At 49.1% G+C, this 57,671-nt stretch carries 10 protein-coding genes (2 of these 10 cut by a window edge); 9 read left to right on the forward strand and 1 reads right to left on the reverse strand.

Translation table 11 applies throughout. The annotated features are described in order from the left end of the window. Positions 1–440: the 5' end (the start) of an ABC transporter ATP-binding protein gene (locus DF182_RS27055; protein WP_113618878.1), read on the reverse strand. The gene continues 1,333 nt to the left of window position 1, outside the view; the window shows 440 of its 1,773 coding nt (coding positions 1–440); it begins with the start codon at positions 438–440; its stop codon lies off the left edge, out of view. A 745-nt stretch (positions 441–1,185) separates the two neighbouring features. Between DF182_RS27055 and DF182_RS27060 the strand changes: the two genes are divergently transcribed. From DF182_RS27060 to DF182_RS27100, 9 genes are all read left to right on the forward strand, one after another. Then, positions 1,186–1,704: a UpxY family transcription antiterminator gene (locus DF182_RS27060; RefSeq protein ID WP_113618879.1), complete on the forward strand. Its 519-nt coding sequence runs from the start codon at positions 1,186–1,188 to the stop codon at positions 1,702–1,704. Between the two features lie 281 nt (positions 1,705–1,985). Next, positions 1,986–2,708 carry a thioesterase II family protein gene (locus DF182_RS27065; RefSeq protein WP_161964282.1) on the forward strand — a complete coding sequence of 241 codons (723 nt, stop codon included), beginning with the start codon at positions 1,986–1,988 and terminating at the stop codon, positions 2,706–2,708. After that, positions 2,705–4,330 (forward strand): MBL fold metallo-hydrolase, encoded by a 1,626-nt coding sequence (locus tag DF182_RS27070; RefSeq protein WP_113618881.1) that lies wholly within the window; start codon positions 2,705–2,707, stop codon positions 4,328–4,330. Before DF182_RS27065 ends, DF182_RS27070 begins: the two co-directional genes overlap by 4 nt. A 135-nt stretch (positions 4,331–4,465) precedes the next feature. Further along, the gene (locus DF182_RS27075) at positions 4,466–5,431 is read left to right on the forward strand and encodes a pyridoxal-phosphate dependent enzyme (RefSeq protein ID WP_113618882.1); all 966 of its coding nucleotides are present in this window, start codon (positions 4,466–4,468) and stop codon (positions 5,429–5,431) included. A 14-nt stretch (positions 5,432–5,445) separates the two neighbouring features. After that, positions 5,446–6,414 (forward strand): 2,3-diaminopropionate biosynthesis protein SbnB, encoded by a 969-nt coding sequence (locus tag DF182_RS27080; RefSeq protein WP_113618883.1) that lies wholly within the window; start codon positions 5,446–5,448, stop codon positions 6,412–6,414. Between the two features lie 115 nt (positions 6,415–6,529). Next, positions 6,530–9,691: a non-ribosomal peptide synthetase gene (locus DF182_RS27085; protein ID WP_113618884.1), complete on the forward strand. Its 3,162-nt coding sequence runs from the start codon at positions 6,530–6,532 to the stop codon at positions 9,689–9,691. Between the two features lie 61 nt (positions 9,692–9,752). Further along, complete coding sequence (locus tag DF182_RS27090) at positions 9,753–29,831, forward strand: non-ribosomal peptide synthase/polyketide synthase (protein WP_113618885.1); 20,079 nt, start codon at positions 9,753–9,755, stop codon at positions 29,829–29,831. Between the two features lie 45 nt (positions 29,832–29,876). After that, positions 29,877–45,617, forward strand: coding sequence for a non-ribosomal peptide synthase/polyketide synthase (locus DF182_RS27095; RefSeq protein ID WP_113618886.1), 15,741 nt, complete (start codon positions 29,877–29,879; stop codon positions 45,615–45,617). A gap of 48 nt (positions 45,618–45,665) precedes the next feature. Further along, positions 45,666–57,671, forward strand: the 5' portion of a protein-coding gene (locus DF182_RS27100) for a non-ribosomal peptide synthase/polyketide synthase (protein ID WP_113618887.1). 6,276 nt of this gene lie beyond the right edge of the window; only the first 12,006 of its 18,282 coding nucleotides appear in the window; its start codon is at positions 45,666–45,668; its stop codon lies off the right edge, out of view.

The raw sequence follows: 57,671 nt of genomic DNA on the forward strand, positions 1-57,671 counted from the left end.
AAGGTTTCCTGCAGCAGTGTGATATCTGCGGATATTCTGCTGTTGAGTTCTCCCACCCGCCGGTGGAGGAAAAAGTTCATCGGCAGTTGTATCAGATGATTGTATATAGTCTGTCGTAAGGAGGCCAGTGATTTCTCTGATACTTTTACAAAAAGTATTGTTCTGAAAAATGCGCTGGCTGATTGAATGATTAGGATTCCTATTAAATATATACCAATCAGGTGAATGGGCTCTGATCCGGGCTGCTGTTTGCCTGCATTGACGAGTCGTCCCAGCAGGTCGGGGAATAATAGTCCGGCCAGACTGGATATCAGCAGTAGCAGCATGCCTGCAGCGAAGGAGGTGCGGTAGGGCTTCATGTATTTAAACAAACGAAGTGCCTGCTTAGGATTGGCTGCAGTATTTTTATTGACCGCAGCAGTTGTTGAGGGAGTGGTCATTGATAAATATTGGAATGATACAAAAAGGGTTTAACACGGTTGTTGGCAATACGGTTTCTGCATGGCTTATGAAACAGAATGTATGGATGCATAAGATTTAGCAACGGGCGGAAAGTTAAAGATAAATCGCTTTACCGCAATGAAAAAAATCGTTTTTATCGTCAAAGCTTTGTAAGTGCGTGGTTTGTATTAAATGATTGTTAACGGCAGCCAGCGATTACGATGCAGTGTGGTATGTAGTCCTTCCTGTTTACTGTTGCTGATTTTATATTTCAGCTGATTTTACATAGCAGTCGGCATGCCTGTATTTTCGTTCTGGCTTCACCGTGACCTGATAATTTTTTTTGCTGAATAAAATATGTTTGCTAAATTCGAATCACTAATAAGGACGATAGAAGTGTTAATTATTGTATGTAACGATAAAAAAAGTAGTTAACGGACCCTCAAGTAATCAAATTCCTTAAATGTTTTCAATGACTAACGCAAAGGGTTGAGCACAGCCAATACTATCCGGAAAATTCTCTGAACAACCTATTTGGATCTATGTGTTAACTTTAAATAAGTCATTAAACAATAAGCTACTTTATTTTTTTCAAGTGATGTGAAGAATATGGATTCACAATAGCGACAGCTTTGTTCGCTCCTGAAAAATGGATGATCATTTTTTAGGAGTGATGAGTACATAGACTTAACGGATCGCCTATGTCTTTTTTATACAATGAGTATCCTTTAGAAAATACCCTAAATGAGCGTTCAGATAACTGGCTGGTATGTGGTATATACCAAGCCCCGACACGAAAAAAAAGTTGCCGGTTTTTTGTCAGCTTTAGACATTGTTAACTTTTTGCCGACAACCAGAATGCTTCGCGTGTGGAAGGATCGAAAAAAGTACATTGATTCGCCTTTGTTTCCGTCCTATCTTTTTATATATCTGGAGGATCTGGAAACTTACTATAAAGTACTCAGCCTGGAGGCCGTACTTTATTATGTCAGAACAGGAAAGGAGGTGGTCAAAGTAAAAGAAGATGTTATCCATAGTATCCGGTTGGTAACACAACAGGTAAGTGATATGGATATTGAGGTCTCGGACGATTACTTTCAACCCGGAAAACAACTGATGATCAAGGACGGGATTTTATGTGGTTTGATCTGTGAGGTGGTGGAAATAAAGGGACAACAGAAAATCCTGGTACGAGTCAATATGTTGCAGAAGAATATTCTGGTGGCGGTATCTAGTGAATATCTCGATTCAATTTCAGCATAGTTTAAGCTATCTTGCCATTGTAATGCTTAACCTTTGAATTGTTCGGTCATACATTGGAAAACCCTGGCGCATCCTAAACACAGCATGGAGCCTCCCTTCTGCCCGTGGTATTTATCAGCCTGTACTTTCCTGAAACAAAGAATTGCTTGCGGAAATTATTCCGTGAATGGCGGAAGATTTAGGCAAGCGGACTTTTATTGATTTGGTACCGGAGAACGCGTTCCGGAACAGGAATATTTTGTCTATAACTAAACGCTGTCATGCGTGGAAAATTTGATCCTATGGAGAAAATTAATCTTTTCTGTCTGCCATTTGCCGGTGGAAGCAAGTATTCTTACCGGTTGTATGAAGAGCATCTGCCTTCATTTTTAAATATTATTCCGCTTGAGTACCCAGGCAGAGGTACACGTATGGGGGAACCATTAAAAGAAGATGTTAACCAGCTCGTGAATGACCTTTACCTGCAGATAGCCGATAAACTTGACCGGTCTGCATATGCCATCTACGGCCATAGCATGGGTGGGCTGATGTCCTACCTGCTCACCCGGAAGATCCTGGAAAAAAGAAGAACACCTCCGTTACATCTCTTTATCACCGGCACTTCCGGCCCGGGCGCGCTGTCGCGCACAGAGAAAAAAAGACATCTGCTCGATAAAAGATCATTCATCGAAGAAATCAGAAACCTGAATGGAAGCCCTGATGAAATTCTTCAGAATGATGAATTACTGGATTTTATAGAACCGATTCTGAGAGCGGATTTTAAAGTCTCTGAAAACTATGCCCATAGTTCCATTTCCCCTTTAAATATACCCATCACCGTTATTACCGGCACCAGGGAAGAGATGAAACCTGAAGATATCCAGCTCTGGCAGCAGGAAACCCTTGTTCCAGTGGACTTCAGACGGATGCCTGGTCATCACTTTTTCATCTTTAAATATCCGTACGAAATAGTCGGAATCATCGCCAAGAAATTACTTGTTCATCACAAATCATATCAATTATGAGCGAAACAAAAGTATACCTCAAGCCTAACGTAGTACTGGAGCCGCTGTATGACCGGTGGTATGCCTGGAGCCATCTGATATCGCCTGCCACTGCAGCGATGAATACCATTGCACGCCACCTGACTATCATGGATTCTTATCTGGATGATCCTGCTATTCATGCTGAAGCAGTGTTAAACCCGAAGATGAAAGGAGGCCCCTTCATGGACTTCAATGGCGGTAGGGTAGACGAGGTAAAAGCCCTGAAAGAAGATATTTTGAAACGTCAGAAAAGAGTCATCGAATTTGCCAATGCAGCGAAAGAACTGGACAAGATCCTGCTGGCAGAGTGTAAAGGTTTCGGACTGGAAAACGCTTATGGTCTTGTGCCGGACATCCTGAAAGGCTACGTGGAACTGTATTACGATCGCAATAACAACGCAGATTTCCGTTTCTTTGAATCGCTGCTGTACAGAAGCGAATTCTATAATAAAAGTGCCCAGAGCATCGCCTTGTGGATCACCGATAACGACCACCGTCCGTTCTGTTTGAGCACACCACGACTCAACGAACCAGATGTGTTGCATCTCGACATCCCCTTCGATCATCCTGGCATCGATGAAATAAGCCGCATGAAGAGAACAGGAAGACCACTGTCTGAAATCAAACAGATACTGGGCATCACACCTGAGCAGGAACCACTGTTTGAAACACTCTTCACAGAAACACCACCACCGGCGTATAAAAAATATACCGGCGACAAAATCCGCATGCGTTATTTCGGACATGCCTGCATCCTCGTGGAAACAAAAGATGTGAGCATCCTGGTAGACCCGTTGATCAGCTACTATGGCTATGAAACAGATATCGAACATTTCTCTGATGCCGACCTGCCGGATGTGATCGACTATGTACTGATCACCCACAACCACCAGGATCACATCCTGTTTGAAACATTACTGCCGCTGCGTCATAAAATCAAAAACCTGATCGTTCCGCGCACCAACAGTGGTAAACTGGAAGACCCGGACCTGAAACTGATGTTTGATAATATCGGATTTACCAATGTGGTAGCCGTGGATGAAATGCAAACCATCAAGTTTATAGATACTACTATCACCGGTCTGCCCTTTACCGGCGAACACAGTGATCTCAATATCCTCACCAAATCCTGTTACCTGGTAGAGATCAGCGGCTTTAAGCTGTTGTTCCTGGCCGATTCCAGGATTGTGGAATCTGCGCTGTACAAACATATCCATAGCGCAATTGGCGATGTGGATGTAATGTTCCTGGGTATGGAATGTGACGGTGCACCGCTCACCTGGCTGTATGGACCGCTGCTGACCAAAAAGATCTCCCGCGACCAGGACGGCAGCCGTAGGCTGGCCGGTTCTGACTGTGCCAAAGGCATGGCGCTGGTGGATATCTTCAACCCTAAAGAAGCCTACGTATATGCTATGGGTATGGAGCCCTGGCTCGAATTTATCAGCAGTATCAAGTATACCGATGAATCAAATCCTATCATACAGTCCAACAAACTGGTGAAAGAATGTGAGGCTAAAGGTATCATCGCCGAACGTCTGTATGGAGAAAAAGAACTGTTGTATGAAAGGAAGGAAGTGCTGATTGCTGAGTTGGAATAGTGCCGGCCTTTTTCTGATTGTTTGTTTACACTTGTTATTATTTCGCTGAAATAAATTCAGATAACCATTTCTTTTATACCTGCATCCACCCACCGGATGCAGGTATCCCCCAGTTTTTACTTCAAAATATAACTTATGCTACAACAGCTTGAAAACCTGTCTGCCTTTATAGGCAATACCCCCCTCATTTCTCTTCGGAACACAGATACTCCTTTATGGGCTAAACTTGAATACAACAATTTCTCCGGCAGTTCCAAAGACCGCGCGGGTTACAGCATTATCTACAATGGCATCAAATCCGGACGTATTAACCAGGATACTACCATTATCGCTTCCAGCTCCGGTAACCTGGCCATCGCCGTGGCTTCCATCTGTAAAATGCTGGACCTGAAATTTATTCCTGTCATTGATCCCAATATCAATGCGGCATACGAAAACCTGTTGAATCTTCTTGCTTACAAGGTGGTGAAAATTACGGAGCGTGACCACACCGGTGGTTATCTGCTTACCCGTATTGATACCGTCAACAAAATGCACGCAACCATCAACAACTCTTTTATCGCTGATCAGTACGGCGATCCCAACAACTATAAAGGATACTATGGTTTAACAAATGAGATCCTGGCCTGCCCTAAGCCCATTGACTACATATTCGTAGCCGTTAGCTCCAGTGGCGCTATTACAGGCATCTCCAAAAGTATCAAGGAAAAAAGACCGGAGATCAAGATTGTAGGTGTAGACGTAGAAGGCTCCGTGATTTTTAACGCACCACCGGTAAAACGATATATCTCCGGCATCGGCGCCAGCCAGGTTCCGCCTATTATTAAAAACGCCCTGATCGATGATGTGGTGATTCTCTCACAAACAGATATCATCAAAGGCTGTCTGGAATTGCTCAATGAGCAGGTGATCTTCGCAGGTGCTTCCTCCGGCGCTGTTTATCTGGCCGCTAAAAACTACTTCAGGGATATTTCCTATACAACCACTCCCAATTCACTGTTGATATTTCCTGACAAAGGCCATTCGTACCTTGATACTATTTACAACAAGGAATGGGCAACACAACTGGCTAACAAATTACAATCTGCATCTATCGCTTAATTAAAAATAAAAATATGCTCTATCTTAATGCTGATCATATTCGTGAAATAGGAATTGACTGGGAAAAACTGACAAACGTTATCAGTGATGCCACGGCTGCACTCCATCAGAATGATTTTTCACAACCGATAAAACCCTATCTGCGTTATGGTGATCCTAAAAACAGGATCATTGCCATGCCGGCCTATGTTGGCGGACAGGCGCCGCTGGCAGGTATCAAATGGATTGCCAGTTTCCCCGATAACATCTATCAGAAAAAGTTAAGAGCGCACTCTGTCACCATCCTGAATGAACATGACTCAGGAATACCGTTGTGTGTGATCAACACAGCTACTATCAGCGGCATCCGTACAGCCGCAGTTTCCGGCGTAATACTTAAAAAATATCTCTCCTCCAGGAATAAAGATCAACAATTTACCGTGGGTATTATCGGCTTTGGTCCTATCGGTAGAATGCATCTGAAAATGGTCACTGCGATTCTGGGCGATCGTGCAAACAGGATTTTATTGTATGATATCAACGGGGTTGATCTGACTGAAGTAGATCCTGCACTGAAAAGCAAGATAGTAGTGGCCGAATCCTGGCAGGACTGTTATACCGTGGCTGATATCTTCATCACCTGTACGGTATCATCAGCTCCCTATGTAAACATCCCGCCTGTTAAATCTTCCCTGCAACTGAATGTTTCGTTGCGCGATTATAAAGTGGAGATGGTGAGCCACATGGACGTTATGGTGGTAGATGATTGGGATGAAGTATGCAGACAAAATACAGACATCGAAAATATGCACAAGATCATGGGGCTGGAGAAAGGCGATACGTTGTCTATCGCTGATGTTGTCTGTAAAGATGCTTTACAGGACAAGGGCGATAGCATCGTTATGTTTAATCCTATGGGAATGGCCGTGTATGATATTGCCGTTGGTGGCCATTATTATCAGGAAGCCCGCAAAAGAAATGTCGGCATGGTGATGCCGGACTGATCACCCAATTCTAACAGGAGCATTGTTAACCCCACCGATATCAATGGTCATACCCAATTGCCAGTGCATGAACCACGCATGTGCTGTACTAATTAAACAAGCATAATATAACACTATGTCACTGCAAATAGTTCCGCTGCACCCTTCGCAGCATGATATCTATATGGACCAGATGATCCACCCGGATAGCCCGCAGAATAACGATGGCGGCTATACTAAAATGACAGGTCTGCTTGACAGGGAGAAATTCAGGGAAGCAGCTCTTTCCGTTCCGGATGTATTTGATGCTTATAAGCTACGGTTTGATCTCAGTGGCCATGTAGACCATGCTTTTCTGGACGAGGGTTTCCGGGAACAGGATTTACCGGAACTGGACTTTAGTGGAAAAGACCCGAATGATGTGTTGGAATGGATGTCTGAACAATTCAAAATACCTATTCCCATCAATAAGGAGAAACCACCCTATCAGCATTACCTGATCAGGGTTTCGGATACCCTTCATTTTTACTTCTTTAAATGTCATCATCTGGTGTCTGATGGATATGGTATGTCTTCCACCTTCCGGTATATAGCTAAGAAATACAAAGCACTGGTCGCCGGCGCGGGGGTAACGTTTAACTATCCTTCATACGCAGAAGAAGCTGCCAGGGCCGCCGCAGCCTATAACAACGAGGAGTATCTGAAGGAAGGGGAGTACTGGAAAAATAAAATACCCGCCAAACCGGCGTCCTTATTACAAAAGAAACCCCAATACGCTGCTGTCCAGGATCAACGCAGTGAATCCCTGGCCCTCGAGCTGCCGCCAGATACCCAGCGGTTTCTGGAAGCACTGCAGGAAAAGACCAAATCCAACCTGCAACAGTTGACAATCGCCGCTTTTATCATCTACTTTTACAGGATCCATCGCCGGGATGAATTTCATTTCGGAATGCTGCTGCATAGACGGAGAAACAAACAACTGCGCGATGTTGCAGGGATGTTTACCGGTGTTATTCCCTTCAAAGGCACCTATGTACCGGGAACGAAACTGATAGACCTGATCCGGCAGATATCTACTTCGCAAAGGGAAGATTACCGCTATCAGAACTATTTGCTGGGGGACCTGATACGCAAACTGAAAGTGAATCCGGCAGAAGATTATCTGCTGGAGGTGATCGTTAATAATGCCACCATCAATTCCCAGCTGGACTTCGGTGAAGGCATAGATGCAATCACCTTCAGTATACCTCCGGGATTTGTGCCCTTCCCGTTGGAAGTGCTCTGGCTTGACTATGGCGTGCTGCAACCTATCCAGCTTAGGATAGACTATCAGGTGCAATATTTTAATGCTGCAGAAATTACGTTGTTACGGGAACGGCTGTTGCACATATTGCAACAGTTCCCTGATGCACTGGAATCTGATATTGATGATATCGATATTTTGCCGGACGCTGAAAAGAAACTGTTAGATAGCTTCAATAACAACTCCCACATCAATCCGCCGGAGCATACTTCCGTGATTACGCTGCTGGCCGAACAGGCAGAGCGTTCTCCCGATGCGATAGCAGTGATGTTTGAAGGCATGACGCTCACCTATCGTGCCCTGCACGAACGTACTAACCAGCTGGCGCATTATCTGCAACGCAGAGGCGTGAAGGCCAATAAGCTGGTACCTGTATGTATTGAGCGTTCGGTGAATATGCTGGTGGCCATCCTGGGCATCATGAAGGCCGGAGCTGCCTATGTACCGATAGACCCGGAATATCCTGAAGAAAGGATACGATACCTGCTGGAAGATACCGGTGCTTATGTTATGATCAGCAGCAGCTACGGCAAAAGAAATATCCCGCGTGACATGGCGGTAAGCGTGATCATGCTCGATAATATTCCGGATATTTTCAGCAACGAATCAGTTCAACCGGTCGCCAGTACGCCGGCCCCTGATGATCTGGCTTATATGATCTATACGTCCGGATCTACTGGCCGGCCCAAAGGGGTGATGGTGGAACATAAAGGCATGCTGAACCACCTCTTTGCCAAAATAAATGATCTCAATATTCATCAATATTCAATAGTAGCTTTTACTGCTCCCTATACTTTTGATATTTCCGTATGGCAGATGCTGTCCGCTATAGCTTGCGGCGGTACTACCATTATTTATCCCGACCATCTCATTTATAACCCTACGGCCTTTATCCGTACTGTAGACCGTCATATGGTCACTGTGCTGGAGCTGGTGCCTTCCTATCTGGCTGCGTTGTTGAAGGAAAACAACGGTGTTACCCTTAGCCATCTGGAATATTTACTGGTTACCGGTGAAGCGGTGAGTGCACATACCTTACAGCAATGGTTTGCACATCCGGCATTTTCGAGGATTCCGGTGGTTAACGCTTACGGCCCTACGGAAGCTTCTGATGATATCTGCCACCACTTTATGTATGAGGCGCCCGAACAGGTTAATGTACCCTTGGGTAAACCTATACAGAACATGCGGATTTATATCACAGGTCCTTCGCTGGAACTGATGCCGATGGGAACACCCGGAGAAATCTGTGTGGCAGGCATTGGTGTGTCCCGTGGTTACCTTAACCGCCCGGAGCTGACTGCAGAGAAATTTGTGATCAACCCTTTTGAAACAACATTTGAGGAAAGGATGTACCGCACCGGCGACCTCGGCAGATGGCTGCCCGACGGTACTATCGAATACCTCGGCCGCCTGGACGACCAGATCAAAATCCGCGGATACCGTATTGAACTGGGAGAAATTGAGCATGTACTGGTGAAATGCCCGGCGGTCAACGAAGCGGTGGTCATCAAAACAGAAGGCGACAACACACAGCTGGTGGGCTATGTGGTGCCATCCGGTGAATTTGACAGAGAGGTCATACTCAATTTCCTGCAGGGCAAACTGCCGGAATATATGGTGCCTGCTGTGCTGATACCACTGGAAAACATTCCGCTGACAGCCAACGGGAAAATCGACAAAAAAGCACTGCCCGCGCCGGATGGACGCTCTCTGCAACCACAGGAATATGTGGCCCCCCGCAATGCAACAGAAGAAAAAGTAGCAGCCATTTGTTGCTCTTTACTCGAAATACAACAGATAAGCATACACGATAAACTGCCGGAGCTGGGAATGCATTCCCTGCTGATGATGCGTCTGGCTACAGCGTTACAGTCGCAGTTTGGCCTCACCATCACAGTCAGGGAATTGTTTAACCTGGTAACAATTGCCACACTGGCTAAACATGTGGCTACACAACTCTCCGCCAGAAAAGAAAAGAGGATCGTGTTGTGATCCTCATCGTACAACTATCTATGAAAATTAATCCCGCATTTTTCAATTAAATCTTAGCACAATGCCAAGTTTAAACCCTAGTGATATTGTAGCCCTGTTGCAGCAGGCTAATGACAGTGGTGTCACTATATCTTTTGAAGATGATAATCTTTTACTGGATATTCAGGAAGACAGAGAGATAGATGAATCATTTCTGAAAAAATTAAAGCAACATAAATTCCACCTCATAGAATACCTGAAGCAGCAAGGTACGGAGCCGGTGTTTACAGACGAAATCACACCGGTTGCCAGCACCTACCATGGGCAGATTCCATTGTCGTTTAGTCAGGAACGTTTGTGGTTTATCGACCAGCTGCAGGGAAGCGTGCAATACCACATGCGCGGCGCTTTCAGGATCACCGGAAAACTGGATACCGCTTCCCTTGAACGCACCTTCCAGACCATTGTGAATCGTCATGAAGTATTGCGTACGGTGATATTGCAGGAAGATGGCAACCCCTATCAGCAGGTGCTGGAGCCAGACAGCTGGCATATGGGCCTTACAGATGATGACCGCTATAAGGAGGATACTGTACAGCTGCATGCTTATATTACCACCCTGTTCAACATTCCTTTTGACCTCGCACACGACCATACCTTCCGTGTACATCTGGTACGCCTGGCACCTGAAGAGCATATGCTGGTGGTGGTGATTCACCATATTGCCGCAGACGGCTGGTCTTTGTCGATACTGATTAATGAAATGGTGAAATGGTACCGGATATATGCCGGCCGCCTCGCAGATACGATAGAGCCTTTAGGTGTGCAATATGCTGATTACGCACTATGGCAGCGTAAATACCTCAGCGGCACGTTGCTGGATAAAAAACTGGCCTACTGGAAAAAGAAGCTGTCAGGCACCACCTTGCTGGAACTGCCTACAGATGGTGACCGGTCCCTGATAAAAAGTACCCGGGGTGCCATGATCACCTTTAACATCGGCGAAGAACTGACTACCCGGCTGAGAGCACTTTCACATCAGCAGGACGTGACCCTCTATATGACACTGCTGGCGGCTTTTAAAGTGCTGTTATACCGCTACAGCGGCGTGGAAGATGTTTGTGTGGGTGGTGCTGTCGCCGGAAGAATGCAGATTGATATCGAAAAGCTGATTGGCTTTTTTGTTAATACCGTGGCACTTAGAAGTGACCTCAGTGGCAACCCTACCTTTGTAACATTCCTGGACCAGGTAAAAAATACATTGCTCGATGCCTATGACCATCAGGAAGCTCCTTTTGAAAAGGTGGTGGAGATGATGGGAGGAGAGCGGGAAATCAGTAAGAACCCGCTGTTCCAGGTGATTTTTGTATTGCAGAACGCACCACATATACCGGATCTGAAGCTGGGAGAAGCCTCCATTGCCCGCGAACCGGTGAAACATATTACCAGCCTTTTTGACCAGTTCTGGTCACTCGAGGAAAACCCGGAAGGTATTAAAGTGGAACTGGAATATTGTGAAGACCTTTTCAGCGAAGGCACTATGCAACGGATGGTGGACCACTACCTGGAACTGTTGAAAGCCGTGGTGGCAGCACCGGCTTCGCATATCGGCACATTGAATATTTTAAGCGAAACTGAAAGACAGGCCCTGGTATATGGGTTCAATGATACTGCAGTCGCTTATCCGGCTGAGAAAACAATTACTGATTTATTTGAAGAGCAGGCACATAAGACGCCGGCCGCTATGGCCCTGTCTTTTGGCAGCCAGCAGTTAACCTACAGCGCACTGGAAGATCAGTCCAACAGGCTGGCGCAATATCTTAAAAGCCTGGGTGTTCGCCCGGGCATGTTTGTTCCGGTATGCCTCGATCGCTCTGCTGAGCTGATCGTCAGCATCCTCGCCATATTAAAAGCGGGCGGTGTATTTGTGCCGATAGATCCGGAATATCCGAAAGAGCGTATCAGCTTTATGCTGCAGGACACCGGTGGTAACCGCATCATTACCAGTACTACTTATAAGGCTTTACTGCTGGACATTGCACCGGATGCTGTATTACTTTGTACAGACAACATCGGGGAGGTACTCGGAAACATGCCGGCTATCCCGGTGGTAACTGATATCACACCCGCATCACCGGCTTATGTGATGTATACTTCCGGTTCTACCGGCAAACCCAAGGGTACACTGGTGATGCATCGTAATGTGGTAAGCCTGGCTACCGGTGGCAATTTTGTGCCATTAGGCCCGGGCGATGTGCTCTTGTCTACCGGATCTCCTTCTTTCGATGCTACCACCATCGAATACTGGGGTATGTTGCTCAATGGCGGTCATCTGGTATTATGTCCGCAGAATCATTTCCTGGACAATAATCTGTTGAAGGAAGAGATCCGTAACAGGCATATTACAAAAATGTGGTTTACTGCCAGTTGGTTCAATCAGCTGGTGGATGATGATATTCGTTTGTTTGAAGGACTTTCTGTAGTGATGGCAGGTGGCGAGAAACTGTCTGAAGAACATATCCGCCGTTTCCGCGCAGCATGGCCTGATATCACCGTTATTAACGGTTACGGACCTACGGAAAATACTACTTTCTCGCTCACTTACACTATCAAAGAACAGACTCCTGGCAGAAGCATTCCGATTGGTCGTCCGCTGGGCAACAGAACAGCCTATGTGCTGGACACATTCGGTAATCCCGCGCCTATCGGTGTGGCCGGAGAACTGTATGTGGGTGGCGCCGGCGTTTCAGCGGGTTACCTTCATCAGCCGGAGCTTACAGCTGAGAAGTTTGTAAAAGATACTTTCAGCAAACTGCCCGACGCCCGTTTATACCGTACCGGCGACCACGCCCGCTGGCTGCCCGACGGAAACGTGGAATACCTGGGTCGTATAGACGATCAGGTTAAAATACGCGGTTACCGTATTGAACCTGGTGAGATAGAAAAAGTGCTGAACAGCCTGGAGGAAGTGACCTCCGGCGCTGTAGTGGTAAAACACTTATCAGCAACCGAAAAGAGACTGGCGGGTTATTACGTGCCCAACCTCACGGCTATACGAAAAAAAGAATCCCTGTTATATCTGCAGCAGGTAGAGACCTGGAAAGAGCTGTACGAAACAGCCTATATAAAAGCCGATGAAATCCCCGATCTGGATGAAGAGTTTAACATCACCGGCTGGAATGACAGCTTCACCGGCGGCGCCATCGCACCCGAACTGATGGCCAGATGGCTGCAGGATATCACCACTGTGATATTGGGAGAGAAACCGAAAAGGGTGCTGGAAATAGGTAGTGGTACCGGGTTGATCTATTATCAGCTGGCCGGCCATATTGAGCGGTATATCGGTACCGACTTCTCCAGTGTGTCGATGGCCCAGATGCAACGGAGAATTGACAAAAAAGAACGCGTATATCCCGAAACAACGCTTAAATTATGCGCTGCACACGATGTAACACTGGAAGAGCATGAATCGGTTGATACCATCATTCTGAACTCCATCGTACAATATTTCCCGGGAGAACAATACATGACGGACGTATTGGCCAAATGTGTTTCCCTCCTGAAAGGCCAGGGCACTATCATCATCGGTGATGTCCGTGATCTGCGCCTGCTGCCTTCTTTCAAGCGCCGCCTGCAACTGGACAAGCTGCAGGATAAAACCGGTATCCGTGAATTTAACTGGCAGGTAGACCAGGAATTGCTGAAGGAAGAAGAACTTTGTTTTGCACCGGCTTACTTCTATGAACTCAGTTCCCGCTTCCCTGAAATCACCCATGTAGATATTCAGTGGAAACAGGGCGATTATGGCAATGAGCTGAGTCTGTATCGTTATACAGTAATCGTTCATGTAGGCAGGGAGAAAGAAGTGCTGCGCCCTGACTGGCAGTCCTGGGATACGCTGGATGATAAAGGCGATATCCTGATTGAACTGGCCAAAGGAACAGACATCATTGCACTCAGGGATGTGCCTAACCCACGCTTATGGAGAGAACGCTTGCAGGACCAGGCTATACGCAGCAGGGCCGCAGATAATGTAAAAGAACTGATGGCCGCCAGTGCAGCACCCGACCTGGAAACAGCCATGGTACAGGAAATTCTGACACTGGCCAGAGCCAAGGGGTATCATTATCGTTTGTTGCTCAACGAAGATCCGTTGAAGATAGATCTGGTGCTGGAACAGCATGCCTTTGATGGGGTGGTAGCACCGGTTGTTGCTCAACGTACCCATACAGCTGCTGCTAAAACCAGTATCCCTTTATTCCCTGATATCTGCGCATTGTTGCAACGGGATATCCGGGATGCTATGGCCAAGCTGCTGCCGGAATATATGATCCCCTCCGATTTTATCGCGCTGCAACAGTTGCCGCTGACAGCTAACGGAAAAACCGATCGCCGGTTTCTGAGTGTCAAGGACGATATGCAGCGTAAAAGCCGGATCAACTACCAGGCGCCGGTAACACCTGCAGAACAGCAGCTGGCCAAGATATGGCTGGACCTGCTCCGTGTGGATACCATCGGAGTACGGGACAACTTCTTCGAATCCGGAGGACACTCCCTGCTGGCCACCCGTGCGGTGTCTGCCATCCGCAAAGAGATGCAGGCAGAGCTGAACGTAAGAGACTTCTTCCTGTATCCCACCATCGCACAACTGGCTGCTTACCTTGATCAGCAGGACAGAAGCAGCTTGCTGCCACCAATAATGACCGGCCTTCGTCCTGCCCTCATTCCATTATCGTTTAGCCAGGAACGTTTGTGGTTCCTCGATGAACTGGAAGGGACGCTGGCTTACCATATGCCACTGGCACTGAGATTAAAAGGACAGCTCAACAAACAGGCACTGGCAGGCGCTTTACAGGAGCTGGTCAACAGACATGAGGTGTTAAGGACCGTGATCCGCGAGAAAAACGGTACCGCCTATCAGCAGGTGCTGGACAAAAACAACTGGCATCTGGAAGAATCCGTGTGGGACCTCCGTACAACGGACACGGCTACACTACATGCCCATGTGCTGTCTGTTATCAATACCCCATTCGATCTTTCTGCTGATCATATGCTGCGTGCTCACCTGATGGAGGGCGGACAGGATGAATATATTCTGGTGCTGGTGATGCACCATATTGCTTCTGATGGCTGGTCTGTGTCTATACTGGTGAAAGAGCTGGCAGCCTTCTACGAAGCTTTCCTGCAGGGTAGCCCGGCCTCGCTGCCGGAGTTGGAACTGCAGTACGCCGACTTTGCCGTATGGCAGCGCGACTGGCTCATACCCGAAGTGCTGGCATCCAGAACGATATACTGGAAAGAAAAATTAAGCGGCGTGGCACCACTCAATCTGCCCACAGACAGAACAAGACCTGTGGTACAGAGCAGAAAGGGTAGTCTGGCTTCCTTCAAAATCGATAACATTCTGAAGGAACAATTGAAACAGTTGAGCCAGCGCGAAGATGTGACGTTATTTATGACTTTATTGTCTGCTTTCAAGGTATTACTACATCGTTACAGTGGCCAGGATGATATCTGTGTAGGTACACCTGTGGCCGGAAGGATACAGCAGGAAGTAGAAGGGCTGATAGGCTTCTTTGTGAATACACTGGCTTTGCGCAGTGATCTGGGTAATAATCCAACTTTCACATCGCTGCTGCAACAGGTGAAGGAAACCACATTGGGCGCCTATGAGCATCAGGAAGTACCATTTGAAAAAGTGGTGGATGAAGTGGTTACCAGCAGAGACCTGAGCAGAAGTCCCTTGTTCCAGGTGGTCTTCGGCCTGCAGAATACTCCAGATGTACCTTCTATCAGTCTGGGTGATGTATCCTTGAAAGAAGAAATTATAGAACATACCACCGCTCAGTTTGACATGAGTTTTTCCGTACTGGAAACCCGCGTCGGACTGGATGTAAACGTAGAATACTGTGCTGACCTGTTTGATGGGCAAACAATAGACCGCTTGTGGGAACACTTCGAACAGCTGTTGCGTGGTATTGTGTTAACACCTGATCAGCACATCGGATTATTGCCGATGCTGGCCAAAGGAGAGCGGGAGCAGCTGCTGGAGTCATTCAATGCAGTGTCTGTAGAATATCCCAAAGATAAAACCATTGTAGACCTGCTGGTGGCCCAGGCACTTCGTACGCCCGATGCCGTAGCCGTATCTATCGACGATAAGACGCTGACCTATCGTGAGCTGCATGAGCGCTCCAATCAGCTGGGACATCATCTCAGAAGCAAGGGCGTACAGGAAGATACGCTGGTACCTATTTGTATTGAAAGATCGCTGGAGATGATCATCGGGATACTGGGCATCTTAAAGGCCGGTGGCGCCTATGTGCCAATAGACCCTGAGTATCCGGAAGATCGTATCAGTTTTATGCTGGAGGATACCGCCGCCAATGTGATCGTTACCAGTACTACTTGTAAAGAGAAGCTGAAAATCACTCGTAGGGGCGTTACCGTGATAGAAGTGGATAAAAAACTGCGCACAACAGCAGCGCATAAGAACACTGCGCCTGAAACAGCCCTGAAGCCATCCAACCTGGCTTATGTTATTTATACCTCCGGTTCTACCGGCAAACCCAAAGGGGTACTGATAGAACACCGGAATGTAGTGCGGCTGTTTGAAACAGATGCACCTTTGTATGATTTTAATGAGAAGGATGTATGGACGATGTTCCATTCCTTCTGCTTTGACTTCTCTGTTTGGGAAATGTACGGTGCCTTGTTCTATGGTGGCCGTGTAGTGATAGTGCCCAAAAAGGTTGCACAGGATGCCATCTCCTTCGGGGAGCTGTTGATAAAAGAAGGCGTAACGATACTTAACCAGACACCTTCTGCTTTTTACGTGCTGCAGGACTACCTGACAGGTGTTGCGAAAGAAGTGCCGGTGCGTTACGTGATCTTTGGTGGTGAGGCACTGAATCCGGGTAAAGTACAGCCATGGCTGCAACAGTATAGTAATTGCCGTCTGATCAACATGTATGGCATCACCGAAACCACGGTGCACGTAACCTATCAGCCGATAGGGCTACACCATGCAGAAAGTGGTAGTGTGATAGGCGTGCCGATTCCTACGCTGAGTCTTTATATCCTGGACCCTTATGGAGGGCTCACACCGGCCGGTGTAGCCGGAGAGCTGCACGTAGGCGGTGCCGGGTTGGCCAGAGGTTACCTTAACCGCGAAGAGCTGACTGCACAACGTTTTGTGGTGGACCCATTCAGCAGCGTGCCAGATGCCCGCATGTATAAAACCGGTGACCTGGGCCGCTGGCTGCCGGACGGTTCTATTGAATACCTGGGTCGTATTGACGATCAGGTGAAGATCCGTGGTTTCCGTATAGAGCTGGGAGAAATTGAAAGTGTGATGACCAGATGTGAGCTGGTAAGCCAGGCCGTAGTACTGGCCAAAGCCGACCCTAAAGGAAACAAAAGGCTGGTAGGATATGTAGTGCCCAATGGTACTTATGACAGAGCCGCCATCCTGGCCTATCTGAAAGATCAGCTACCAGACTATATGGTGCCGGCTATTCTGGTAGAGCTGGACAAACTGCCACTCACCAGCAATGGTAAAGTAGATAAAAAAGCATTGCCGGATACAGATGCCGGTACTACGCTGACCAATGAATACATTGCTCCGCAGAATGAGATAGAACGCGCACTGGCAGGCATCTGGAAAGATTTGCTGGGCGTAGAACGGGTAGGGATACACGATAATTTCTTTGAACTGGGCGGAGATTCTATTGTCACTATACAGGTGGTAAGCCGCGCCAGAAGAGCGGGGTATCAGTTGCATCCGCGTGATCTGTTTGCTCATCAGACCATCGGCGGACTGTCTGCTATGTTATCTGCTCAACAGCAGGCCGAGTCTGCCGGCGAGCAGGGTGTGCTCACCGGTAGCAGCGGACTGTTGCCCATTCAGCAATGGTATTTTGAATCCAATCCGCCTTCCATCTCACATTTTAACCAGGGTATTTTACTGGAGATAGATAAAACCATTACTTCTGACGCCGTTGCCAGGGCTGTAACCGGTTTGGTGCGTTATCATGATGCACTTCGTTTTGTATATCAGCAGGAAGCATCCGGATGGACACAACAATATGGTGTTCGGAAAGTAGAACTGGAAGTGGCAGATCTTCGCCCGTTGCTGATTTCCGCGCTGCCCAATACAATTATCAGCTACGCGGATACTGCGCATCGTAGCCTTGATATTACCAGGGGTAAGTTATTACACGCCACGCTGTTGCTGACACCTGCAGGAGAAGCGCATAACCGCTTACTGCTGGCTGTTCACCACCTGGCGGTAGATGGTGTTTCCTGGCGTATTCTGGCGGAAGACCTGGAACTGTTGCTGAAGAATGATACTGAAGAAGCAGAGAATGTGCTGGGAACCAAGGGAACTTCCATCCGTCAGTGGTACGAGGCGCTGGCAGGATATGGCAGCAAGGTGTTGTCGTCTGACCAGGTAGGTTACTGGGAACAGATGGTAGCCCGTTATCAGCCGCTGAACAAGCTGCGTAACAACGACCAGGTTATAACGATGCAGGATATACGTAAACAGGAAGTGAGATTAAGTGCTGCGCAAACAAGTGCATTGTTGCATGAAGCGCCACGGGCTTACCATACTGAAATCAATGATATCCTGTTGTGTGCGCTGGCGCAGGCTGTGAATACCTGGAATGGAGGCAGGGATGTTGTCATCGGGCTGGAAGGCCATGGTCGTGAGGATATTGCGCCAGGCATTGATACCAGCCATACGGTAGGATGGTTCACCAGCCTTTATCCTGTGTTGCTGGAAACCGTTGCTGCCAGTGGGGAAGGGGCGACACTTAAATCCGTAAAAGAACAGCTCCGCCGTGTTCCTGACAGGGGAATTGGTTTCGGGGTGTTAAAATATCTTCATAAAATTCCTTCCCTGCAAGGGCAGGACCCATGGGACATCGTCTTCAACTACCTCGGGCAATCAGACCGGGTGGTGAATGAAGATGGACATATCCGTAGAGCAGAAGAGCTGACGGGAGTGGCCATGGCACCTGATTATCCCGTGAAGGAAAAAATATCTGTCAACAGTATCATACAGCATGGAGAGCTGGTGCTGGAATGGGGATACAGTACACATCATTTTGAGGCTGCAGAAATAGCCGAACTGGCGGCCCTGTACCTCACTCAGCTGGAAGCGCTGATCAATCATTGTATTTCCAGACCGGTGTCTGTCTTTACACCTGCCGATTTCGGGCTGGGCAAGGCTATCACGGTGCCTGAGCTGGACGCCTTTATGGAAGCCTCTTTCAGAGGTGTTCCACGTCAGGCCCAGGTGGAAGGACTGTATCGCCTCAGCGGCTTACAGGAAGGTTTGCTGTTCCATGGTCTCTATGACAAACACAATACCGCTTATATAGAGCAGCTGGGATGTGATCTGATCAATCCGGATATCACCGCCCTGCAACAGAGCTGGGACCATCTGCTCCGGCGTTATAGTGTGCTGAGAAGTGGTTTTTATTATGATGATTTCAGTATTCCGCTGCAATGTGCTTATCTGGAGGCAACTATGCCGTTTACCGTGCTGGATTATCGCGGCATGGATGACGCGGCGCAACAACAGGCGTTGAAAGCCTTTGAGGCCGCAGATCAGGAACGGGGCATCGATTTCCGGGAAGTGCCTTTAATGCGGGTGGCGCTGATACTGTTGACAGAAAGCCGTTACCGGATGTTATGGACATTCCATCATATTCTGTTTGACGGCTGGTCATTGAGTGTGCTGCTGGAAGGCTTGCTGAATACTTATGAACTGCTGGTTACCGGCAAACAGACAGGCATATACGAAAAAGATCATTACAGCGATTTTATCCGTTATGTAGAAAAACAGGATAAAGCCAAGGCGGCTGCTTACTGGCAGACATATCTCAAAGATGTAAATGAAGGCACGCTGCTGCCGTTTATCCGTGCTGCAGCCGAACGTACCAAGGGTGCCGGCGTTTATAAAGCCATCGCTTTGCTGCTGGATAAGGATACCACAGCTGATGTTACTCGATATGCACAGCAACAACGGGTGACGGTTAATACCATCATGCAGGGCGTGTGGGCGTACCTGTTATCCCGCTATACCGGCCGTGATGAAGTAACCTATGGCGTTACAGTGTCTGGCCGTCCGGAAGACCTGCCAGGCGTAGAACAGCGTGTAGGGCTATACATTAATACATTACCCCTGCATACGGTAGTGAATGAAAACAACCGCATCGCTGGCTGGCTGCAGGAAATACAGGCTGGTCAACTGGAAAGCAGGGAATACCAGTACACAGGACTAGACGCTATCCAGCGCGGAGCCGGTATTTCAGGAGATCTGTTTGACAGTCTGCTGGTATTTGAAAACTATCCGGTAAGCAAAGCTGTCTCCTCTGATAAATGGCGCCTGCAGGTAGCAAACGTTTCTGTACATGAACAGACCAACTACCCACTGGATATCATTATCGAGGCGGCTGAAGAAATCAGCATCCGCTTCAACTATAACGCAGCGATATTGCCAACAGGCTATGCAGAAGCCATTGCAGGCCATTTTAAACAGGTATTACTGCAGCTGCTGACTCCCGGTCATAACATCATCAGTGATATCAACTGGCTGACAGCATCTGAAAATAAATTACTCGAAACATTCAACAATACTACAACGGCTTATCCGGCGGATAAAACGCTGGTTAGCCTCTTTGCAGAGCAGGCTGCCCGTACACCGGAAACGACAGCCGTTGTATTTGAAAATGAATCGCTGACCTATCGTGAGCTGGAAGAACGCTCTGCACAGCTAGCCGCTTATCTGCAGGCACAGGGCGTAGACCATGAAACATTAGTACCGGTATTCCTGGAACGCTCCAACTCCATGATGGTGGCTATCCTGGGTATTCTCAGGGCTGGTGGTGCTTATGTGCCGGTAGACCCTCATTATCCGGAAGAACGTATCCAGTATATGCTGGAAGATACCAGGGCCAGGATATTGGTGAGTGACAGTGCTTCGGCTGTATTACTGCCTGCCACAAAAATTGCGGTGGTGAAACTCGATGAGGAATGGGAAACTATCCGTACTTATACCGCTCCGTTGAAAACGGTTGTGAAACCTCATCAGCTGGCTTATGTGATCTATACTTCCGGCTCCACTGGTATGCCTAAAGGTGTGATGAATGAACATAAAGGCGTTGTAAACAGGCTGCAATGGGCACAGGATAACATCTGCCTGAACAGTGGAGATGCCGTTTTACAGAAAACAACTTTCTCTTTTGACGTATCTGTGTGGGAACTGTTCTGGCCATTGATTGCCGGCGCCAAGCTGGTATTTGCAAGGCCGGAAGGGCAGAAGGATACGGATTATCTGCTGGAAGCGATAGATCGTTATGGTATTACCACCATACACTTTGTTCCTTCTATGTTAAATGTCTTCCTGGAAAACATCACTACTGGCGCCTGCAGCTCCCTGCAACGGGTGCTGTGCAGTGGTGAAGCCTTAAAACCACAACAAGTGACAGGGATAAGGGAGAAGCTGCCGCATGTGGAGCTGTATAACCTGTACGGACCTACGGAAGCCGCCATAGAAGTAACCTGCTGGCATGCACCGCGTACAGCAGCAGTGGAAGTAGTGCCTATTGGCCTGCCGCTGGCTAACACACAACTGTATATACTGGATAAATCCGGCCATTTATTACCTCCGGGTGTTGCCGGTGAACTGCATATTGCAGGTATACAGGTGGCCAGAGGATATTGGAACAGAGCTGAACTAACAGCAGAAAAATTTGTGCCCGATCACTTCAGCAAACAGCCAGGTGCTACGATGTACCGCACCGGTGATCTCTGCCGCTGGCTGCCTGATGGTAATATTGAATACCTGGGCAGGATAGACGACCAGGTGAAGATCCGTGGTTTCCGTGTGGAACCCGGCGAAATAGAAAACGCCCTGCTGGACTTCGCCCTGGTAAGTGATGCCGCAGTGATAGTACGGGAAGATGCCAACGGACATAAGCGCCTGATCGCCTATGTAGTACCCAACGGCGCCTTTGACAAGGATAGTATCGTGTCTTTCCTGAAAGGCAGGCTGCCTGAGTACATGGTACCATCCTTTATCTCCCCGCTGGAAGCCATACCACTGACCGGCAGCGGAAAGGTAAACCGCAAGGCTTTGCCAGACCCTGATGCAGCTGCCCTGCTGTCTGATAATTTTGTAGCGCCACGCAATGAAACAGAACGTATCCTCGTGGATATATGGCAACAATTACTCAATCTTCCCCGTGTAGGCGTTTACGATAACTTCTTTGAATCAGGCGGAGACTCCATCATTTCCATACAGGTAGTCAGCCGTGCGAGACGCGCCGGTCTGGAGTTCCAGCCACGCGACCTCTTTACGCACCAGCATATCGCTGCACTGGCAACAGAAGTGTTGTCTCGGAAGAAAGATACCCTGACAGGTGAACAGGGCCTGCTGGCCGGAGCCAGCGGCATGTTGCCCATCCAACAATGGTATCTTGAAACAGCTGGTATCAATACACCTTATTTCAACCAGAGTGTCCTACTGACAATTAATAAAAAAGTAGATGCTACCGACTTGTCGGCTGCTATCAAACAACTGGTGGCTTACCACGATACGTTGCGGTTTAAGTACACGCATACCGGCACCGCATGGGAACAGGTTTACGGTACTTATGAAGGAATGCTGGCAGCGGAAGACCTGCAGGCCATTCCGGCAACACAGCTGGCAGACCGCATCCTTGAACTAAGTAACCACTATCAGGCCACACTTAGCATAGAAAGCGGTATCCTGGTTAGAGCTGTGTTAATACAAACACCGTCATCCGAAACGCATAACAGACTGCTGATGGTGGTGCATCACCTGGCCATCGACGGCGTTTCCTGGCGTATTCTGCTGGAAGACCTGGAACTGCTGCTGCAACAAGGCGCTGCTGCGCTTTCCATGCCTAAGGGTAGTTCCTATCGCCAGTGGCAACAAGCGCTCGCCAGGTATGGCGAAACGGCTCGCCTGCAAAAACAACAGTCCTACTGGGAGAAAATCAGGGAACATTATATCCCGCTGCGTACAGAAAAAGCAGCTCCGGAAAATATAACAATATCGGATATACGTACACTGGATGTACGACTGGGGCAGCCACAAACCCAACAACTGCTGCAACGTACGTCACATGCTTATCATACCGAAGTAAATGATGTGCTCCTCGCTGCATTAACACAGGTATTGTCTGCCTGGAACAGATCCACCAGTATGGTCATCGGACTGGAAGGCCATGGTCGTGAGGACATCACATCAGGAGTAGACACCAGCCGTACCGTAGGGTGGTTTACCAGCCTTTATCCGGTGTTCCTGCCTGCAACGGCAGCCGGACAGCCCGGCACCTTGTTGAAAACAGTGAAAGAACAGTTGCGTAAAGTGACTGACAAGGGGATCGGTTATGGTGTACTGAAATATATCAATAAAGTTGCGGCCCTACAGGGTAATGATCCATGGGATGTAGTGTTCAACTATCTCGGACAGTCAGATAATATCATGCAGTCCGGTAGTTACCTGGGCATCGCCCATGAACCTTCCGGATCATCCGCATCTCCGGAACTAAAAGTAAATGAGAAGATAGGAGTAGACTGTATGGTGCGAGGCGGTGAGCTGATCGTACAATGGAAATATAGCAGTCTGCACTACGATGCTGCCACTATCCAGCAACTGGCCACCGGGTATATCCAACAGCTGGAAACGCTCATCAGCCACTGTGTGGAGCAATCCGAAACTGTCGCTACACCGTCCGACTATGGTCTGGGGCAGAATATTAGCATAGAAGAGCTGGATCGTTTCCTGGACTCACCTTATCAGGGCATAGCCAGACGTAAACAGGTGGCTGGTATATACCCGCTGAGCGGATTACAGGCTGGTATGCTGTTCCATAGTTTGTATGACGGGGAAAGTGGAACCTACATCGAACAGTTTATATGTGATCTGGAAAATCTGCAACCACAGGCCTTTATTCATAGTTGGAACCGTTTGCTCGAACAATACAGCATTCTGCGCAGTGCATTCTATTATGATGAATTCAGCATACCGGTACAATGCGTATATCAGCAGGTGGAAATACCAGTGGCTATACTGGATTATACTCATCTCAATGCAGCAGAACAGGAAGCGGCTTTTGAGACTTTCAAGGCGGAAGACCTGCGTCAGGGATTTGATTTCCGTGAGGCTCCATTGATGCGGCTCTCACTGCTGCGCCTGCACGAAAATAACTACCGCCTCCTCTGGACCTCGCACCACATGTTGCTGGATGGATGGTCATTGCCCGTGCTGGTAGACAGTTTGCTCAATACCTACGAGTTGATAGTATCCGGCAAAGAGCTGCCGCCTGTAACGGTAGATCTCTTCGAAGACTATATCCGCTACACCGAAAAGCTGGATAAAGAACTAATGGCATCCTTCTGGAAAAAATACCTGGAAGGTGCTACTGAAGGAACGCTGATGCCATTTATTGATGCTGTTGCTACCAGAACCAAAGGCAGCGGAGTATACAAGGAAAAACGTATCGCGCTCGACGAAGCAGCTACCCGCCAGCTGGCGGCTTTTGCCCAACAACATCATATCACCACCAGTACGCTGATGGAGGGCGTGTGGGCGTACCTGTTATACCGGTATACCGGCCGCCAGGAAGTCACCTATGGTGTTACCGTGTCCGGAAGACCGGAAGATCTGCCAGGTGTTGAGCAAAGGGTAGGGCTTTATATTAATACTCTCCCGCTTCATACCAGAATAGAAGAAACTACGAATATCGTATCCTGGCTGCAGGAACTGCAGGCAGGCCAGCTGAAGAGCCGTGAGTTCCAGTATGCAGGCCTGAACGATGTGCAGCAATGGGCTGGCATTACCGGTGATCTGTTCGACAGCTCCATCACTTTCCAGAACTATCCTGTCAACGAAGTACTGTCAGCAAAAGACTGGCAGCTACGGATCCACAATCTGGAAATACATCCGCATACGAACTATCCGCTGACGATCATTATTGGTATTGCTGCAGAAACAAGCCTGTTGTTCAGCTACAACAGTGGTATGTTGCAGGAATCATTTATTGAAATGATCGCGGCCCATTTCCGCCGTGTACTGGAACAGATTATCACACTGGGAACCGCTACAGTGGCTTCGCTGGAGATGATCACGCCGGCAGAGAAAAAGACGCTGCTGAATACCTTTACAGTGTCTTATCCAGATAGGGCTACGGTTACCACGCTGTTTGAAGCACAGGCCGATCGTGTACCGAAAGAGGTAGCCGTTGTATATGAGGCTGGAGCGCTTACTTACCAACAGCTGGAAGAACGCGCCAATCAGCTGGCCCGTTACCTGCTGGACCATGGAGTGCGTCCCGGGGATATGGTTCCACTGTACATAGAACGTTCACTGCATATGATGGTGGGCATGCTGGGCATCCTGAAGGCAGGTGCCGCCTATGTGCCCATAGACCAGGATTTCCCGGCAGAAAGGATCGCTTATATGTTAAAGGATACCGCTGCCAGTGTAGTAGTGAGCAGCAAAGCCTGTGCAAGTGCATTACCTCAGCATGATGCGTTGCATATCGTACAACTGGACAGCGAGCAGCTGAATCATCAGCGTATAGAACGTATACAGCTGCCGCATCATCCCGACCAGGTAGCTTATGTGATCTATACTTCCGGTAGTACCGGACAGCCTAAGGGCGTTATGGTCACTCATCGTAACCTGGTAGACTATACGTTTGGACTGAAGCAGGCAACACCACTGGAAGAATGCCGTTCTTTCGGTCTGTTGTCGAGCATCGCTACAGACCTTGGTAATACGGTGATCTTCGGTTCCTTGCTTACCGGCGGTGCGTTGCATCTGTTCTCTAAAGATGCTATCAATGACCCCGATATTATCCATCAATATCTGCGTAAACACCCGGTAGATTGTATCAAGATAGTACCTTCTCACTGGAAGGCACTCAGCTCCGGCGATCATCTGCTGCTGCCAGGTAAACTGCTCATCTTCGGTGGGGAGGCGCTGGATGCAGGTGTGATCGAAAGTATCCGTGCTACCGGCACCGGTTGTGTGGTGGTTAACCACTATGGTCCAACGGAAACGACTATAGGAAAACTACTGCATGTAGTAAAAGACGACTACGTATACAATAAAACCGTACCTATTGGCCGGCCATTCTCCAATACCAGCGTGTATGTGGTGAGCCCTGCCGGGAAACTATGTCCCACAGGGGTTCCGGGTGAACTGTGGATTGGAGGAACTGGTGTAGCCGAAGGATATCTCAATAATGAAACACTTACCCAGTCAAAATTTATTGCCGATCCATTCCAGCCGGATACTACGGAACGTTTGTACCGGACGGGGGACCTGGTGAAATACCTGCCGGACGGTAATATACTTTTCATGGGCCGTATCGATGATCAGGTGAAGATCAGAGGTTACAGGATAGAACCAGGAGAGATAGAAGCTGTATTGGCAGCCTGTGAGCTGATCAGCCAGGCAGCCGTGCTGGTAAAGGCAGATACCGCTGGCGACAAACGTCTGGTGGCTTATATCGTGTCGGAAGGTGAGCTGAACAAAGACGGTGTGATGGAATATATCAGGAAAGAATTGCCTGAATATATGCATCCCTCTTCCCTTGTAGTCCTGGACCACTTCCCGCTGCTGGCCAATGGTAAAACAGACCGTAAAGCATTGCCTGATCCTGAAGCTACTACTGTACAGACGGATAAATATGAAGCACCTGTAACACAAACTGAAATAAAGCTGACCGCTATCTGGGCAGCCTTGCTGGAAGTAGAGAACGTAGGGCTGCATGACGACTTCTTCGTCCTGGGCGGACACTCCCTGCTGGCGATCCGTCTGATATCGGCCATCCGCAAGGAACTAACAGCAGAGGTAGTGATCGGCGACGTGTTTGATTATCCCACTGTTAAAACACTGGCGGCACATCTGGACAAGAGCAATGTCCGGACAGCAGCACCGGCCATCCTCCACAAGGAAAGGCCTGCAAGGGTGCCGCTTTCGTTTAGCCAGGAACGTTTGTGGTTCATTGATCAGATGGAAGGCAGTGTGCACTATCACGTACCTACGGTGTTAAGGCTGAAAGGTACGCTGGACAAAGCAGCGTTGGCCAATGCACTGCAAACCATCGTGGCCCGCCACGAGATTTTACGGACAGTGATGGAACAGGAAGACGGACAAGCTTTCCAGCGTGTAAAAGAAGCATGGGACTGGAAGATGGATATCATCGACGGAACGCCCTGGAAACAGGATATCGTATCCCTGCACGCCGAAATAGACCGCCTGATCAGTCTGCCATTTGATCTGCAGAAAGATCATATGTTGCGTGTACATCTGATTGCGCTTTCAGAAGAAGAATATGTGCTGGTGGTTATCCTGCACCATATCGCTTCAGACGGCTGGTCTACCGTGATCCTGGTAGAAGAGCTGATAGAGCTGTATGCCGCTGCCCTGGAAGACCGCATACCACAGTTAAAACCCATGCAGATACAATACGCCGATTATGCCCTCTGGCAGCGTAACTATCTGTCTGGTGATATGTTGGAACAACAGTTGGCATACTGGAAAAATAAGCTGAGCGACGTAGCACCGTTACAGTTACCTACGGATTATATCCGCCCGGCTGTTCAAAGTACCCGCGGAGCCAGAAGCTGGTTCACACTCGACAAACAACTGACAGATCAGATACATACATTGTCCAGACAAGAAGGTGTGACGCTGTTTATGACTATGCTGGCTGCCTTTAAGGTATTACTGTCTCGCTACAGCGGACAGGATGATATTTGCGTAGGTACACCGGTGGCAGGCAGAACACAACAGGAAACGGAAGGTCTCATCGGCTTCTTTATCAATACCATCGCCCTGCGCGCTGATTTGAGCAACAACCCTGCATTCACCACTTTCCTGCAACAGATAAAGGAAACCACACTGGGAGCTTTTGCACATCAGGAAGTGCCCTTTGAGAAGATTGTGGATGCAGTAGTGAAAGACAGGGATGTAAGCCGTACACCGCTGTTCCAGTCGGTATTTGTATTGCAGAACGTACCACCGGTACCGGAACTGCGCCTGGGCAACATACAGTTTACACACGAAGAAATACCTTATACCAAAACCAAGGTAGACCTGAACTTCACCCTGGAAGAAACAGCCAGCGGTATGGTAGGTTGTGTGGAATACTGTGTGGACCTCTTTAAAGAAACTACCATCCAAAGGATGATACAGCATTTCGAACAACTGTTGCGTTCCATTATTGCAGCACCCGCTGTATCTGTAGGAACTATACCGATGTTGAATGCTGCGGAAGAAAAAGAACTGTTGTATGATTTTAACGACACGGCAACAGATTATCCAACAGGAAAAACAATTATCGATCAGCTGAAAGCCCAGGTAGCATTACAGCCAGAAGCCACCGCGCTGGTGTTTACTACGCATCAGTTGAGCTATAAAACACTGGATGAGCGTTCAGCACAACTGGCGCATCATCTCCGCAAAAAAGGTGTTAGCAATGGTGCACTGGTGCCCGTTTGCCTGGAACGTTCACTGGAAATGATCATCAGCATTTTAGCTATTCTGAAGGCGGGAGCGGCATATGTGCCAATAGATCCTGAATATCCTGCAGAGCGTATCAGTTATATGCTGGAAGACACCGGTGCAAAAGTGATGGTCAGCAGCAGTGCCTGCAGTGATAAGCTCTATGGTGCTCGTCCGGGTGCGAAGATTATAGTGGTAGACGATGAATGGGAAACTATACAGCGATACCCAGCCGTAGATCCTGAAAATCCGCCACAGCCGGATGATCTGGCCTATGTGATCTTTACTTCCGGTTCTACGGGCAAACCCAAAGGGGTGATGCTGGAACACTACGGTGTGGTGAACCTGGCGCTGAGCCAGCGGGATGCCCTGTGGCTGAAGCCTGGCATGAGATCCCTGCAGTTTGCTTCTTTCGGCTTTGATGCTTCCTGCTATGAAATCTTTAATACGCTGCTGAGTGGTGGTATACTGGTACTGCCTCGTAAGGAAGACCTGTTGTCTGCCGACAGTTTTGCAGAACTGGTCAATACCCAGCAGGTAGAACTGGTGACACTGCCTCCATCTTACCAGCATATTATCAAGGATGTGCTGGGGCCTGTGAAAACAATCGTATCTGCCGGGGAACCTCTCAACAGGGAAGACGCCAAATACCTGCAGGCAAAAGGTATTCGTGTAGTTAACGCCTACGGACCTACGGAAAACACAGTATGTACCACGCTTACAGACAAGCCTGTACTGGAAGACAATGTAGTGGTCATCGGTAAGCCTATTGCCAATGTAAGCGTATTCATACTGGACCGTTATATGGGACTGTGCCCTGTGGGTGTAGCCGGTGAAATGTGTATCGGCGGCCCTGGCCTTGCCCGCGGTTATCTCCACAGAGAAACACTCACCGCAGAGAAATTTATTCCTCATCCTTTCAGCTCAATCCCCGGAACCCGCCTGTATCGTACTGGTGACACTGCCAGATGGTTACCCGATGGAAACATTGAATACATCGGCCGTATCGATCATCAGGTGAAGATCCGTGGCTACAGGATAGAACTGGGTGAAATTGAAACCGTGCTGCTGGAATGCGGCCTGGTAAACGAAGCTGTAGTACTGGCCAGAGCAGATGGTGCAGACAATAAACGGCTGGTAGGTTATGTGGTACCACAGGGTACGTTTGACAAAGACGGTATCCTCGAATACCTGAAAGAAAAACTGCCGGAATACATGGTGCCAGCCCTGCTCATAGAAATGGACCAGCTGCCAGTGACGGCCAGCGGTAAAATAGACCGCCGTGCCCTGCCAGACCCGGATGAAATCATGAAGAAGGGAGAATTCATCGCTCCGCGCAATGAAATGGAAAGCGCGCTGGCCGACATCTGGCAGGAACTGCTGGAAGTGCCACGGGTAGGCATATACGACGACTTCTTTGAGCTGGGCGGTGATTCACTGCTGGCGGTAAGGGTAGTGTCTTATATGAAACGGAAGCTTTCCATCAGCATCCAGGTCAGCAAACTCTTTGAGTATAAAAACGTAGCAGCGTTGTCCGAATATGTACAGGCCCTTACATCGGCCACCACCGACGACAACGAAGCATACGATGTACACGAGCTGTAGGCTGCGATATCATCCAACATTTACAGGCTATTTTAATAATAACATATGATTGAGGTTAACTTCAATAAAGCAATAGCAGTAGTGACGAAGGCGAGAGAGAATGGCGTAGTGCTTTTTCTGGAAGATGGTAAAATTAAATTTAAGACACCCAAAAATACCGGCATCGCGCCGGAACTCCTGGAAGAGATAAAATTACACCGGGAGGAAATAAAAGCATTGTTGCACCAGGCAGGCGCCGGAGATGAAGAACAGATCATCGCCGGCGCTGCTGCCGCAGCTTCGGATATCCGTTTGTCGTATAGCCAGGAACGTTTGTGGTTCATCGACCAGCTGGAAGGCAGCGTGAAATACCATATACCGATAGTGCTGAAGTTGAAGGGAGATTTGCAGATAACAGCCCTCCGCGATGCACTGAGAACAATCGTCAACAGACATGAAGTGCTGCGCACCGTCTTCCGCGAAACCGGTGGTGTTGCCACTCAGCTGGTACTTGGCAAAGATGCCTGGGACCTGGATGTGCTGACTCCTGACTATTATAACGATCCGGCTGCACTACCTGTGGCTATACAAGCCATCATCGACAAACCATTTGACCTGTCAACAGATCATATGTTGCGGGCACATCTGATAGCTCCTGGTACTGATGAATATTTGCTGGTAGCGGTATTGCACCATATTGCCGCTGATGGATGGTCTACCGGTATCATCGTAGAAGAACTGGTTGAGCTGTATCATGCGCTGGTGAAGGGCGTGATACCTGAACTACCGGTAGTGCATACACAGTATGCCGACTATGCCTTGTGGCAACGGAAATATTTATCCGGTAAAACACTGGAGGCACAGCTGCAATACTGGAAGGATAAACTGTCCGGTACAGCGGTGCTGGAACTGCCTGCAGACTATCCCCGGCCTGCTTCGCAAAGTAATCGTGGTGCTATCGTTTCGTTTAGCCTTGACAGTGATATATCAGAAAAGGTAAAGGCCTTTTCGAAGCAGGAAGGTGTTACCGTCTTTATGACGCTGCTGGCCGCTTTTAAGGTGCTGTTGTACCGTTATACCGGGCAGGATGATATCTGTGTAGGTACGCCGGTGGCGGGAAGAACAAGGAAAGAGCTGGAAAACCTGATTGGTTTCTTCATCAATTCATTAGCACTGCGCAGTGATATGAGCGGGCAGCCTGCGTTTAACACCCTGCTGCAACAGATCAAACAAACTACCCTGGCAGCCTACGATCATCAGGAACTTCCTTTTGAGAAGATAGTAGAAGCGGTGGTAAAGGAAAGAGACCTGGCAAGAAACCCGTTGTTTCAGGTGATGTTTGCCCTGCAGAATATGCCGGCATCGCCGGAGCTGGAGCTGGACGGTGTTACCTTTTCCTTTGTCGGCACAGAACATACCACGGCCAAGTTTGATCTGACCTGTTCCATGGAAGAGAGTGAATCAGGTTTTACCGGAAGGATGGAATATTGCACCGATCTTTTTAATGAGCAGACCATCAACAGGATGATCGGACATTTCCGGCAGCTGCTGACAGCCATATTAGAGGCACCTGATACAATGATCAGTGTGTTGCCGTTGCTCACTGATGATGAGCGGCAGCAGGCTTTAACAGCATTCAATAATACTGCTGTTGATTATGCAGGCGATCAGTCTGTGCCGGCATTGTTTGCCGCACAGGCAGCACAAACACCGGATGCAGTAGCGGTGATGTTTGGAGAAACAGTATTGCATTACGGTGCATTACAGGAGCGTTCAAATCAGCTGGCCCATTATCTCCGCAGTAAAGGTGTACAGAAAGGCAGTCTGGTGCCGGTTTGTATGGAACGTTCACTGGAAATGATGATAGGCATCCTGGCGGTTCTGAAGGCCGGCGCTGCTTACATGCCTTTAGATCCGGCTTATCCGGCAGAAAGGCTCAACTTTATGCTGGAAGAAAGCAGGAGTAATCTGTTGCTGACCACTACAACATTCAATGAACGATTCACCAAAGAAAGGCCGGAAACGGAACTGATATTTTTAGACAAGCTGCCCGAACTGCTGGAAGCACAGCCGGTGGCGGATCTTGATAATCTGCCTTCACCGCAGGACCTGGCGTATGTGATGTATACTTCCGGTTCTACCGGTAAGCCCAAGGGTGTGCTGGTCACTCACCGGAATATCACGAGCCTGGTATTACAACCTAATTATGTTTCCCTGAAGAATACCGATAGAATCCTGTCTGCGGGCTCGCTGGCCTTTGATGCCACCACCTTTGAATACTGGGGTATGCTACTGAATGGTGGCGGTTTGGTATTAAGTGCGGAAAACAGTCTGCTGGATAGCGCTGTGTTTAAACAGGAACTGTATAGTAAGGAAGTAACGGCGCTGTTTATTACTACCAGCTGGTTCAATCAGCTGGTAGATACGGATGTTACTGTGTTTGCGCGGCTTTCCGCTATCCTTGTCGGAGGAGAGAAAATGTCTGAAAAACATGCGGAGCGGTTCCGGCAAGCTTATCCGAATATCAACATCAGTAACATCTACGGCCCTACGGAAAATACTACTTTCTCTTTAAGTTACCATATCAACAGTCAGGGGCTCACCGCCAGTACACCTATCGGAGTGCCGCTGAATAACCGTACCGCCTATGTGCTGGATGCTGCTCAGCAGCTGGTACCGGTAGGCGTGGCCGGAGAACTATATGTGGGTGGTGATGGGCTGTCACTTGGTTATCTCGACAGACCTGAACTCACTGCAGAAAAATTTGTCCCGAATCCTTTCAGTGAAGAGCCTGGCGCCAGGTTGTACCGTACCGGAGACCGGGCCCGCTGGCAGCCGGATGGCAATATCGTTTACCTGGGCCGTATGGATGATCAGGTGAAGATCCGTGGTTTCAGGATAGAACCCGGAGAGGTGGAGAGTGTGCTGCTGGCTTCTGAACTGGTGACGCAGGGCGTAGTAGTGGTAAGAACAGATGATAAAGGCGTTAAAAGACTGGCGGCATACGTCGTGGCTGCCGGCACCTTTGACCGTGAGGCTATTCTTGCTTATTTGAAAGAAAAATTACCGGAGTACATGGTGCCTTCTCTGTTGGTGCCGATGGAAAAACTACCGGTGACGGCTAATGGTAAAATTGATAAAAAGGCGCTGCCAGAGCCGGATATGACAGGTCTGTCCTCCTATACCTATGTGGCGCCGCAAAGCAAGGCAGGCCGTGATATGGCACAGATCTGGCAGGATCTGCTGGGCATAGAACGGGTAGGCATATACGATAATTTCTTTGAACTGGGTGGTGATTCCATCATTACCATACAGGTAGTGAGCAGGGCAAGAAGGGCCGGGTACAAACTGCATCCCCGTGATCTGTTTACGCATCAGACGATTGAACGCCTTGAAGTACTGATGGCCGAACAAAAGGAACAAGGGACCACTGGCGAACAAGGGCTGCTGACAGGTGATTGTGGCCTGTTACCGGTACAGCAATGGTTTTTTGACACCAATGCAGGAGCTGCGGGTCATTTTAATCAGAGTGCTTTGCTGGGAGTTGAAAAAGAGGTTACACCGGCACATCTTGCTGCGGCTATCAAAGCACTGGTACGTTATCATGATGCGCTGCGTTTTGTTTATCAGAAAGATGATCAGGGCTGGCATCAGACCTATGGTACTTATGAAGCCGGCCTGGAAATAAAGGATATGCGGGAAGTGGCTGCAGCAGACCTCGCAGAGCATATCGCTGCGTATAGCCGTGAGGTGCATCGCAGCCTCGATATCACAAAAGGTATCCTGATGAGGGCCGTTTTACTGCAAACAGCCGATACCGTAGTCGCCAACAGATTGCTGATAGTAGTACATCACCTGGCTGTAGACGGCGTATCCTGGCGCATCCTGGCGGAAGACCTGGAAGTGTTGCTCAAACAGGCCGTGGGCGAAGAAACCATCACCTTATCACTCGATAAAGGAAACTCCTATCGTCAATGGGTGGAAGCACTGACGGCCTATGCCGGACAACGCCGCCTCACCAGCCAGCTGCCTTACTGGGAAAAAACAGTAGCAGCAGGCCAGGAGCAACGTATACGCACCACCGGAAATTTTGATGGACCTGTTTCCATTGCGGACTTTAGCAGCCTGGAAACAAAACTGGACGCCACTTTCACACAGCAGCTGCTACAGGAGGCTCCCAGGGCTTATCATACCGAAATCAATGATATCTTATTAAGTGCGCTGGCATTGGCAGTTGCCAAATGGAACCAGGCAAGCCGCGTTTGTATAGGACTGGAAAGCCATGGCCGCCAGGATATCGGCAGCATGGACATGAGCCGTACCGTGGGATGGTTTACAAGCTTGTATCCGGTACTGCTGGAAACCGGCGGTAGCACTGCTCCTGGGGAGATCCTCAAATCTGTGAAAGAACAGCTGCGGTCCATACCGGATAAAGGTATCGGTTTCGGTGTGCTTAAACATCTGGCTAAAACTACCTCCCTGCAAGGGAAAGATCCCTGGGACATTGTGTTCAACTACCTGGGGCAATCAGATCATGTTGTGAAACAACAGGGCTTCTTAAGCCTGGTGAATGAATCATCCGGCGCCGGCGTGGGTGAGGAGTATGTGATGCAGGAGAAAATAGCCCTCAACAGTATTGTGAGGGATGGAGCGCTGGTGCTGGTCTGGACTTTCAGTACCAGACATTTTGATGAACAACAGATACAGGCTTTGGCCGCAGATTATATTGCACAGCTGCAAACACTGACAGCTCATTGTGCGACACTGGAGACACCGGTTTTCACCCCTTCGGATTATGGTCTGAATGGTATTGTCTCCAATAATGAATTAGATGCCTTTCTGGATGCTGTCCACACCGGCCCGTCCCGGCGTGACCAGATCTCCGGATTGTACCGCCTGAGTGCATTACAGGAAGGTATGCTGTTTCATAGTCTGTACGACAAAACTTCCGGTGCGTACATAGAACAGTTTGCATGCGACCTGTTGTCATTACAACCGGCTGCTTTCCGTACTGCATGGGAACAGCTGATCCGGCAACACAGCATCCTGCGTACAGCTTTCTTCAGTGATGAAGCAGCGATTCCGTTGCAGGGTATTTTCAAGGAGGTGTCGCTTCCGCTGGAGATACTGGACTACAGCCAGATGGACGAAACCCGTCAGCAACAGGCGATACGGGATTTTATGCTGGCCGATAGCCGCAAAGCATTTGATTTTAAGGTGGCGCCGCTCATGCGCATCGCCCTTATCCGTCTGAAAGACGATAACTACCGTTTGTTGTGGACTTTCCATCATATATTGTTTGATGGCTGGTCTGTTCCGATATTGGTAGAAGAACTGCTACGGGCCTATGAAGCAGCTGTAAAAGGCGAAGTAATGCCTGCTGCGCCGGAAGACCGCTACGAAGATTTTATCCGCTACCTCGATAAACAAGACCAGGAACAGGAAGCTTCCTATTGGAGCAACTATATGCAGGGCGTGGAAGAAGCCACCCTGCTGCCTTTCATCAAAGCAGGCGTTGATCGCACCAAAGAAACGGGCGATTACAAAGATCATCTGGTGAAACTAGACACAGCTGCTTCCGCTAAAATAGCTGCCTTCGCCCATCAGCATCATATTACCATCAATACCCTCATGCAGGGCGTGTGGGCGTGCCTGTTATATCACTATACCGGCCATGAAAATATCACTTATGGCGTAACGGTTTCCGGCCGTCCGGAAGACCTGCCGGGCATAGAACAACGGGTGGGCTTGTATATCAACACCATTCCGCTGCATGCAGCTATACAGGAAGATAAACCACTGGTACAGTGGCTGCAGGAGCTGCAGGCCAACCAGCTGCAAAGCCGGGAGTTTCAACACACCGGACTGGATGCTATCCAACGCTGGAGCGGCCTTGCTGGCGAGCTGTTCGACAGCCTGCTGGTATTTGAAAACTATCCGGTCAGCAAAGTGATTGAAGCCGAGTCATGGCAATTGCAGGTGGAGAATGTGGCAGTACAGGAAAAAACCAATTATCCATTAACAATCCTCATCGGCGCGGGCGCGGTGATCAATATCCGCTTCAGCTATAACAGTCACCTGCTGCCAGTGGTATACATGGAGGCGATAGCAGGTCATTTTGAAACCATCCTGCAGCAGATGCTGGAAAATGCGGCTGCTCCTTTGCCCGCACTGCAATGGCTGACACCATTGGAACAACAACAGCTACTAACCTTCAATAATACGGCCGTTACCTGGCCGGAATACAAAAACCTGGTAGAGCTTTTCTCTGCACAGGTCCGCAGAACACCCAATGCTATTGCTGTCGTTTTTGAAGACACCGCCTTGTCTTACCGCGAACTGGATGAATATACCAATCAGCTGGCCCATTATCTCAACAGTAAAGGCGTAAAACAGGAAACACTGGTACCGGTGTGCCTGGAACGCTCACTGGACATGATCGTGGCCATCTGGAGTATCCTGAAGGCAGGTGGGGCATATGTACCGGTAGATCCTGCCTATCCGCAGGAAAGGATTGCACATATGTTGTCTGATACCCATGCGGATATTATCCTGACAGATAAAACCGGCGTAAGTGCATTGCCTGCCGGCACTACAGGTATCATCCTGCTGGATGAAGAAAAAGAACAGATTCGTTCTTATGCGGTCACTCCGCCACAACAGGCTATAGATCCAAATCAGCTGGCTTATGTGATCTACACTTCCGGATCAACCGGCAAGCCTAAAGGCGTGATGAACGAACATGCTGGTGTAGTGAACCGTTTGTTATGGACACAACAGTATTTCTCCTTAACAAAGGAAGATGCTGTATTGCAAAAAACAACCTTCTGCTTCGACGTATCTGTATGGGAACTGTTATGGCCCCTGATAAGCGGCGCCAGACTGGTGATGGCGGTGCCCGACGGACAAAAGGATACAGACTATCTGAAGTCCGCTATTGACCGCTATGGTATCACTACCATACATTTTGTGCCCTCCATGTTGCACATCTTCCTGGAAAATGTTTCACAGGGTGAAGTGCCGGGCCTCAGGCGTGTATTGTGCAGTGGCGAAGCACTGAAGTCGCAACATGTGAGCAGCTTCAGGGAAAAAATTCCGCATGCAGGACTCTATAACCTCTACGGACCTACGGAGGCAGCCATCGACGTTACCTGTTGGGATGTGCCGGCTGATTTCCAGGAAACGGATATCGTATCCATCGGTAAGCCGGTGGCCAATACGCAGCTCTATATCCTGGACAGTACCGGTAACTCTTTGCCTGCAGGCGTTTTTGGCGAACTGCATATCGGTGGGGTACAGGTAGCAAGAGGATATTTAAACCGTGATACACTTACGCAGGAAAAATTTGTCAAAGATCCATTTAATCATATGCCGGGCGCCCGTCTGTACAAAACCGGCGACTGGTGCCGCTGGTTGCCCGATGGCAACATTGAATATGCAGGCAGGATAGATGATCAGGTGAAGATCAGAGGATATAGAATTGAGCTGGGAGAAATAGAAAGTGTATTGCTGGAGAGTGAGCTGGTACGCGAAGCCGTGGTGACAGCCAGAGATGCTGCCGACGGCAGCAAACGCCTGATCGGATATGTGGTGCCCACAGGAAACTTTGACCGTACCGCCATTATGGACGGATTAAAACGCCGCCTGCCGGATTATATGATACCTGCCTTGCTGATGGAGCTGTCCGCCTTACCGCTGACAGCCAGTGGTAAGGTCAACAGGAAGGCCTTGCCTAATCCTGATGCGGCCGCGCTGGCATCCAGTGAATATGTGGCACCGCGCAATGAAACAGAACAGTTATTGACAGGTATCTGGGAACATATACTGGATATTCCTCGTGTAGGCGTTAACGATAACTTTTTTGCACTGGGAGGAAACTCTCTCTTGTCGATGCGACTGGTAGCTGCTTTGCGTAAACAGCTGCAGATAGAGCTGCCGGTAAAATCAGTATTTACACATCCTTCCGTTGCGCTGCTGGCAGACTTTATCCTGCATCAGGAGCAGGAGGTCACCATATTACCAGCCATAGAAGCTGCGCCACGGCCGGAAAAAATTCCGCTTTCCTTTAGTCAGGAGCGCCTGTGGTTTATAGATCAACTGGAAGGAAGCGTACAATATCATATCCCGGTGGTATTAAGGCTGAAAGGCGCACTTAACAAAGTCGCGCTGACCGCAGCGCTGCAGGGTATTGTGAACCGCCACGAAATATTACGCACTGTCATAGAACAGGACGATGGTCAGGCATGGCAACGTATCCAGGATAAAGACAGCTGGCAGCTGCATATCACGGATGAACCGGTGTTTCGCGAAGACCCGCTGGCCTTGTCTTCTATGGTGCAGTCTTTGGTACATGCTCCTTTCGATCTTTCCCGTGATCATATGCTGCGTGCGCACCTGATCATGTTGTCCGAAGAAGAACATCTGCTGGTAACAGTGGTGCATCATATTGCGTCTGATGGCTGGTCTTCTGCAGTAATCGTAAAAGAACTCGTAGCACTTTATACAGCAGCTATCCGTAATGAAGCAGTCAGTCTGCCTTTGTTGCCGCTGCAGTACGCCGACTATGCCATCTGGCAACGGCGTTATCTGTCTGATGATGTGCTGGCTGTACAGCTGGAATACTGGAAAGAAAAGCTGCATAGTACGGAAGTATTGCAGCTGCCTACAGATCATGCGCGGCCTGCAGTGCAGAGTACCCGCGGCGCTGTAACCTGGTTCCGCCTCGATAAGGAGCTGACGGCGCAGTTACGGTCATTGTCCCGCCAACAGGATGTGACCCTCTTTATGACCCTGCTCGCTGCATTTAAAGTTTTGTTGTACCGCTACAGCGGACAGGAAGATGTATGTGTGGGAAGTCCCGTGGCCGGCAGAACCAGACAGGAAACAGAAGCACTGGTAGGTTTCTTTATCAATACACTGGCCCTGCGCAGCCATGTAAACGGTCAACAGCCCTTCAGTACACTGCTGCAGCAGATTAAAGAAACAACACTGGGTGCTTATCAGCATCAGGAGATACCTTTTGAAAAGATAGTCGAAGCCGTTATTAAAGAGCGTGACCTTAGCAGAAGTCCGTTGTTTCAGGTAATGTTTTTATTGCAGAACATGCCTGCTACACCGGCGCTGGAACTGGAAGGACTGCAGTTGTCAGCGGAACCATTGTCTTATGCCACCACACAATTTGACCTTAGCTTCACCATGGAAGATAGTGCCGACGGCCTTTCCGGAAGTATAGAGTATTGTGTGGACCTGTTTAGTCCTGACACGATAGACAGGATGGTACGGCATTTCGAACAACTGCTCCGTGGCATTGCGGAGGCTCCTGGCACCCTGATACAGGCTATACCGATGTTAGGTCGGGAAGAAGAAAAACAACTGCTTTTTACGTTTAATGATACCCGTAGTGAACAACCGGAACTGGCTGGCAAAACACTGATAAACCTGTTTACAGAACAGGCGATGCGTACGCCGGCAGCTACTGCGCTGGTGTTTGAAAATGCAGCCCTGACTTATCAGGAGCTGGAAGAACGTGCCGGCCAGCTGGCATGTCTGCTTGCGCATAAAGGCATCAGGGCTGGTTCTTTGGTCCCCTTGTGTGTAGATCGCTCGCTGGAGATGATGATAGCCATACTGGGCATCCTGAAGGCAGGCGGCGCTTATGTGCCACTGGACCCGCTTCACCCGGCCGAACGTATCAGCCGCATACTGGAAGACCTGGGTACAGGTAAACTGATTATTACGACCGGTACGCATCAGTATTTGTTTAACCAGCAGGACGATACAGAGCTGATATTACTCGATGAATGGAGGAATGAAAGACAGCTGCAGCATTTGCCGGATGTATTGCCGTCAGCCACGCCTTCCGATCCGGCTTATGTGATTTACACTTCCGGCTCTACCGGTAAGCCCAAAGGAGTGGTGATCAGCAACGAATCCATCGTGAATTTTATCAGTCATCGTAGCCGCGACTTTGGCATCGATCATGCAGACAGGGTATTACAGTTTTCCAACTATTGTTTCGATGCGGCCGTAGAACAGATGTTCCTGCCGCTGGTAAACGGAGCGGTGCTCGTAATGATCCCTGAAGCGCTAAGGCTGGACAGACAACAGTTTGAACAGCTGCTGGAGCAGGAAAAAGTTACCCATCTCGATACTACACCCGGCTTCCTTTCTTCCATTACACCCGGTAATTATGGCTCCCTGAGAAGGGTGGTCTCCGGTGGTGAGGCTTGCAGCCTGCACCTGGCCATGGAATGGGGCCGGCATGTGGACTTCTATAACGAATACGGACCTACGGAAACTACGGTAGTGGCTACTGCCTATCTGTTCCGTCCGCAGGATATCGGAAAACGGGATATGTTACCCATCGGTAAACCACTTACTAACGTAAACGTCTATATCCTGGATGTGGCCGGACAACCGATACCACTGGGTGTAGCCGGTGAACTGTATATTGGTGGGGTACAGGTAGCAAAAGGTTACCTCAATAATCCGGCACTGACAGCAGAGAAATTTGTAGCTGATCCCTTTGCCGGCCAGGGCGCCAGATTATACAGGACCGGAGATCTGGCATGCTGGCTGCCGGACGGTAACATCGGCTACCTGGGCCGTATAGACGACCAGGTGAAACTTCGCGGTTATCGTATAGAGCTGGGTGAAATTGAAAATGTGTTGTTGCAGCACCCCGATATACGCGAAGCGGTAGCACTGGTGAAAACAGATGCCGGTGGCAATAAACGCCTCATTGGCTATATCGCCGGAGAACAGCTGCCCGCCCGCGAAGAGGTGGCGGCCTTCCTGCGCGAACGTCTCCCGGAATATATGGTGCCCTCTCTGTTCATCATACTGGACACCATGCCGCTGACTCCTAACGGTAAAGTGGACAAAAAGGCACTGCCGGAGCCGGATAACACTGTCTTCGCCAGTGAAGCCTATGTAGCGCCGGCCAATGAAACAGAACAACAGCTCGCCGACATATGGCAAAGCCTTCTGGGGGTACAACAGGTAGGGATATACGATAATTTCTTTGAGCTGGGTGGTGATTCCATTATCACCATACAGGTGGTAAGCAGGGCAAGACGCGCAGGATACGACCTGCATCCTTCAGACCTGTTTAAACATCAGACCATAGCCGGTTTGTCTGCTTTGCTGATATCAAAACAACAGGGCGCCACCAGTCAGGGAGAACAGGGCCTGCTGACCGGCAACAGTGGTCTGCTGCCTATTCAGCAATGGTACTTCGATCATACTGCTAATACAACCGGTGAAACCCATTTTAACCAGGGCATCCTGCTGGAGGTAGACAAAGGCATTGATATACCTGTGCTGGAATGGGCCGTGTCAGAACTGCTGCGTTATCATGACGCCTTACGTTTTGTGTATAGTCAGGATGAAAATGGCTGGCAGCAAACCTATGGCATACACGAAGGTATCCTGGAAGTAGCAGATCTGCGTACAACAGCACAAAGCGCACTGGCAGAGAAGATTACCGCACTGGGTGATCACTACCAGCGTAGCCTCTACATAGAACAGGGGATTACTGTTCGTACTGTATTTATCCAGACGCCAGCCCAGGAAGAACGAAACAGGTTACTGATCGTGATACATCACCTGGCAGTAGATGGTGTTTCCTGGCGTATTCTGCTGGAAGACCTGGAACTGCTGCTGAAAAACGATTCCCGTAGAAAAGGCGCAGAACTGCTGGGGCCTAAAAGTTACTCCTATCGCCAGTGGTATAATACACTTGCAGACTACGGTCAGCGAAACCGCCTGCAGACGCAGCTGGGCTACTGGAAAGAGGCCGCTGAAAGTTATACGCCCCTGGTGACCGATAAACAGTTTGATGGTATTATCACGGTAACGGATACACTAAATCATGTAGTACGGCTCAATGCCGGGCAAACCAGACGACTGTTGCAGGAAGCTCCTAAAGCTTACCATACTGAGATTAATGATCTGCTGCTGTCTGCTCTGGCTGTTACTTTAGCCGAGTGGAATCAAACAGCCAAAGTGGTGGTAGGCCTGGAAGGCCATGGGCGCGAATCCATAGCGACCCATGCAGACACCAGCCGTACCGTAGGTTGGTTCACCAGCATGTATCCGTTAACGTTAGCCGTAAAACATAACAACATCAGTATCCTGTTAAAATCCGTGAAAGAGCAGTTGCGGAGCGTACCGGATAAGGGCCTGGGATATGGTGTATTAAAATATATTAACAAAGAAACCACTTTACAGGGAAGAGATCCATGGGATGTTGTATTTAACTACCTCGGTCAAACCGGCAACATCACTGCGCAGGAAGGCGTATTGCGGATAGCCGCAGAATCGCCAGGAAGCGCCATAGGAAAGGATTTTTCTGTAATAGAGAAGATATCCATTGATGGTATGGTGCAGGAGGATGAGCTGGTGCTTCGCTGGAAATATAGCAGCAAACACTTTAATGCGGCCGGTATCGAAAAAATGGCGGCGGCTTATATCACTCATCTGGAAGCCCTGATTGAACATTGTGTGGCACAATTAACTTCATTGCCTACTCCGTCTGATTTTGGTTTAGGTAAGGAAGTCAGTGTAGAGGAACTGGACCAGTTCCTGGATGCAGCGCCTGACGGTGTCCCCAGACGCGCACGTATAGATGGGCTGTACCGCCTTACCGGCCTGCAGGAAGCGATGTTGTTCCACGGACTGTACGACGAAAACTCAGGTGCTTATATGGAGCAGTTTGCCTGCGATCTGTTGCAACTGAATGAAGCCGCCTTTGTACAAAGCTGGAACCTGTTATTGCAACGGCATACCGCCTTGCGGAGCAGCTTCCATTATGATGAATTCAGTATCCCCGTACAATGTGTATACAAAGATGTACAGCTGCCGGTAACAGTGCTGGACTACCGCAACATGACAAAAGCGGAACAACAACAGGCGCTGCAGGCTTATGCAACTGCTGACCGCAACAATGGATTTGATTTCAGGGAAGCGCCTTTGATGCGCCTCGCACTGGTCCGGCTGGAGGAAAACCGCCACCGTATGTTATGGACTTCCCATCACATTCTTTTTGATGGCTGGTCATTGCCTTTGATACTGGAAGGTCTGTTGCGTATATACGAGTCCGTTGTCAAACAAACCGTTTTGCCAGCGGTAAAGGAAGACCGCTACGAAAACTATGTGCGGTATCTGGAACATCGCGATAGGGAAGAGGAAGAAACATTCTGGCGCAATTACCTGAAAGATGCTTCAGAAGCTACTTTGTTGCCTTTTATAGGCGCTACTGAAGAACGCAACAGTGGCACAGGTACCTACTACCAGGAGCATTTCGAGCTGGATACTTTGACTACCAGTGAGATCAACCGTTTTGCACAGCGTCATCGTATCACGCCCAATACACTGATGCAGGGCGTGTGGGCGTACCTGTTATATCGTTATACCGGTCGCAGGGATGTGGCCTACGGTACTACAGTGTCTGGCCGTCCGGAAGGTTTGCCGGGTGTGGAACAGGCGGTGGGTATGTATATCAATACCCTGCCGTTGTACGCGCAGATCGTACCGGGAAAACCTGTGGCAGAATGGTTACAGGAATTGCAGGCCTCTCAGCTGCAGTGCAGGGAATATCAATATACACCATTAGACGATATACAGCGCTGGACAGGCATTTCCGGCGACTGGTTTGACAGCCTGCTGGTATATGAAAACTATCCGGTGAGCAAAGTGCTGGAGACACAGGAATGGCCGGTGCAGATAGAGAATGTTGCGGTACATGAACAAACGAATCTGCCGCTGGAAATACTAGTGGCGGTATCTGACACCATTCGTGTTACGCTGCGGTATAATGCAGACCTCCTCGGAGAATCTTATGTACAAGCCATTGGCAGACATTTTGAACAGGTGTTGATACAGATGACGGGTAGTGATAATGCCACTTTACAACAACTGGAAATGTTGCCGGCAGCAGAATACCAATATCTGACCCAGGACCTGAATCATAAAAAAGCAGATTTCCCGCAGGGAAAAACCATTATAACATTGCTTAGGGAGATGGCTTTCCGGATGCCGGATGCTACTGCCATTATCTTTGAAGCCGAAGAACTCACCTACCGGACGCTGGAAGAAAAATCCAACCAGCTGGCTAATTACCTGCAAAACCTGGGCGTCAGAAAAGATATGCCTGTGCCGATATGTATTGACAGGTCTATGGAGATGCTGGTGGGTATACTCGGCATTATGAAGGCTGGCGGGGCTTATGTGCCCATAGATCCTGCTTATCCGGTGGAAAGGACCACATTCCTTTTACAGGATGTGAAGGCTGAAATCGTGGTAAGTAATGTACGCCTGAAACAAAAAATGGAATCAGCCGCCAGCGTTCAGGTGATAGTACTGGACGACCGGGAAGACGAATTGTATCTCCGCCCGCTGACACCTCCGGCTTTAGGACCATCACCGGGAGATCTGGCTTATATCATCTATACTTCCGGTTCTACCGGAACTCCTAAAGGCGTGCTGATCGAACACCGGGGTATGTTAAACCACCTGTATGCAAAGATCCACGACCTGCATGTGAGCCACCGTTCTGTCATTGCATATACGGCTTCGTATACCTTCGATATTTCGGTATGGCAGATGTTTTCCGCATTGCTTTGCGGAGGAACAACTATTGTGTATCCGGACGAAGTAATACTGAATCCTGAAAACCTGATCCGTTCTGTAGAACGGCAGCAGGTCACTATTCTGGAGCTGGTACCTTCTTATCTGGCAGCGGTGCTGCAGGAAGATATACCCGCTCAGCTGGAACAGTTGGAATTCTTAATGGTAACTGGTGAAGCAGTCACTCAGCAGGTGCTGGCCCAATGGTTTACACATCCGCATTATTCCCGTATACCTGTGGTAAACGCCTATGGCCCTACAGAAGCTTCGGATGATATCTGTCATTACTTTATGTATGAAACGCCGACACAGTCCAATATCCCGCTGGGATATCCTGTGCAGAACCTCAATATATATGTTACCAGTGAAGACATGCAATTGTGTCCTGTGGGAGTACCCGGAGAAATCTGTGTTTCCGGGGTAGGCGTAGGCAGGGGCTACCTCAACCGGCCAGAGCTAACAGCAGAGAAGTTTATCAACGATCCGTTTATAACGGGTATGACTGTACGTATGTACCGCACCGGAGACCTGGGCCGCTGGCTGCCGGATGGAAGCCTGGAATACCTGGGCCGCATCGATGACCAGGTGAAGGTACGCGGCTACCGCGTGGAACTGGGCGAAATAGAACATGCCCTGCAACAGCACGAACAGATACAACAGGCGGTAGTAGTGGCCAGACCCGACAGGAGAGGGCATAAACAACTGGTGGGTTATGTAGTGACTGCAGCCGATTTCGACAGAGACAGCGTGCAGGCTTTGCTCAAAAGCCGGTTGCCCGAATATATGGTGCCTTCACTGTTGATTACCCTGGATAAACTACCGCTGACAGCCAATGGAAAAGTAGACCGCAAAGCATTGCCTTCACCGGAAGATATACAGGAATTGTCTTCACAAACGTATATCCCTCCCCGTAATGAAACAGAAGCATTGCTGGTGGAAGTATGGCAGGATCTGCTGGGATTGGAAAAGATAGGCGTGCAGGATAACTTCTTTGAGCTGGGAGGACACTCGCTGCAGGTAATACGCCTGCTGTCAACGGTCCGTAAAAAATTCCAGGTGGAAGTGGCCGTCAGGACTTTCTTCCAGCTGGCTACCATAGAGCAGTTGGCCCGCTACGTGAAAGTTAACCAGGAAGATACCACTGATGACGATGAGGATCTTGAAACGATTACACTGTAAAATGTCCGTTGACCCTTTATATCTCTTACTTAAATCAAATAGCCGTATATGTCGGATTTTAATTTAATTGATATCGTTGACTTGCTGGGAAAGGCCCAGGATTCCGGAGTAAAAATATCCTATGATGAAAACGACCTCGTTGTAAAAGTTAACAAGGATAAAAAAGTCGATAGCAATCTGCTGAAAGTGCTGAAGGATAACAAACATCACCTGATCACTTATTTCAGGCAATATCATCAGCGTACAGCTGCTGCAACAGATGTGGCCATCGTGGCGGATTCCGGAAGAACAGCCGGAACGCCTATACCGCTTTCCTTCAGTCAGGAACGGTTATGGATTATTGATCAACTGGAAGGCAGCGTGCAATACCACCTGCCGGCAGCTCTGCGGTTGGAAGGTGCCTTGGACCGCAAGGCGCTGGAAATGGCGCTGAGAGAGATTGTGAACCGCCACGAAATTCTGAGAACAGTTATCCGTGTATCCGGAGATGAAGCCGGCAAGCCATGGCAATATGTTATGGCAAAAGATCAGTGGCAGCTGTCAGTGGTCGATGGAACCGCATATGCCAATGATAATGCCGTATTAAAGGAAACAATCAATCACTACGTTTCCATTCCGTTTGATCTCGCTAAAGATCATCTGTTACGCGCGCAGCTGATCATCCTGAAAGAAGAAGTACATATACTGGTATTAACACTACATCATATCGTGTCAGACGGCTGGTCAACCGGCATACTGGTCAGCGAATTACAGGAATTGTATGATGCTTACGTATCCAACAGGACTCACCAGCTGCAACCACTGGAAATTCAATATGCTGATTATGCTATCTGGCAACGCAAACACCTGAGTGGTGCATTGTTACAGCAACAGCTTGACTACTGGAAAAAACAGCTGTCAGGTGTAGCGCCGATGGAACTGCCACTGGATTATGTAAGGCCTGCGGTACAGAGCACAAGAGGTGCCACGCTTCATTTTACAATAGATGGTCAGTTGTCTGACCAGTTAAAGCAGCTGTCGCGGCAGGAGGATGTGACGCTGTTTATGACGCTGCTTGCGGCTTTTAAGGTGTTGTTATACCGTTATAGCGGACAGGAAGATATCTGCATAGGCAGTCCGATCTCCGGCAGAACAAGGGCTGAAATGGAAGGACTGATCGGTCTTTTTGTCAATACCCTGGCCCTGCGCAGCGACCTGAGTAATCATCCTACTTTTATATCATTACTCGGGCAGATAAAAAATACCACTTTAAGTGCTTATGATCATCAGCAGATACCACTGGAAAAAATAGTGGAATCGGTGGTCAAGGGACGTGATCCGGGCAGAAACCCATTATTCCAGGTGGCATTTGCATTGCAGAATACACCGCCGGCCAAAGATGGAAGCGTCGGAAGTCTGTCATTGTCTGAAGAAAAAATCACCAATGACAGTGCAAAGTTCGACCTGTCGCTGGTGATGGAGGAAACCGCTGATGGCCTGAGAGGAAGTCTTGAATACTGTACAGATCTTTTTGAAGAACAGACGATCCACAGAATGATCGGGCATTTCAGGCAGCTGTTGATCGCCATATTACAGGCGCCGGATACCATGATCAGTGTGCTGCCGTTGCTCACTGATGAAGAGCGGCAGCAGGCTTTGGCGAACTTTAACAATACCGCTGTAGCTTACGCAGATGATCAGTCTGTGCCTGCATTGTTTGCGGCACAGGTACAGCAAACGCCGGATGCGGTAGCAGTGATATTTGGAGAAGCGGTGCTGCATTACAAAGCTCTCCATGAACGTTCTAATCAGCTGGCCCATTATCTCGGCAGCAAAGGTGTGCAGAAAGGTAGTCTGGTACCGATTTGTATGGAACGTTCACTGGAAATGATGGTAGGTATCCTGGCTGTTCTGAAGGCTGGTGCGGCTTATATGCCTTTGGATCCGGCTTATCCGGCAGAAAGGATCAGCTTCATGCTGGAAGAAAGCAGGAGTAATCTATTGCTCACTACCACCGCATTCAACGAGCGGTTCACTACAGAAAGGCCGGAAACGGAACTGGTATTTTTAGACAAGATGCCCGAACTGCTGGAAGGCCAGCCGGTAGCGGCTCTTGATACCCTGCCTTCACCGCAGGATCTGGCATATGTGATGTATACGTCCGGCTCTACCGGCAAGCCCAAAGGCGTGCTGGTCACCCACCGGAATATCACCAGCCTGGTATTACAGCCTAATTATGTTTCTCTTAAAAATACAGATGCGATCTTGTCTGCAGGATCGCTGGCTTTTGATGCCACTACTTTTGAATACTGGGGCACGCTGCTGAATGGCGGCCGTTTGGTATTGAGTGCAGAAAACAGCCTGTTGGACAGTGCTGTGTTCAAGCAGGAACTATACAGCAAGGAAGTAACGGCGCTGTTTATTACCACCAGCTGGTTTAATCAGCTGGTAGATACTGATATTACTGTGTTTGCACGGCTTTCCGCCATACTTACGGGAGGAGAGAAGATGTCTGAAAAACATGTGGAGCGTTTCCGGCAAACCTATCCGGATATCAGCATCAGTAACATCTACGGCCCTACGGAAAACACTACTTTCTCTTTAAGTTATCATATCAACAGTCAGGGGCTTACCGCTAATACACCCATCGGTGTGCCGTTAAATAATCGTACAGCCTATGTACTGGATGCTGCTCAGCAGCTGGTGCCAGTAGGTGTGGCCGGAGAACTGTATGTGGGAGGTGATGGGCTGTCACTCGGTTACCTCGACCGGCCTGAACTGACCGCAGAGAAATTTATTCCTGATCCATTCAGTAAAGTGCCTGGAGCCAGATTGTATCGCACCGGAGACCGGGCACGCTGGCAGCCGGATGGTAATATCGTTTACCTGGGCCGTGTGGATGATCAGGTGAAGATCCGCGGCTACCGCATTGAACCTGGAGAAATTGAAAGTGTATTACTGTCTTATGAAGGAGTAAAGCAGACGATTGTATTGGTGAAGTCGGATGCGACTGGCCACAAACGGCTGGTAGCCTATGTTGCGGCTGATAACGATTTTGATAAAGATGCCGTACTGGCAGATCTTAAAAGCCGTTTGCCTGAATATATGGTGCCGGCTGTATTGACAGTGCTGGATCTGCTGCCGCTGACAGCCAATGGCAAGATCGATAAAAAAGCATTGCCCGAACCGGTGTTGCAGAGCGCTGCAACTGCTTATGTTGCGCCTCGTAATACGATGGAAGAAGTGCTGGCAGGTGTCTGGAAAGATCTGCTGGGCGTACAACAGGTAGGGATATACGATAATTTCTTCGAACTGGGTGGAGATTCCATTATCACGATACAGATAGTAAGCCGCCTCCGGCACGCGGGCTATGAGTTACAGCCCAGAGACTTGTTTGTACATCAGCATATTGCCGGACTGGCAGCACATATGATGGCGAAGCAGGCCAGTGCGGTAACCGGTGAACAGGGCGTACTGACCGGCGTCAGCGGACAACTGCCTATTCAACAATGGTATTTTAATGTTGAAGCGGAAGATATTTCCCATTTCAACCAAAGTGTGCTACTGGGCATCGATAAAAGCGTTACTGTGGCTACATTGGCACCGGTTATCAGAAAGCTGATGGCATACCATGATGCACTGCGTTTTATTTATCATCACGATGGAGGCCAGTGGGAACAGGAATATGGAACCTATGAAGGCAAACTGGATGTGGCAGACCTCCGCACGGTTCCACAGGAACAGCTGCCGGCAGCTATAACAGCCACCTGCAACGAGTTCCAGGCCAGCCTCGATATCACCAGTGGCATTCTGGTGCGCGCAGTACTGGTGCAGACACCTGATGGGGAAGCCGCCAACCGTTTATTTATGGCCATACATCACCTGGCTATCGATGCGGTGTCCTGGCGTATCCTGCTGGAAGATATGCAGCAGCTGCTGCAGGGACAGGAGTTGCCATCAAGGAAAAGCAGTTCCTACCGCCAGTGGCAACAAGCGCTGGTAACATACGGTGAATCCCGCCGTGGACAGGCACAGCTGCCTTACTGGGAAAAAGTGATGCAGAAAAAAGTGCCGCTGAAAACCGATCATATATTTGAAGGGGCTATAACGGCAGCGGATATGGGAAGTTATAGTGTCAACCTGACACCTGATCTGACCCTCCGTTTACTGAAGGAAGCACCAAAAGCTTACCATACAGAAATTAATGATATCCTGCTTTGCGCGCTGGCGTTGACACTGGCAGACTGGAACCATGCGTCTTCTGTCGTGATTGGCCTGGAAGGGCACGGCAGAGAAGACATTGCAGCAGGCATAGATACCAGCCGTACAGTAGGTTGGTTTACCAATCTGTTTCCGGTACTGCTGGAAGTGGAAACCGGCAGCCCTGCGGGTCATACGCTGAAATCCATTAAAGAACAGCTGCGGAAAATAACCGATAAAGGTATCGGTTTCGGGGTACTGAAATATCTCCAAAAAGTACCTGCCTTACAAGGAAATGATCCATGGGATATCGTTTTTAACTATCTCGGACAATCAGACAACCTGAAAGATGAAGCCGGATTGTTCAGTGGTGCATCGGAATCCTCTGGAGAAGATATCGCCGCCGGATACCCAATACCGGAGAAACTGAGCATCACCGGGCTTGTAAAAGAAGGAAAACTATTCCTGGATTGGAGCTATAGCCGCAAACATATTAACGAAGACAGTATAGCACAACTTGCAACCAGTTATGCATCGCATCTGGAACGGCTGATCGTACACTGCGCATCCCTGCCGGAACCTGTTTTTACGCCTGCAGATTATGGGCTGGGTGCCGTTATTTCCAACGAGGAACTGGACAGTTTCCTGGATGCTACCTGGAATGGTGCTCCCCGTCGTAATCAAATCAGCGGATTGTACCGCCTGAGCGGATTGCAGGAGGGGATGTTGTTTCACAGACTGTATGCAGAAGAAGGAGGTACCTATACGGAGCAAATGGTAGTGGAACTGGAAGACTTGCAGGTAGAAGCTTTTGTGAAAAGCTGGGACCTGTTGCTGCAGAAACACACTATTCTCCGCACAGCCTTTTATTACGATCAGTTTAGTATACCGGTGCAATGCGTATACAACAAAGTGACGTTGCCGGTGGAGATACTGGACTATTCGCATCTCATTAAAGAAGAACAGGACCACCTTTTTGAAGAATTTAAAGTGGCTGACCTGCGTCGTGGATTTGATTTTAATGAAGCACCCCTGATGCGTTTGACTTTGGTTCGTCTCAAAGACAATCACTTCAGGATGTTATGGACATCTCACCATATCCTGCTGGATGGCTGGTCTCTGCCTATATTGGTAGAAGGATTGCTGAGCAACTATGAAGCAGTGGTAACCGGCAGTCCGTTACCATCAGCAAAAGAAGACCGCTTCGAAGATTATATCCGTTATCTGGAACGCCTTGGTGATGAACAGCCGGAACAATACTGGAAGCAGTATCTGAGTGGACTGGAAGAAGCTACGCTGCTGCCATTTATCGGCGCTACTACAGCCCGTACCAAAGGGGTGGGTGCCTACAGCAGCAAAAAACTGTTGCTGGACACTACAACTACGCAACAGTTGTCATACTACGCACAAAAAAATCATATTACAGTCAATACGCTTATGCAGGGCGTGTGGGCGTACCTGTTATATTCCTATACAGGCCGCCGCAATGTGGCCTATGGTGTTACGGTATCAGGCCGTCCTGAGAACCTGGCCGGTGTAGAAAGGGGAGTGGGGTTATATATCAATACCCTGCCACTGCATGCAGAAATAGCAGAAAACAGCACGGTAGCAGCCTGGTTGCAGGAATTACAGGAAAGCCAGCAGCAAAGCAGGGAATATCAATATAACAGCCTGCTTCAGGTGCAACAGTGGGCAGGATTAGGCGGAGATTTGTTTGATACCTCCATTACGTTCCAGAATTATCCTGTCAATGAAGTGGTGAATGCCCAGAACTGGAAACTGAAAGTAAGCCATGTGGAATCACATCCACATACCAACTATCCGCTGACTATTATCATCAGTATCGCGGCGGAAACAAGCCTGTTGTTTGCTTACAATACCGCCCTGCTGGATGATCGTTATCTGGATGCCATGGCTGGGCATTTTAAACAGGTATTGCATCAGATCGCAGTGGAAGAAACGATCACGCTGAAAGACATTGATCTGTTGACCTCAGCGGAAAAACAGTCGTTGTTGAATACTGCCAGCGTCGATTATCCCGCACATACTACGATTACGGATCTTTTTGAGCAGCAGGCAGACCGTGTACCTGAACTGGTGGCGGTAAGATGCGACACGGCTGTGCTGACCTATGAGGAGCTGGATGCCCGGGCTTCCCGCCTGGCGCATTATCTGCACAGCAAAGGCGTTACCACTGGTACGCTGGTGCCTTTATGCATAGAACGTTCTACAGACATGCTGGTGGGCCTGTTGGGTATTCTGAAGGCCGGCGGCGCTTATGTGCCGGTGGACCCTGATTTTCCGGAAGAAAGAATCAGTTATATGATAGCAGACACCCGGGCCAGTGTGATAGTGAGTAGTGCGGCTTGTACCGGCAAATTGCCGCTGAACGTACAAAAACAAGTGATCGCACTGGATGCAGATAATAAGGCTATAGAAGCCATGCCTGCTACCAGGTTGCCACGGCACTATGTGCCTGGACAACCCGTATATGTCATCTATACTTCCGGTAGTACCGGCAATCCGAAAGGCGTGATGGTCACCCATCAGAACCTGATGGACTATGTATATGGCTTAAAAAATACGTTGCCGCTGGCAGACTGTCATTCGTTTGGATTGTTGTCCAGCATTGCCACAGACCTTGGTAACACGGTTATTTTCGGCGCGCTGGCCACCGGCGGAGCATTACATGTCTTTACAAAAGATGCTATCAACGATGCTGAACTGATCAGTAACTACTTTAAAGCACACCCGATAGACTGTATCAAAATTGTGCCTTCCCACTGGAAAGCCTTATCACTGCCGGGTAATTTACTGTTGCCCCGTGAGTTGCTGGTGTTTGGGGGAGAAGCATTGGATACTGGTGTCATAGAAATGATCCGTACCTCCGGAAGCAGCTGCACAGTGGTCAATCACTACGGACCAACGGAAACGACTATTGGAAAACTCATGCACATCGTACAGCCAGGTGCTGTTTACGAACAACAGATACCTATTGGAAAACCATTCTCCAATACACGCATTTACGTCGTGTCTGCCTCCGGTAAGTTATGTCCAGCCGGTGTTCCGGGTGAATTGTATATTGGCGGTGATGGCGTAGCAGCGGGTTACCTGAATCAGGAAACACTGACCAGCACTCGCTTTGTAACTGATCCATTCCGGCCGGAATCCGCTACGTTGCTGTATCGTACCGGTGACCTGGTAAAATACCTGCCCGATGGCAATATCCTGTTCCTGGGACGTGCCGATGATCAGGTGAAGATTCGCGGTTATCGCGTGGAGCTGGGTGAAATAGAAAATGTATTGGTGAGAAGTGGTCTTATCTCCCAGGCAGTGGTGCTGGCAAGGCCAGACCGCAATGGTGAAAAACGCCTGCTGGCCTATGTGCTGTCTGCCGGTGTATTTGACAAGGATGCTATGCTGGCATATGTCAAAAAAGAACTGCCGGACCATATGCATCCTGCTGTATGGTCTGTCGTAGAGGCGTTCCCGTTAATGGCCAACGGAAAGGTAGACAGGAAAGCATTACCAGACCCTGAAGATAGCCAGGACACACAACAGGGCTACGTAGCACCGGTAACAGCCACAGAAAAGAAACTGGCTGCTATCTGGTCGCTATTGCTGGAAGTAGAGCAGGTAGGTTTGTATGATGACTTCTTCGCACTGGGAGGACATTCCCTGCTGGCTATCCGCCTGATTTCCGCCATCCGTAAGGAGTTGGCGGCAGAAGTTTCTATTGGTGATGTATTTGATTATCCTACGATAGCAGCATTGGCTGCGCAGCTGATAAGCCGTACGCCGCAGGCCAGGGTACCAGCCCTTGTGCGCAGGGAAAAGCCAGCCCGTATTCCGTTGTCATTCAGCCAGGAAAGGTTGTGGTTTATAGACAGGATGGAAGGCAGCGTGCACTATCACGTACCATCTGTACTGCGTTTGAAAGGTGCACTGGACAAAGAGGCCCTGTCTGCAGCACTACAAACAATCGTTGATAGACATGAAGTGCTGCGCACGGTGATAGAACATGAAGATGAAAAAGCATGGCAGCGCGTACTCAGCGCCGACAGCTGGAAACTGCAGATTATTTCCAGTACGCCCATTGCAGCAAATGAAGCTGTTTTGCAGGAGTACATCAACAGCCTGATCAATACTCCATTTGATCTGCAACATGACTATATGCTGCGCGCACATCTGATTATCCTGTCTCAGGATGAATATGTGCTGGTGGTAAATCTGCACCATATTGCTTCCGATGCCTGGTCTACCAGCATCATCGTTCGCGAACTGGTGGAATTATATGCCGCCTATACGGAACATCGTACACCATCCCTGCCTGCACAGGAAATCCAGTACGCCGATTATGCGTTGTGGCAGAGAGAATATCTCTCTGGTGAAGTATTACAGGAAAAGCTGGGCTACTGGAAAAATAAGCTGTCAGGCACAGCTACCTTGCAGTTGCCTACAGACTATCCCAGACCTGCAGTACAAAGTACCAGAGGTGCCATGTATTCGTTTAGATTTGACCGTGAGTTGTCTGCAAGCCTGCAGTCTTTGTCACAGCAACAGGGTACTACCTTGTTTATGACGCTGCTGGCGGCCTTCAAGGTATTACTGTATCGTTACAGTGGTCAGGAAGATATCTGTATAGGTATCCCTATTGCAGGCAGAACAAGACAGGAAACAGAAGGACTGATAGGCTTCTTTATCAATACCCTTGCCCTTCGCAGTGATCTTTCCAATGATCCGGCCTTTACGACATTGCTGCAGCAGGTGAAACAGACTACCCTCGGCGCTTACGAACACCAGGAAGTACCTTTTGAAAAAGTAGTGGATGCAGTGGTAAAAGACAGGGATGTAAGCAGAACACCTTTGTTCCAGGTAATGTTTGTACTGCAGAACGCACCGGAAGGAGAGGCATTGAAACTGGGCCCTCTGGCGTTACAGCAGCAGGACATGACGCATACCACTTCCCGGTTCGATCTGAGCTGCTCCATGATAGAAGGCTCTGATGGCCTGATGGGTAGTATTGAATATTGCACAGACCTGTTCAGCGAAGAAACGATCAGCCGTATGCTGATGCATTTCGAGCAGTTGCTGCGCGCTGTGGCCGATGCTCCGTACACCGCTGTAGGTCAGCTGCAGATGCTGAGCCATGCGGAAGAAAAATATCTGCTGGAAGCGTTTAATAATACTGCCAGTGCTTATCCTGTAAGGGAAACAGTCGTATCGTTGTTTGAGTCACAAGTGGCCATGCGTCCGCATGCTACGGCCCTGGCTTCCGGTCAGACAACGCTCACCTATAAAACGTTACAGGAACGAGCCACTCAACTAGCGCATTACCTTCAGCATAAAGGTGTGACAGCAGGTACCTGGGTGCCTGTTTGCCTGGACCGCTCACCGGAGATGATACTGGCCATGCTGGCCATCATGAAGGCTGGGGCTGCCTATGTGCCTGTAGACCCGGCTTATCCGTTGGCCCGTATCCGTTATATGCTGGAAGATACCGGCGCATCAGTGATGATCACTGACAGCATTCACGGTAGCAACCTGCCGGTGTTGGATAATATGACTGTTGTCCGGATGGATGAAGACAGGGAGATGATCAACAAATATGTGCCAGAAGGCGTATTGCCTGTAGTGCGGCCCAATGATCTGGCTTATCTGATTTATACTTCCGGATCTACCGGCCTGCCTAAAGGAGTGATGGTGCCTCACAGAGGATTGAACAACCTGATACACTGGCATCAGTCAGCATTTAAGGTTACTTTCCATAGCAAGGCCACCGCAGTATCTGGTGTAGGCTTTGATGCCTTTGGATGGGAAGTGTGGCCGTATCTGGCTGCCGGCGCTTCTGTATACCTGCCGGATGAAGATACCCGCCTGCTCATGACTGAATTGATTGCACTGCATCGCAGGGAAGGCATCACCCATGCATTCATCTCTACTGCACAGGTACAGGAATTTATTCAGGCTTCAGCCAACAAAATTATTCCGCTGCAATACCTGCTGACTGGCGGCGACCAGCTGCCGGCAACAGATGTCAGTGGACTGGCTTATAAGGTGGTCAACAACTACGGGCCTACCGAAAATACGGTGGTAGCCACCAGCTATGAACTGGTAGCCGGTAATAAAGACCGCACACCTGTAATTGGCCGTCCTGTCAGCAATACGAGGATATATATCCTCAACCGGCAAGACCGTCTCTGTCCTGTAGGAGTACCGGGCGAGATTTGTCTGACCGGTGATAGCCTTGCTGCTGGTTATCTGAACCGCCCCGAGCTTACTGCTTCTAAGTTTGTAGCTGATCCGTTCAGCGATATACCGGAAGACCGGATGTACCGCACCGGTGACCTGGGCCGCTGGCTGGAAGATGGCACTATCGAATATCTCGGCAGGATGGATGAACAGGTGAAAGTGCGTGGCTACCGTATAGAACTGGGTGAGATAGAGAGCGCACTGGCTGCTTGTGAAGTGGTAAAACAGGCCGTAGTACTGGCCAGAAAAGGCCATGATGGCACCCGTCAGCTGGTAGCCTATATAGTAGCTGCTGCTAACTACGACAAAGCTGTTATACTCGATCATCTGAAAAGCAGACTGCCAGGGTATATGATACCAGCACTGTGGGTAGAACTGGACAAATTCCCATTGACTGCCAATGGTAAGATTGATAAAAATGCCCTGCCAGCACCGGATGAGAACGGACTGCTGACAGAAGAATACATTGCACCCCGCACGCATATAGAAGAAGTACTGGCAGATATCTGGCAGGAAGTGTTAGGCAGACAACGGGTAGGGATAAACGATAATTTCTTTGAAAGCGGTGGTAACTCCCTCCAGGTGATCCGGCTGATCGCGCTTATCAGAAGCCATCTGCAGGTAGAAGTACCTATCAAAACCATTTTTGCGCATGCTACCATCGCGCAACTGGCCGGTTGGTTAACATCAGCGGAAGGTCATCACAAAGCGGCACCAGCCATCTCTGTACAAACCAGAGGTGAAAGAATTCCTTTGTCCTTCAGCCAGGAAAGGCTGTGGTTCATTCACCAGCTGGAAGGCAGCATACAATATCATATCCCGCTGCTGCTCCGTCTCAAAGGTGGTCTGGACATCTCCGCGATGGAGTACAGCCTGCAGCAGCTGGTCAACCGCCATGAAGTGCTACGCACGGTGATGCAGGAAGAAGATGGTACTGTGTATCAGCATGTGCTGCCGCTGGATAGCTGGCAGCTGACTGTTATCGATGATCACACGGCTTATGCAGACGAAACAGCCCGGGAAACCTATGTTGGTGCGCTTATCCGCACACCATTCGATCTTTCCCGTGACCATATGTTGCGTGCACAGCTGCTTCGCTTCCAGGACAATGAGCACCTGTTGGTACTCACCATTCACCATATTGCGGCTGATGGCTGGTCTATGGGAATCGCCACCCGGGAAGTGATGGCGTTGTATAACGCCCGTGTGTCTGGCATCAAAGACAACCTGCCAGCGCTCACATTACAATATGCGGATTATGCCATCTGGCAACGAGCCCACCTGACCGGCGAAGTAATGGACCGCAAACTGTCGTGGTGGAAAAACAAAATGGATGGTGTAGCACCACTGGACCTTCCCACTGACTTTACACCGCCATCCACCATCAGCATGCGTGGCGCCAGAACAGGCCTGTCGCTGGACAAGGAACTGGGCCGGCAGCTACATCAGCTAAGCCGTAAGGAAGATGCTACCCTCTATATGGTATTACTTACTGCCTTCAATGTATTGATGCACCGTTATAGTGGGCAGGATGATATCAGTGTGGGTACTTCCGCTGCTGGTCGTACTCAGCAGGAAACGCAGGGGCTTATTGGCTTCTTTATCAATACCCTTGCCCTCCGC

Origin of the sequence: Chitinophaga flava (genome assembly GCF_003308995.1) — a bacterium.
GTDB lineage: Bacteria > Bacteroidota > Bacteroidia > Chitinophagales > Chitinophagaceae > Chitinophaga > Chitinophaga flava.

Coding starts and splice junctions, on each gene's coding strand:
- DF182_RS27060 (WP_113618879.1), top strand. CDS start 1,186: ATGAGCGTTCAGATAACTGGCTGGTATGTGGTATATACCAAGCCCCGA.
- DF182_RS27065 (WP_161964282.1), top strand. CDS start 1,986: ATGGAGAAAATTAATCTTTTCTGTCTGCCATTTGCCGGTGGAAGCAAG.
- DF182_RS27070 (WP_113618881.1), top strand. CDS start 2,705: ATGAGCGAAACAAAAGTATACCTCAAGCCTAACGTAGTACTGGAGCCG.
- DF182_RS27075 (WP_113618882.1), top strand. CDS start 4,466: ATGCTACAACAGCTTGAAAACCTGTCTGCCTTTATAGGCAATACCCCC.
- DF182_RS27080 (WP_113618883.1), top strand. CDS start 5,446: ATGCTCTATCTTAATGCTGATCATATTCGTGAAATAGGAATTGACTGG.
- DF182_RS27085 (WP_113618884.1), top strand. CDS start 6,530: ATGTCACTGCAAATAGTTCCGCTGCACCCTTCGCAGCATGATATCTAT.
- DF182_RS27090 (WP_113618885.1), top strand. CDS start 9,753: ATGCCAAGTTTAAACCCTAGTGATATTGTAGCCCTGTTGCAGCAGGCT.
- DF182_RS27095 (WP_113618886.1), top strand. CDS start 29,877: ATGATTGAGGTTAACTTCAATAAAGCAATAGCAGTAGTGACGAAGGCG.